Origin of the sequence: Enterovibrio nigricans DSM 22720, assembly GCF_900167155.1 — a bacterium.
GTDB classification, from domain to species: Bacteria; Pseudomonadota; Gammaproteobacteria; order Enterobacterales; family Vibrionaceae; genus Enterovibrio; species Enterovibrio nigricans.
The window spans coordinates 1-57,194 of the sequence record NZ_FUXU01000019.1; the positions used below are offsets into that span (position 1 = coordinate 1).

General features: G+C 47.6%; 62 protein-coding genes and 2 pseudogenes (1 of these 64 running past the window's edge). 39 read left to right on the forward strand and 25 right to left on the reverse strand.

Annotated elements, in window-relative coordinates; all coding sequences use genetic code 11:
- A pseudogene (locus B5D35_RS09090) lies at positions 1-214 on the forward strand (group II intron reverse transcriptase/maturase); the annotation flags it as partial.
- 324 nt (positions 215-538) lie between these two features.
- Entirely contained in the window at positions 539-913 is a 375-nt protein-coding gene (locus B5D35_RS09095) for a hypothetical protein (protein WP_078752273.1), read from the forward strand.
- A gap of 122 nt (positions 914-1,035) precedes the next feature.
- Here B5D35_RS09095 and fliJ read toward each other — a convergent pair whose 3' ends face one another.
- Genes fliJ through B5D35_RS09135 form a run of 8 tightly spaced genes read right to left on the reverse strand, consistent with a single transcriptional unit; the run spans position 1,036 to position 8,995 of the window.
- Complete coding sequence (fliJ, locus tag B5D35_RS09100) at positions 1,036-1,473, reverse strand: flagellar export protein FliJ (RefSeq protein WP_078752274.1); 438 nt, start codon at positions 1,471-1,473, stop codon at positions 1,036-1,038.
- A 9-nt stretch (positions 1,474-1,482) separates the two neighbouring features.
- Positions 1,483-2,832 carry a FliI/YscN family ATPase gene (locus B5D35_RS09105; RefSeq protein ID WP_078752275.1) on the reverse strand — a complete coding sequence of 450 codons (1,350 nt, stop codon included), beginning with the start codon at positions 2,830-2,832 and terminating at the stop codon, positions 1,483-1,485.
- Positions 2,825-3,571 carry a flagellar assembly protein FliH gene (fliH, locus tag B5D35_RS09110; RefSeq protein ID WP_078752332.1) on the reverse strand — a complete coding sequence of 249 codons (747 nt, stop codon included), beginning with the start codon at positions 3,569-3,571 and terminating at the stop codon, positions 2,825-2,827. Before fliH ends, B5D35_RS09105 begins: the two co-directional genes overlap by 8 nt.
- A gap of 18 nt (positions 3,572-3,589) precedes the next feature.
- Positions 3,590-4,609, reverse strand: coding sequence for a flagellar motor switch protein FliG (locus B5D35_RS09115; protein ID WP_078752276.1), 1,020 nt, complete (start codon positions 4,607-4,609; stop codon positions 3,590-3,592).
- Positions 4,572-6,320 (reverse strand): flagellar basal-body MS-ring/collar protein FliF, encoded by a 1,749-nt coding sequence (gene fliF, locus B5D35_RS09120; protein WP_078752277.1) that lies wholly within the window; start codon positions 6,318-6,320, stop codon positions 4,572-4,574. The genes B5D35_RS09115 and fliF overlap by 38 nt, the downstream gene beginning before the upstream one ends.
- A gap of 3 nt (positions 6,321-6,323) precedes the next feature.
- A complete protein-coding gene (gene fliE / locus B5D35_RS09125; protein WP_078752278.1) occupies positions 6,324-6,686 on the reverse strand; it encodes a flagellar hook-basal body complex protein FliE in 363 nt (120 codons plus the stop codon).
- 12 nt (positions 6,687-6,698) lie between these two features.
- Positions 6,699-8,030: a sigma-54-dependent transcriptional regulator gene (locus tag B5D35_RS09130; RefSeq protein WP_078752279.1), complete on the reverse strand. Its 1,332-nt coding sequence runs from the start codon at positions 8,028-8,030 to the stop codon at positions 6,699-6,701.
- Positions 8,030-8,995, reverse strand: coding sequence for an OmpA family protein (locus tag B5D35_RS09135; protein ID WP_170915156.1), 966 nt, complete (start codon positions 8,993-8,995; stop codon positions 8,030-8,032). Before B5D35_RS09135 ends, B5D35_RS09130 begins: the two co-directional genes overlap by 1 nt.
- A gap of 497 nt (positions 8,996-9,492) precedes the next feature.
- On the opposite strand from B5D35_RS09135, the gene B5D35_RS09145 reads away from it, so the two are divergent.
- From B5D35_RS09145 to corA, 21 genes are all read left to right on the forward strand, one after another.
- On the forward strand, positions 9,493-10,296 hold the full coding sequence (locus tag B5D35_RS09145) for a FliM/FliN family flagellar motor switch protein (RefSeq protein WP_078752282.1): 804 nt from the start codon (positions 9,493-9,495) through the stop codon (positions 10,294-10,296).
- Between the two features lie 11 nt (positions 10,297-10,307).
- Entirely contained in the window at positions 10,308-10,676 is a 369-nt protein-coding gene (gene fliN / locus B5D35_RS09150) for a flagellar motor switch protein FliN (protein ID WP_078752283.1), read from the forward strand.
- A gap of 17 nt (positions 10,677-10,693) precedes the next feature.
- Complete coding sequence (gene fliP, locus B5D35_RS09155) at positions 10,694-11,446, forward strand: flagellar type III secretion system pore protein FliP (protein WP_101210094.1); 753 nt, start codon at positions 10,694-10,696, stop codon at positions 11,444-11,446.
- A gap of 8 nt (positions 11,447-11,454) precedes the next feature.
- A complete protein-coding gene (gene fliQ, locus B5D35_RS09160) occupies positions 11,455-11,724 on the forward strand; it encodes a flagellar biosynthesis protein FliQ (RefSeq protein WP_078752285.1) in 270 nt (89 codons plus the stop codon).
- Complete coding sequence (gene fliR, locus B5D35_RS09165) at positions 11,724-12,500, forward strand: flagellar biosynthetic protein FliR (RefSeq protein WP_078752286.1); 777 nt, start codon at positions 11,724-11,726, stop codon at positions 12,498-12,500. The genes fliQ and fliR overlap by 1 nt, the downstream gene beginning before the upstream one ends.
- Positions 12,497-13,624 (forward strand): flagellar biosynthesis protein FlhB, encoded by a 1,128-nt coding sequence (flhB, locus tag B5D35_RS09170; RefSeq protein ID WP_078752287.1) that lies wholly within the window; start codon positions 12,497-12,499, stop codon positions 13,622-13,624. The genes fliR and flhB overlap by 4 nt, the downstream gene beginning before the upstream one ends.
- Positions 13,625-13,653: 29 nt before the next feature.
- Positions 13,654-15,747 carry a flagellar biosynthesis protein FlhA gene (gene flhA, locus B5D35_RS09175; protein WP_078752288.1) on the forward strand — a complete coding sequence of 698 codons (2,094 nt, stop codon included), beginning with the start codon at positions 13,654-13,656 and terminating at the stop codon, positions 15,745-15,747.
- A 19-nt stretch (positions 15,748-15,766) separates the two neighbouring features.
- On the forward strand, positions 15,767-16,594 hold the full coding sequence (locus B5D35_RS09180) for an EAL domain-containing protein (RefSeq protein WP_139367741.1): 828 nt from the start codon (positions 15,767-15,769) through the stop codon (positions 16,592-16,594).
- Positions 16,595-16,736: 142 nt separating this feature from the next.
- Positions 16,737-17,606: a lateral flagellin LafA gene (lafA, locus tag B5D35_RS09185; RefSeq protein WP_078752290.1), complete on the forward strand. Its 870-nt coding sequence runs from the start codon at positions 16,737-16,739 to the stop codon at positions 17,604-17,606.
- 60 nt (positions 17,607-17,666) lie between these two features.
- Positions 17,667-18,989: a 6-hydroxymethylpterin diphosphokinase MptE-like protein gene (locus tag B5D35_RS09190; protein ID WP_078752291.1), complete on the forward strand. Its 1,323-nt coding sequence runs from the start codon at positions 17,667-17,669 to the stop codon at positions 18,987-18,989.
- Positions 18,979-19,233, forward strand: a complete 255-nt coding sequence (locus tag B5D35_RS09195) for a hypothetical protein (RefSeq protein WP_078752292.1) — start codon at positions 18,979-18,981, stop codon at positions 19,231-19,233. The genes B5D35_RS09190 and B5D35_RS09195 overlap by 11 nt, the downstream gene beginning before the upstream one ends.
- A gap of 255 nt (positions 19,234-19,488) precedes the next feature.
- The gene (gene fliD, locus B5D35_RS09200; protein WP_078752293.1) at positions 19,489-20,829 is read left to right on the forward strand and encodes a flagellar filament capping protein FliD; all 1,341 of its coding nucleotides are present in this window, start codon (positions 19,489-19,491) and stop codon (positions 20,827-20,829) included.
- Between the two features lie 10 nt (positions 20,830-20,839).
- Positions 20,840-21,226, forward strand: coding sequence for a flagellar export chaperone FliS (gene fliS, locus B5D35_RS09205; RefSeq protein ID WP_078752294.1), 387 nt, complete (start codon positions 20,840-20,842; stop codon positions 21,224-21,226).
- A complete protein-coding gene (locus tag B5D35_RS09210) occupies positions 21,210-21,530 on the forward strand; it encodes a hypothetical protein (RefSeq protein WP_078752295.1) in 321 nt (106 codons plus the stop codon). The genes fliS and B5D35_RS09210 overlap by 17 nt, the downstream gene beginning before the upstream one ends.
- Complete coding sequence (locus tag B5D35_RS09215; protein WP_078752296.1) at positions 21,524-22,600, forward strand: flagellar hook-length control protein FliK; 1,077 nt, start codon at positions 21,524-21,526, stop codon at positions 22,598-22,600. The genes B5D35_RS09210 and B5D35_RS09215 overlap by 7 nt, the downstream gene beginning before the upstream one ends.
- A gap of 20 nt (positions 22,601-22,620) precedes the next feature.
- Complete coding sequence (locus tag B5D35_RS09220; protein ID WP_078752297.1) at positions 22,621-23,136, forward strand: flagellar basal body-associated FliL family protein; 516 nt, start codon at positions 22,621-22,623, stop codon at positions 23,134-23,136.
- Positions 23,137-23,146: 10 nt separating this feature from the next.
- Positions 23,147-23,875 (forward strand): FliA/WhiG family RNA polymerase sigma factor, encoded by a 729-nt coding sequence (locus tag B5D35_RS09225; protein WP_078752298.1) that lies wholly within the window; start codon positions 23,147-23,149, stop codon positions 23,873-23,875.
- Between the two features lie 9 nt (positions 23,876-23,884).
- Complete coding sequence (gene motA, locus B5D35_RS09230; protein ID WP_078752299.1) at positions 23,885-24,742, forward strand: flagellar motor stator protein MotA; 858 nt, start codon at positions 23,885-23,887, stop codon at positions 24,740-24,742.
- Positions 24,742-25,719 carry a flagellar motor protein MotB gene (locus B5D35_RS09235; protein ID WP_078752300.1) on the forward strand — a complete coding sequence of 326 codons (978 nt, stop codon included), beginning with the start codon at positions 24,742-24,744 and terminating at the stop codon, positions 25,717-25,719. Before motA ends, B5D35_RS09235 begins: the two co-directional genes overlap by 1 nt.
- A 110-nt stretch (positions 25,720-25,829) precedes the next feature.
- Positions 25,830-26,111, forward strand: a complete 282-nt coding sequence (locus B5D35_RS09240) for a hypothetical protein (protein WP_078752333.1) — start codon at positions 25,830-25,832, stop codon at positions 26,109-26,111.
- A 146-nt stretch (positions 26,112-26,257) separates the two neighbouring features.
- The gene (corA, locus tag B5D35_RS09245; RefSeq protein WP_078752301.1) at positions 26,258-27,214 is read left to right on the forward strand and encodes a magnesium/cobalt transporter CorA; all 957 of its coding nucleotides are present in this window, start codon (positions 26,258-26,260) and stop codon (positions 27,212-27,214) included.
- Between the two features lie 63 nt (positions 27,215-27,277).
- Here the strand turns inward: corA and B5D35_RS09250 are convergent, their stop codons facing one another.
- From B5D35_RS09250 to flgB, 13 genes are all read right to left on the reverse strand, one after another.
- Complete coding sequence (locus tag B5D35_RS09250) at positions 27,278-29,863, reverse strand: hypothetical protein (RefSeq protein WP_078752302.1); 2,586 nt, start codon at positions 29,861-29,863, stop codon at positions 27,278-27,280.
- Between the two features lie 316 nt (positions 29,864-30,179).
- Positions 30,180-31,220 carry a flagellin gene (locus B5D35_RS09255; protein WP_078752303.1) on the reverse strand — a complete coding sequence of 347 codons (1,041 nt, stop codon included), beginning with the start codon at positions 31,218-31,220 and terminating at the stop codon, positions 30,180-30,182.
- A 17-nt stretch (positions 31,221-31,237) separates the two neighbouring features.
- Positions 31,238-32,137, reverse strand: coding sequence for a flagellar hook-associated protein FlgL (flgL, locus tag B5D35_RS09260; RefSeq protein WP_078752304.1), 900 nt, complete (start codon positions 32,135-32,137; stop codon positions 31,238-31,240).
- Positions 32,138-32,152: 15 nt separating this feature from the next.
- Complete coding sequence (gene flgK, locus B5D35_RS09265; protein WP_078752305.1) at positions 32,153-33,526, reverse strand: flagellar hook-associated protein FlgK; 1,374 nt, start codon at positions 33,524-33,526, stop codon at positions 32,153-32,155.
- Positions 33,527-34,138 carry a rod-binding protein gene (locus tag B5D35_RS09270; RefSeq protein WP_078752306.1) on the reverse strand — a complete coding sequence of 204 codons (612 nt, stop codon included), beginning with the start codon at positions 34,136-34,138 and terminating at the stop codon, positions 33,527-33,529.
- Between the two features lie 10 nt (positions 34,139-34,148).
- On the reverse strand, positions 34,149-35,270 hold the full coding sequence (locus B5D35_RS09275; protein WP_078752307.1) for a flagellar basal body P-ring protein FlgI: 1,122 nt from the start codon (positions 35,268-35,270) through the stop codon (positions 34,149-34,151).
- Entirely contained in the window at positions 35,270-35,956 is a 687-nt protein-coding gene (flgH, locus tag B5D35_RS09280; RefSeq protein ID WP_078752334.1) for a flagellar basal body L-ring protein FlgH, read from the reverse strand. The genes B5D35_RS09275 and flgH overlap by 1 nt, the downstream gene beginning before the upstream one ends.
- Positions 35,957-35,986: 30 nt before the next feature.
- Positions 35,987-36,772, reverse strand: a complete 786-nt coding sequence (gene flgG, locus B5D35_RS09285) for a flagellar basal-body rod protein FlgG (RefSeq protein ID WP_078752308.1) — start codon at positions 36,770-36,772, stop codon at positions 35,987-35,989.
- A gap of 26 nt (positions 36,773-36,798) precedes the next feature.
- Entirely contained in the window at positions 36,799-37,533 is a 735-nt protein-coding gene (flgF, locus tag B5D35_RS09290) for a flagellar basal-body rod protein FlgF (RefSeq protein ID WP_078752309.1), read from the reverse strand.
- An 11-nt stretch (positions 37,534-37,544) separates the two neighbouring features.
- Complete coding sequence (gene flgE / locus B5D35_RS09295) at positions 37,545-38,741, reverse strand: flagellar hook protein FlgE (RefSeq protein WP_078752310.1); 1,197 nt, start codon at positions 38,739-38,741, stop codon at positions 37,545-37,547.
- 24 nt (positions 38,742-38,765) lie between these two features.
- On the reverse strand, positions 38,766-39,446 hold the full coding sequence (flgD, locus tag B5D35_RS09300; RefSeq protein ID WP_078752311.1) for a flagellar hook assembly protein FlgD: 681 nt from the start codon (positions 39,444-39,446) through the stop codon (positions 38,766-38,768).
- A complete protein-coding gene (gene flgC / locus B5D35_RS09305; protein ID WP_078752312.1) occupies positions 39,446-39,880 on the reverse strand; it encodes a flagellar basal body rod protein FlgC in 435 nt (144 codons plus the stop codon). The genes flgD and flgC overlap by 1 nt, the downstream gene beginning before the upstream one ends.
- A gap of 2 nt (positions 39,881-39,882) precedes the next feature.
- The gene (gene flgB / locus B5D35_RS09310) at positions 39,883-40,245 is read right to left on the reverse strand and encodes a flagellar basal body rod protein FlgB (protein WP_078752313.1); all 363 of its coding nucleotides are present in this window, start codon (positions 40,243-40,245) and stop codon (positions 39,883-39,885) included.
- A 78-nt stretch (positions 40,246-40,323) separates the two neighbouring features.
- On the opposite strand from flgB, the gene flgA reads away from it, so the two are divergent.
- The 10 genes from flgA (at position 40,324) to B5D35_RS09360 (ending at position 47,664) form a co-directional block, all read left to right on the forward strand.
- Complete coding sequence (gene flgA, locus B5D35_RS09315) at positions 40,324-41,118, forward strand: flagellar basal body P-ring formation chaperone FlgA (RefSeq protein ID WP_078752314.1); 795 nt, start codon at positions 40,324-40,326, stop codon at positions 41,116-41,118.
- 117 nt (positions 41,119-41,235) lie between these two features.
- Positions 41,236-41,766: a YbhB/YbcL family Raf kinase inhibitor-like protein gene (locus B5D35_RS09320; protein ID WP_078752315.1), complete on the forward strand. Its 531-nt coding sequence runs from the start codon at positions 41,236-41,238 to the stop codon at positions 41,764-41,766.
- 11 nt (positions 41,767-41,777) lie between these two features.
- A complete protein-coding gene (locus tag B5D35_RS09325; RefSeq protein ID WP_078752316.1) occupies positions 41,778-42,545 on the forward strand; it encodes a helix-turn-helix transcriptional regulator in 768 nt (255 codons plus the stop codon).
- Positions 42,546-42,741: 196 nt separating this feature from the next.
- Positions 42,742-43,023 carry a flagellar biosynthesis anti-sigma factor FlgM gene (gene flgM, locus B5D35_RS09330; protein WP_078752317.1) on the forward strand — a complete coding sequence of 94 codons (282 nt, stop codon included), beginning with the start codon at positions 42,742-42,744 and terminating at the stop codon, positions 43,021-43,023.
- 20 nt (positions 43,024-43,043) lie between these two features.
- Positions 43,044-43,478, forward strand: a complete 435-nt coding sequence (locus B5D35_RS09335) for a flagellar protein FlgN (RefSeq protein ID WP_078752318.1) — start codon at positions 43,044-43,046, stop codon at positions 43,476-43,478.
- Between the two features lie 47 nt (positions 43,479-43,525).
- Positions 43,526-44,188, forward strand: coding sequence for a lytic transglycosylase domain-containing protein (locus tag B5D35_RS09340; protein WP_078752319.1), 663 nt, complete (start codon positions 43,526-43,528; stop codon positions 44,186-44,188).
- A gap of 283 nt (positions 44,189-44,471) precedes the next feature.
- On the forward strand, positions 44,472-45,197 hold the full coding sequence (locus B5D35_RS09345; protein ID WP_078752320.1) for a basic amino acid ABC transporter substrate-binding protein: 726 nt from the start codon (positions 44,472-44,474) through the stop codon (positions 45,195-45,197).
- Between the two features lie 74 nt (positions 45,198-45,271).
- Entirely contained in the window at positions 45,272-45,949 is a 678-nt protein-coding gene (locus B5D35_RS09350; RefSeq protein ID WP_212567536.1) for an amino acid ABC transporter permease, read from the forward strand.
- A complete protein-coding gene (locus B5D35_RS09355; protein ID WP_078752322.1) occupies positions 45,942-46,667 on the forward strand; it encodes an amino acid ABC transporter ATP-binding protein in 726 nt (241 codons plus the stop codon). The genes B5D35_RS09350 and B5D35_RS09355 overlap by 8 nt, the downstream gene beginning before the upstream one ends.
- 127 nt (positions 46,668-46,794) lie before the next feature.
- Entirely contained in the window at positions 46,795-47,664 is an 870-nt protein-coding gene (locus B5D35_RS09360; protein WP_332870310.1) for a DMT family transporter, read from the forward strand.
- A gap of 68 nt (positions 47,665-47,732) precedes the next feature.
- Here the strand turns inward: B5D35_RS09360 and B5D35_RS09365 are convergent, their stop codons facing one another.
- From B5D35_RS09365 to B5D35_RS09375, 3 genes are all read right to left on the reverse strand, one after another.
- A complete protein-coding gene (locus tag B5D35_RS09365; protein ID WP_078752324.1) occupies positions 47,733-48,896 on the reverse strand; it encodes a diaminopropionate ammonia-lyase in 1,164 nt (387 codons plus the stop codon).
- A 74-nt stretch (positions 48,897-48,970) separates the two neighbouring features.
- Positions 48,971-49,363, reverse strand: coding sequence for a RidA family protein (locus B5D35_RS09370; RefSeq protein WP_078752325.1), 393 nt, complete (start codon positions 49,361-49,363; stop codon positions 48,971-48,973).
- 24 nt (positions 49,364-49,387) lie between these two features.
- Positions 49,388-50,059, reverse strand: a complete 672-nt coding sequence (locus B5D35_RS09375) for a helix-turn-helix transcriptional regulator (RefSeq protein ID WP_078752326.1) — start codon at positions 50,057-50,059, stop codon at positions 49,388-49,390.
- A 338-nt stretch (positions 50,060-50,397) separates the two neighbouring features.
- Here B5D35_RS09375 and B5D35_RS09380 point away from each other — a divergent pair, with 338 nt between their 5' ends.
- The 4 genes from B5D35_RS09380 to B5D35_RS09395 all read left to right on the forward strand — a co-directional run bounded on the left by B5D35_RS09380 (position 50,398) and on the right by B5D35_RS09395 (position 54,779).
- The gene (locus B5D35_RS09380) at positions 50,398-51,564 is read left to right on the forward strand and encodes a M24 family metallopeptidase (RefSeq protein ID WP_078752327.1); all 1,167 of its coding nucleotides are present in this window, start codon (positions 50,398-50,400) and stop codon (positions 51,562-51,564) included.
- Between the two features lie 74 nt (positions 51,565-51,638).
- The gene (locus B5D35_RS09385) at positions 51,639-52,478 is read left to right on the forward strand and encodes a maleate cis-trans isomerase family protein (RefSeq protein ID WP_170915157.1); all 840 of its coding nucleotides are present in this window, start codon (positions 51,639-51,641) and stop codon (positions 52,476-52,478) included.
- Between the two features lie 131 nt (positions 52,479-52,609).
- Positions 52,610-53,572: a DMT family transporter gene (locus B5D35_RS09390; RefSeq protein ID WP_078752328.1), complete on the forward strand. Its 963-nt coding sequence runs from the start codon at positions 52,610-52,612 to the stop codon at positions 53,570-53,572.
- A 55-nt stretch (positions 53,573-53,627) separates the two neighbouring features.
- Complete coding sequence (locus B5D35_RS09395) at positions 53,628-54,779, forward strand: M20 aminoacylase family protein (protein ID WP_078752329.1); 1,152 nt, start codon at positions 53,628-53,630, stop codon at positions 54,777-54,779.
- A 75-nt stretch (positions 54,780-54,854) separates the two neighbouring features.
- Here the strand turns inward: B5D35_RS09395 and B5D35_RS09400 are convergent, their stop codons facing one another.
- Positions 54,855-55,532 (reverse strand): helix-turn-helix transcriptional regulator, encoded by a 678-nt coding sequence (locus B5D35_RS09400; RefSeq protein ID WP_078752330.1) that lies wholly within the window; start codon positions 55,530-55,532, stop codon positions 54,855-54,857.
- A gap of 380 nt (positions 55,533-55,912) precedes the next feature.
- Here B5D35_RS09400 and B5D35_RS09405 point away from each other — a divergent pair.
- Together B5D35_RS09405 and B5D35_RS09410 are read left to right on the forward strand one after the other, a co-directional pair.
- Positions 55,913-56,389: pseudogene (locus B5D35_RS09405) on the forward strand (DMT family transporter); the annotation flags it as partial.
- 515 nt (positions 56,390-56,904) lie between these two features.
- A protein-coding gene (locus B5D35_RS09410) for a hypothetical protein (protein WP_244556545.1) crosses the window boundary here: on the forward strand, positions 56,905-57,194 show its 5' portion. The gene runs 238 nt beyond the window's last position; 290 of the gene's 528 nt are visible here — the first part of the coding sequence; the start codon lies at positions 56,905-56,907; its stop codon lies beyond the right edge, outside the window.

The following is a 57,194-nucleotide window of genomic DNA, read 5'->3' on the forward strand; positions in this document are numbered from 1 at the left end:
AGGTGGATGGCAATTTCATGGTTGGCAGAAAATCGCCAACATGGACTGTCACTTTAATCTGGTTCAGATAGCCCAAACCCCAATTAAAAGGCATGTGAAAATCATAAGCAAAGCTACGCCTTACGATCCCTTCTATGAACCTTACCTTAAAGAGCGTAAGCCAAAGAAACTGGGACGAAACTCGTGGTTTGATCCTGTCTTAGCTGCATTGTGATTGCTGGGTAACGTAACACGCCTTAGCGGAGGCTTGAGCCGTATGCAGTGAAAGTTGCACGTACGGTTCTTAGGAGGGCGGCACTTGGTAACAAGTGTCGCCTATCCGACAATTATGTGCTAGTCGATCACTTCTGGCACATTTATACGTAAGTGCCACTAAGTGGTTCCGTATAACGTCGCATTGATTAGTAAAGTGACCCGCACTCCCCCGCTCTGTACCCAAAATCATCCACCGCAATCCAGCATCCAATGCCTATCGAGATAGTATTTTCCTAGAAAATGCGCATAATCTTGCTACAAAACACTTGAAGAAAAATTATCTATGACTAATTTTCAATATTACTTTCATCAACTTCCTTGTTTTAACTGTAAAAAAACCACAGTAAGCACAGATCTTGGTTGGTTAACCGCGGCGATGAAAGATGATGTCGTCGCGCAAATCGCGGCGATTATCGCGCAGGGCAACGTTGAAGCCGATCTTTCCGTGAACGTTACTTGTTCGAAAGACGAAGCGCGTGATTACTTATTGCTGAACTTCTACGGTTACTCAGAAGAAGACTTAGCAGGTCAAGTGAAAGCGGAAGATGAGCAAGAAGTGACAGATGAAATCGCAGAGCTTCTGGCTGATGGTAGCAATACCGCTGTCTTTGAACATGAAGTTACGCTACAAAGCTGTACTGACTGCAACATTGATTAAGCGTTAAACCATGCAGAATTACCCAACGTAGATATGTTTGGTGCTATTTAAGGCGTTAGCAAATTTGAGTTGATAACGCCTTTTTCGTTTCTGTGGTTTTCATTAAAAGGCCCCAACCTCACCTACCGCCGCCGCTTCACCCTCGCATTGATTAACTCTTCGAGTAATCGTTGCTCTCGCTTCGCGTTTTCATAGTTTTGGCGTTGCGTCCAACGTTCCATGGCTTTTTCCAATCCAAGAACGCGTGAGTGACGGTGCTCCAGCTCTTTCTTTACAGCGTTACATTGTGCCTGAAGTACCGCTTGTTCTTGCTCACAATGGGTCAGCATTTTTTGTAGCATCAAATCGACATGAGTAAGGTTCATCAGGGCGGTACTGGTAAGCGCAGGTGTACCGTTCGCTGCGTTAGACCTTTGATCTTTCAACTCGCCAAGTTGCCCTAACTTTGTCTGAATATGCGCGTGTTTTTGGCGCATTGCATCCAGCTTTGCACCGACGGTATCTCTTCTCTTTTCCTCTACGCGTTGAAGCTTTCCGCATGCTTTGATTTTTGCATCCATGCGAAGCCCTTAAAAAGAAGAGTGGAAAAGCTGCGCCAACGACGTCAAGCTGCTCACGTAGTCAGATTGCTCATCCACGGCTTGCACCAAGTAGTTTTTGAGCTGCGGGTACAAGGTCACCGCTCTGTCCAGTTCAGGGTCTTGTCCTGGCTGATACCCACCCAGCGGCAGAAGCTCTTTGACTTGCAGGTAGTTAGACACCAACGCACGAAACTGGTTGGCGATAGTCGAATGCGAACCTTGTGTACATGCTGCCATACATCGGCTGATTGAGGCGTTGATATCAATGGCTGGATAATGGCCTTGTTCTGCAAGGTGGCGAGACAATACAACGTGCCCGTCAAGTATTGCGCGCGCAGAATCCACCACGGGATCTTGTTGATCGTCACCTTCGGCGAGGACGGTATAAATCGCCGTCAAACTTCCCTCGGGGTTTTCACCATTGCCAGCCCTTTCCAAAAGCTGTGGTAACAGGCTGAAAACAGACGGCGGGTAACCACGAGATGCGGGCGGTTCGCCCAACGATAAGGCAATTTCACGTTGCGCCATGGCGTAACGTGTTAATGAATCCATCAGCATTAAAACGTCTTTACCCTGATCACGAAAATACTCCGCAGCACGGTGGCACAACAGTGTTGCGCGTAATCGCATTAACGGAGATTCATCGGCAGGGGCGGCGATCACGATGGCTTTTTTCCGCGCCTCTGGCGTAAGGTTTCGCTCAATAAATTCGCGAACTTCGCGGCCTCGCTCGCCGATAAGGCCAACCACAATCACATCTGCTTGGGTATTCTTGGTGATCATCCCCATCAGGACGCTTTTTCCGACCCCACTTCCCGCCATCAAACCAATACGTTGGCCTTTGCCAATGGTCAGTAAGCCGTTAATCGCTCTCACGCCAACATCTAACGGGGTATCAACAGGGCGTCGTTTCAGTGGGTTGATTGGCTTAGGCTCCAACGAAATCCGATCGCCACCTTTAATCGTGGGGCCATCATCAATCGCATCTCCCTGACCATTTAACACGCGTCCCAACCATTGAGCGCTGATTTGAACGGTACTGTCGCCGTCAAGCGGAACAACTTTTGCGCCCGCGAACAAGCCTCCTAGTCGGCGAATGGGCATCAAAAACGCGACATTGTGCTCAAAGCCCACCACTTGCGCTTTTATCATGTCGCCTTCTGCCGTTTCGACTAAGCAGCGTTGTTCCAATTTGAAACGACACCCCACCGCTTGAAGCATCAAGCCATTGACTTTAATTAAGCGCCCGGTCACACGAGCAAGAGGCACGGAATCAAGCGAAGCAATCGCTTCGCTCATTCTTTCAGACAACCGCTCATGAGCAAGCATGTTACTCACTCATCACCTCAGCATTTTCCGTTTCAGGCGGTGGGTTAACCACTTCTTCCAGCAAGTGTTGTTTAACGTTGTCCATGCAGGCTTGCAGTCGAGAATCACAGCTCACGTCCGCTTCGGCATCTTCGGTCACAAGGTGAACGCCACCCACGGGTAGTTCCGAATTAGGCACGAGTTTCCAATTGGCGGGCAACTCACGGTTAATATTGGTGATGCGCTCAAGATCTTGAGGGTTCAGTTGCACCGTCACTTTCTCAGACTTACCGGGCAGCGACTCCAATGTTTCATCCACCAGCGTAAGAATTTGTTGAGGCATTAACGTCAATTCGGCGCGGATAACCTGCTGAGCGACCTTTTGCACCAATTCACAAATCATATGACGCTGTTGTTGCTCTCGCTCGTTTTGCCATTCGGTAAGGCGTTGAAACAGTGCGTTCACGGGCATAACCGCCTCGAAGAAACGCTGTTTCCCTACGTTCTCACCTGCAACGAGCCCCTTCTGAAAGCCTTCATTTTGGCCCTCTTTGAATCCTTGTTGCGTACCTTGCTCAACACCTTGACGGAAACCTTCCTGATGGCCTTGCTCAAGCCCTTGCTGGAATCCTGCTTCTAGCTGTTGCTGAATATCAACCTGAGCATCCTGCCACCCATGGTCATTACCCATGTCTGAGGAAACCGAAACGAGCGGTTTTGCCAACGGCGGAAAGCGATGAACACGATAACCGCTTGGCGGTACCTTCATGAATTTTCCCGTCATGGCTTACTCCACCGTCACTTCTTGATAAAGCATCAGTTCGATCTCGCCGGCTTCGCTCAATCCACGCACAACGTCCATAATTTCCTGTCGTGCGGTCTCTACGCGGCTTAAAGGCACTGGGCCTCTCGCCAACATGTCCTCTTCAAGGGCTTTCGCCATTCGCTGAGGCATCGAGCGTTTAATGGCTTGTTGTAAGGTAATTTCTGCCCCTTTAAGTGCAATACCCCACAGCTCGATAGGAATTTGCTGCACCATTTTATCCAGCGTTTCTTCGCTTTGACGTCCAAGCACCATAAAGTCAAACATGTTCTGCTCGATTTCATTCGCTACCGACTCGTCATGCAGCTTCAGCATTTCCATCAGTGTCGCGCGGTCACCTTCAAATCGGTTAATGATGTCGGCAACTTGTTTGATACCGGATAGCGGCGCCGCTTGCGTCATTGAAACCTGTGCAATACAACGCTCAATGAGGTCATTCAGATCGTGCACAACTTGGTGGTCGATATCTTGTAAGCGTGCAATGCGGTAAAGCAATTCATCGTGGTAGTCGGCAGGTAAGTGCTTCAATACGGCGGACGAACTGTCGGCGGGCAGATACGCGAGGAAAATAGCCTGCATCTGCGGGTGTTCATTGGAAATTAGGCGCGCTAACACGTCAGATTCCACCCATTGTAGGCGCTGCATGTTATTGCGAATTTCATCGCCGTACAGGTTGTTCAGCAGCCCTTTTGCTAAATCATTGCCAAGGGCTTTTCTCAATGTGTTAGAAAGGTATTCTTTAGACGCACCACGAATACCGCTGTGCAATCGGAAATCTTCAAAGAACTGCTGAATGATGACCTTTGCGCTGTCGCTTTGTATGCCGCTCAAGTGGGCCATCGCACGGGTAACACGTTGTGTTTCTTCACGGCTAAAATGTTGAAGCACTTTAGCCGCTGCATCTTCACCCATGCCAAGCAGCACTAACGCCGTGCGCTCAACGTGATTAAGCGGTTGTTTCTGCTTTGACTGTGCTGTGTTCATTCACATTTACCCATTGTTTCAGTATTTCAGCGACACGTGCTGGTTCTTCATTGGCGATTAGCTGGAGGTGTTTAAGCTGGATCTCAAGCGGCGAGCCCGGAGGCGGCAGCATTTCATTCCCAACATCCAAGCCAGAGCTAACAGCAATACCTTTCTCTGAAAGACGACGATTGATGGAATCTTCGCGTTCTCTCTCTTCTCTGGTTTGCAGATTTTCGTAGGTGATATCTTCTGGTGCATCGGCAAATTCAAGTTCTTTGGTGCGACGATCAGAGCCCGTCAGGTGCATAATGAGCGGTCTCAGCACAAAGAAGATCATGGCCATACCCAGCATGCCACCAATCACGTAGCTCAAAGGCTGTTGAATGGCCGCGTCTTGCCACCAAGGCAGAGCCGCAGGCGCGTCAATTTCAATCGGCGTAAAGTTAAAACTCATCAAACTGATGCTGTCACCACGCACAGCGGAAATACCTACTGCATCAGAAAGCATGGTCGAAATTTGCGTGCGTTCTTCGTCGGTCCACGCAGCACCATTTGGCGCAGCTGCAGAGTTCAACAAGACAGATACACTCAATTTGTCTATCTGTCCTTGCTGATATTGGGTACGGCGGATACTGCTGCCAACCGCGTATTGACGATTGATTTCCGAACGCGCATTGGTGTTTGTGCTGTCATCGTCAGGAGCGTCACCAGTAACAGGAGGCTGATTGCTTAATGAACCCGGCATCCCCAATGCAATTTGGTCAATGGAGTTGTTCTGAATGGTATGTTCGTTGCGTACCACGGGGGTGGTATCCAGAATTTCCTGTGTTTCTTCGACTTGGCTGAAATTCATCGCTGCAGCGACTTGAACACGGAAGTTTGCAGGACCAACAATGGGCGTCAACATATCTGACGCACGTTGGATCACTTGCTTTTCAACGCTCTTTTGATACTCCAGATACTTCGCATTTACCTTGCCTGTCTCCGCCGAGTTAACATCGGCACTGAGTAGACGACCAAATTGGTCAATTACCGACACCGCGTCTACCTTCATACCTGTGACGCTGCCAACAACCAGATTGATGATAGCTTCAACTTGCTCAGGCTTCAGATCTTCGCCGGGTTTGATTTCCAACATAACGGACGCCGAAGGGCTTTCGGAATTTTGACGCACAAACAGCGTTTGACGAGGAATGGCCAAATGAACACGTGCGTTAGAGACCGCGTTCAATGAAATGATCGTGCGGACCAGCTCCCCTTCTAAACCATGTCGATAACGCGCGGTTTCCATAAATTGGCTGGTACCCAGCGAGCTGTCCTCTTTTAGCGAATCCAGACCTGTCGGCAATTTAGCTTTTACGCCTTTAGACGCAAGCAGCATACGGATGCGAGCGACTTCGCCTTCAGGTACCAGCACTTGTCCATTTTGTTCTTGCAAACGGTAGCTGATCCCTTCCGTTTCAAGCACAGAAACAATCTCTCCGATATCAAATCGCTCTTGCTGACTGTAGAGCGGACGAAAGGTTTGAGACGAACTCCAAAGCGCCACAACGATAATGGCAGCGACAATCGCGGCCATGACGGCAGAAAGCACCAAATTACGTTGGCTACTGGACCAAAGGAGTTTGGCTTTCGCCACCCACTCGTTATCTGTTTTGGGGGAAGAGAACGAAGAAGAGGGTGAAACAGATGTTGAGGGGGTTGCTAAGTGTGTGGAAATTTCAGACATGTGTTACACCGGCATCTTCATGATTTCGTCAATCGAACTGACGACTTTGTTGCGCACTTGCATCAATGCGTTGAAAGACAAACTCGCTTTCTGGCTTGCCACCATTGCACCGACAAGATCGTCACTTTTACCCAGCTCAACCGCGGTCATTTTCGCGCTGGCATCTGACTGGTGCGCATTGACTGAATCCAGCACATTAGTGACAGCCTGAGAAAAAGAAAGCGGCGCATTCGTGTTCATCTCCACCCTATCTAACGGGTTCGCAGACACGACGAAATCGGGTTGTATGTGCTGCCTCATCATGTCCATCTTCGACAACATGAGTTGTTCGGCATTCATCGCACTGGTTACTGAGTTATTTGCCATGTTTCACCTTTTTTAGGCAGCCAAGCCAAGGGCTGACTGAAGATCTATTCCTTGTTCACGCATCGCCGCTAACTTGTAGCGAAGTGCCCTTGTCGTCACGCCGAGCGCGTCTGCTGTTTTGGTGCGGTTTCCGCCAAACTGGCGAAGTTTTTCCAAAACAAACTGAAATTCTGCGTGTTTTTTCGCTTCTACATGCCCCAAATGTTCCGTGCGGTTTACCACCTGCATACCGCCACTCGCGCCTTCCGGTAACATCAGATCTTGCGCGGTAATATAGTCACCGTGACGCATCACCAAAGCACGCTGAATCACGTTTTCTAATTCACGGATATTGCCGGGCCATTCATATTGACTAAGGGCTGACAGCGCATCAGGCGCGAGATGGCACTTGCTGCCGTCTTGATACTTTTCAATGAAAAATCGGCTGATAGGCAGAATGTCTTCTTGACGTTCTCTAAGTGGCGGCCAGTGCAACGGAAGGACATCAAGTCGATAGTAAAGGTCTTCGCGAAACGTGCCCTTTTGCACTTCTAAGCGCAGATCTTTGTTGGTTGCGGCAATCACGCGAATGTCGAGTTGGATGGCTTTATGGCTTCCCACTCTCTCAACCTCACGCTCTTGCAAGACACGAAGCAGTTTCGCTTGAACCGCGGGGGACATTTCGCCGATTTCATCCAACAAAATGGTGCCGCCATTGGCTTCTTCGAACTTGCCGGTCTGTGATTGAAGTGCGCCGGTAAACGCGCCTTTCACGTGACCAAATAACACGGCTTCGAGCATAGATTCGGGAATGGCGGCACAGTTAACCGCGATAAACGGTCCCTGATTGCGAGAAGAATTTTCGTGAACATAGCGCGCCAGCACTTCTTTTCCCGTGCCGGACTCGCCAGTGATCAACACGCTGGCACGGGTACATGCCGCGCGATGGGCCAATTGCAGCACCTGCTTACTGCGCCATGATTCAGCAACAATATTGGCCATAGGCCGACCTAAGGCTTCGACACGCTGCAAAAGGTTCAGTAACTGCGTCGCTTCAAACGGTTTAAGTAAATAGTCGGTTGCACCGGCTTTCATGGTTTCGGCAGCAAGCAACCCTTCATCATGTTCAACGATGGCAATTGCCACCCCTTTTGATTGTTGTCGTTGATGACACGCAACCCAGTCACGAACACTCATGTCCGGCAAGCTGGAACTGACCAGCGAAATCGTGGCAGGCTCTCCCAACAAAGCGCTTCGACCAGTCCGTGCATGCTTAACCTGGTAGCCCGCCTCTTTCAGCACATCAATGACTGATAACGCTATGTTTTCGTTGGGCTCTACCAGCAGAATGTCCGTTTTCTTCATTATTGAACCTTTGCCGTTTCGTTGATTGTTTTCGTTATATTGGATTTATCTACTGTGTTTTTTACACGTTCGGTTTGCTTTACCAGTCGAAGGGTGACACGACGATTCTCATTTCTCCCCTCCGGTGTCGCATTCGTAGCGATGGGGTATCGCTCTCCGTGTGCTCTGACTTCGAGTTTTGCTGCGTCTATACCTAAGTCTTTGAGCGTATTCGCGACTAACTCGGCGCGTGCACGTGATGTTTTTAAATTCGCCACGCGGGAACCCGTCGCATCCGTATGCCCGTCAATCAGCACATTGGATATTGACGAGTCCAACACGACATAGCTGTGAAAATCGGAAAGTTTACGCTTTTGGGCAGGTGTCAGCGTGTGCTGCCCATGCGCAAATCTCAGCGCCAGTGTTCTTGCATCTTCATACCCCATCCCCGGAAGTTCAGCGGTACACGCAGTGAATGAAGAAATGGGCGCCGCAATGCGAATGCTGGGGATTGAAACGCTGAAATCTGTTTTTTTTGAATCTTGAAACCGGACCTGAATCCAGCTGCCTGACGCCACCCCTTCAACCAGAGCGTCTATGCCCTCAACAAAAGAATAATGTTGAAGATCATTCCCTCTGGCGGTCGAAATCAAGGACGATGATGGCGTACTTTTCCAAGGCGGGCTAATGAGGTAAACCGACACGCCATTTATTTCACTATCGCCACTTTGCAAAATATCGCTATTTGCTGACACATCAAACGATAATATTCCCCCCGGAAGTGACCGGAAGTAATACTTCCCATAGGGTGTTTCCACATGCGTTAACGTACATTCAAACAGTCCACCTTGATATATCCAAGATGAATCATCCATTGGAACGACGATCTCACTTTTTAATTCAGCCTGTACATTTTGCACGACTAACAAGGAAAAAAACAAAGACAGAAATATATTAATATTTAATCGATAAATTCCAGCAGCCATCTTTTCCAACATACCAAACCTACAAACAAGAAAATGTCTTTCACCTTATGGAACAAAGGTCACACTGTGTTATCGGCAAGCTAAAACGAAAAAAGTAAGTGAAAGATAAAATGTTATTTTTATTTATTCGTAATTCATTATGACAAAAACGTTATTATTAACATACATTAACAATATTATTAACAGTGCAACTAAAGGCTTTGAAATAAATGCCATCTTTTGTTTCAACATTAGAAAAACACTAGGCTTCAAGAAAATCGCCATCCGAAAATTACCTGCAATTCTATTTTTATAAAAGTGCTTCATTAAGGATAAGATGAACATGTGAACTAATATCACATTGTCAAAATTGGACACTAAAAATGAATAAAAAAACCTGTATAACCTGACTTCCAATAAAGCGCACACGCTATCTTTTTTGCGCACTGTGTGTCTCGTACTTTTATACGGTAACCCTATTAGTGGTTAACGGTAATTATGTTAGTGGTTAATTGTTTATGGGAATGACAGTCCAATCGTCTAAGCCTGAGCTTCAATCTGTCGATTTAGAATTGCTGGGTAAACCTATCCACACGGTTCGCGACAACCTTGAATCGATCATTCATACGTCATGCCTTACGTTGTCGAATGCCCTACAGAGCTGGCTAAAGAGCAGCCTTGTTGAAGTGACGCTTAACGGTGTCGTTCTCCACACTTTCCAAAATGGCAATATCGAAAAACACAATGTCACAACAATGCGCCATACCGGTGGCGGCACAGCGTATGTGACAATGGAACCGACGTTGCTTGTGGCACTCGCTGACCGATTTTATGGCGCGTCTATCGAGCGAAGTGAGCCCAACCTCACCAGCAGTGACATTCGATTGCAAGAGCGTATCGCAAAGCTAGTGGCCGGATGGATCGCTCCCGATGAAATGTGGTCTCTCAGTGCCTATGAGTTTGCTAACGGGATGGGGCTTCATGCCGAGTTCACTGTTCAATTCGGCAAAAAGTCAGGCACATTTACGCTCGTTCTTGAAGGAAAACTCATCCAATCATTGATCGCGCAATTGGGCTTAGAACGCCCCACTCACCTCAGTGATGCGTTCAACGACAAACTCACGGCAACGCCTGTGAAATTAAACGTGCTGCTGAGCAGAAAAACCTTGCCACTGAGCGATGTGTTAGCTCTTGCACCCAACGATATTCTTCCCATTGAGTTGCTGAGCAGCGTGCCTGTGAGCATTGGTAGTGAGCAACTGTTTACCGGGCGCGTCGCAGAGCAAGACGGCCAGCTGGTATTGATTTTGAACAACGATTAAGGATATTTGACGTGAGTGCGACGCCTGAAACCCCCTCTTTTAATGCTGATGAACTGAACTTCGATGACTTTCAATTGGAAGACTTCGACACCCCCGTCAGCGAACCCATTATGAGTGCACCTGAACGCGACCTGAGTTTTTTTAAAAAAATCCCTGTCACCATTACGCTAGAAGTGGCCAGCAAAGAAATTGCTTTAGGGGATCTCATGAAAGCCGGTGAGGGTTCTGTGATTGAGCTGGATAAGCTCAACGGTGAGCCGCTGGATGTGAAAGTCAATGGCTCTTTGATGGGGCACGCAGAAGTGGTCATCGTCAACGACAAATACGGATTACGCCTGATTGATGTGATTGATTCAGCGTTAACGGGTATGGGTAAATAAGTTTATTTAACATGGTAATGTCTCGTCTTATTCATCGCTATTGGCCCGCTTTTATTGTTTTCGCTGCATTGGGTGCCTTCCCCGCTTTTGCGTCCGAAAATGGCCTTACGATCCTTTCCGTGACCGACGGTGATACACAGCAAGAATACAGCGTTAAACTGCAAATTCTTCTGCTAATGACGGCCCTGAGCTTTTTGCCGGCTTTCATTCTGATGGGAACCAGTTTCACCCGCATCATTGTTGTCTTGGCGATCTTACGCCAAGCCTTAGGCTTGCAGCAAAGTCCGCCAAACCGCGTGTTGGTGGGCATCGCATTGGCACTGACATTACTGATCATGAGGCCCGTTTGGACTGACATCTACGACAACGCCTTTAAACCTTATGACAACGGGCAAATCACCTTGATGCAGGCCTTTTCACACGCTGAAAAGCCCGTCCGTGAGTTTATGTTGGCGCAAACACACCAAACTTCGCTCGAACAGATGCTGCGCATTGCGGATGAGCCGTTGGATCAAAACGTCGAAGATATTTCGTTTGCGGTTGTGCTACCCGCTTTTGTTATCAGTGAGCTGAAAACCGCTTTCCAAATTGGCTTTATGCTGTTTATTCCCTTTTTGATCATCGATTTGGTGGTCGCCAGTGTGCTTATGGCAATGGGTATGATGATGCTTTCCCCCCTCATCATTTCCTTGCCATTCAAACTGGTCGTCTTCGTTCTGGCCGATGGCTGGGCAATGACGGTCGGCACCTTATCGGCAAGTTTCGGGTAGTTACGCGCATGACTCCCGAACTTGTCGTCTCTCTTATTTCAAACGCCGTTTGGATGATCATCACTGTGGTTGCTGTGTTGGTGGTTCCCGGCTTGATTGTCGGCTTAGGCATTGCAGTTTTCCAAGCTGCCACTCAGATTAACGAGCAAACACTCAGCTTTTTACCTCGCTTGATTGTCACGCTTTTGATGGTGATTTTTGCTGGGCATTGGATGATCAGAAAGCTAATGGAATTGTTTGCCTACCTCTTCCTAAATATTCCGGGAATGATTGGGTAATGGCCATAACCTTTGCTGACCTTTCCGCAATTCTCGGTCAACTTTGGTGGCCGTTTTTTCGTATTGGGGCAGCCTTTCTGTTTATGCCATTTTTCGGTGATGGACTGATCCCACTTTGGGTTCGAAGTCTCCTCGCCCTCTCCATCGTCGTTATCACCGCGCCCTTGATGCCCCCAATGCCTGCGGTGGAGTTGTTTTCGTTTACATCGTTATTTCTCGCCTTCGAACAGGCGTTATGGGGCGTGTTCTTTGGCTTAATTCTGCATTTATTTTTCGCCGTATTCACCATGCTTGGGCAAATTCTCTCTCTGCAAATGGGGTTGGCGATGGCCATCATGAATGATCCGGTTAACGGTGCCTCAGATGCCGTACTCAGCAGAATATTCCTTGTTTTCTGCACCCTGTTGTTTTTGGCGCTTGATGGGCACCTGATCATCATCGATGTGCTTATTCAAAGTTTCACTGCATGGCCTGTGGGGAGCGGAATTTCTCATCTCTCTCTTCAAGGATTGATGAATGTGTTTGGCTGGATGTTCGCCGCTGCACTGGCGCTTGCGTTCCCTGCCATTGTTTCCATGCTGCTGGCCAATATCAGCTTTGGTGTCATGAACCGCGCGGCGCCATCTCTCAATGTCTACGCATTGGGTTTCCCTATGACGATGCTACTTGGTTTGTTCAGTACCTTACTGACGATTACGGGTGTACCCGACCGTTACACCCAGCTTGTACATGACACGCTCCGTCACTTAAACAACTTCATGGTGGGAACGTTATGAGCGAATCATCATCACAAGACAAAACAGAAAAACCCTCCAGTCAGAAGATAAAGAAAGCTCGCGAGCAAGGCCAAATACCGCGCGCTAAAGACTTTACGACTGCCGTGATTTTTCTGGCGGTAAGTGTTTACTTCTATGCCAACCTTGATAAAATCTGGCAAGCCGTTAATGGCGTAATGCGTTACAACATGTCATTGACGAAAGCGGATTTAGAGAACCCATTAACGGGTATCGAGCACGTCGGACACAGCTTGGGCATTCTCATCGAGATACTTTTGCCCATGTTCGTGTTGATCATTCTCGCGGCCGTGCTCAGTTCATTGATATTGGGTGGCTGGATGTTCCGACCCGCGAATGCGCTCCCTGACCTGACTAAGCTCAGTCCGCTAAAAGGCCTGAAACGCATGTTCTCGACGCGCTCACTGGTCGAGTTGGTGAAATCAACGCTCAAGGTGGTGGTCATTTCTGCCATTCTGTACCTGTTTCTAAATAGCAACCTCCAACCTCTGCTCGGTATGCAAAACCTCCCCCTCAATCAGGGTGTCGTGCAAATCATGGGGATACTCTTTGAAGGACTATTACTCATGGGACTCGCGCTTCTCCTCTTCGGTGTCATCGATATTCCTTACCAATATTGGGAGCACGTCAAAGGGCTTCGTATGACTAAGCAGGAACTGAAAGAGGAATTTAAAAACAACGAAGGTCGTCCTGAAGTGAAGCAACGCATTCGCCAAATTCAGCAGCAATTTGCGCGCAGACGGATCAATAAAGCCGTCCCCAGTGCCGATGTTGTGATCACCAACCCGACGCACTACGCCGTGGCCTTAAAATACGATACTTCACTGTCTGATGCGCCATTCGTGGTTGCAAAAGGCATCGATGAAACGGCAATGCACATTCAACGCATTGCGCGAGAGAACAACGTTGAGATCATAAACGCGCCCCCTTTGACGCGTGCAATTTACCACACCACGGCGATTGAGCAGGCAATCCCAAGTCAGCTTTACGTCGCGGTGGCACATATTCTGACGTACGTTCTCCAGCTGAGAGCCTTTCGTCAGGGACGGGGCGATAACCCTATGCCTCTTCCACATTTTTCAATCCCTAAGCACCTTCAGCACTGAATGGCATGAAACACTGAGGACCTCTCGATATGCTCAACCGGTTTAAACATTTCCAACAGTCCATCAAAGGAAGAATCGTCATTCCGACTGTGCTGTTGATGTTGCTCGCAATGGTCGTATTGCCATTGCCACCTCTTCTGTTGGATGCTTTATTTACTTTCAATATTGTACTCGCCATTTTGGTGCTGCTTGTCAGTACCACGGCCAAGCGACCTTTGGATTTTTCCATTTTCCCCACCATTTTGTTGGTCGCGACACTGCTTCGATTAGCCCTTAACGTTGCATCTACACGTATCGTTCTGCTCGAAGGTCACAATGGCCCAGACGCGGCAGGTAAGGTAATTCATGCGTTTGGTGAGGTCGTTATTGGTGGCAACTATGTCATAGGTATGGTGGTCTTCGTTATTTTGATGATCATTAACTTTGTTGTGATCACCAAAGGTGGCGAACGTATTTCAGAAGTGTCTGCACGCTTTACGCTGGATGCACTTCCTGGCAAACAAATGGCCATTGATGCTGACTTAAATGCGGGTCTCATTGACCAAGAAACCGCGCGCAGCCGACGCAAAGAAGTCGCGAATGAAGCCGATTTTCATGGCTCCATGGACGGTGCATCCAAATTTGTCCGTGGTGATGCCATCGCAGGTATGCTCATTCTTTTCATCAACTTGATTGGTGGTGTGAGCATTGGTGTCTTTGATCATGGCATGACGGGTTCAGAGGCAATGCGAACCTACGCCTTGCTCACGATTGGTGACGGTCTGGTCGCGCAGATTCCATCCTTGTTGCTCGCCACCGCCGCCGCAATCATCGTGACCCGCATCAACGACTCTGACAATGACATGTCAGAGACGGTCCGCAAACAACTACTCGCGACACCCGCCACCTTGTATACCGTCGCAGGTATCATGTTTATTATGGGCATTGTCCCTGGTATGCCTCATTTGGCGTTTTTCTCATTTGCTGCGGTACTGGCATTTGCAGGGTGGCGTCAAAGCAAAACACCCGTTAACGATCAGCAGCTTGATCAGGTAGAAGCCATTTCCAAAGCCATGGTGCGAGAAGAGGAAATGCCGCTGTCATGGGAAGACATTCCGCATGTTCACACGCTGTCACTCGCCATTGGCTATCGTCTGGTGCATTTGGTGAACAAAGATCAAGGCGCTCCGCTTACGCAACGCATACGCGGTGTTCGCCGAAACCTTTCAGAACAAATTGGCTTTTTATTACCGGAAGTGCGTATTCGCGACAACTTAAGCCTGAAACCCAATCAATACACGGTGTCGTTAAACGGCGAAGTGGTAGAACAAGGCTTTATTGAGCCCGACCGATTAATGGCCATTGCCGTGGGTGAAACCTATGGTGAAATAGACGGCATTCTTGGCAGCGATCCTGCCTATCAGTTGCCTGCGGTTTGGATTGAACACAAAGACAAAGCGAAAGCGCTGAATATGGGGTATCAGGTTGTTGACGACAGCACGGTGATCGCCACGCACATCAGCAAAGTTATGAAATCTCACTTGGCTGATCTGTTCAATCATGACGATGTAGAAGCCATGAATCAGCGCCTCACCCAGCATGCGCCGAAACTTGCCCAAGCGTTAGGTGCCGCATTGACACCCGCCAATCAGCTCAAAGTCTATCGCCAGTTGTTGCTCGATCAGGTACCGCTGCGCGATGTTCGCACGATTGCAAACACCATGTTGGAATCTTCGGAGAACACCAAAGACCCAATTCTGCTTGCCGCTGATGTGCGCTGCACGCTGAGACGCACGCTCTTCAACCTGATTGCAGGTCAGAAAAACGAACTCAGTGTATATACCCTGTCAGATGAACTGGAAAAAATGCTGATGGCTTCATTGCAACAAGCACAAGCCAGTGGACCCGTCATGTTGGACAGTTTTCCGATTGAGCCCAATATTCTCGGACAGTTCCAACAAAACCTGCCTTTAATCCGTCAGCAATTAAAACAGCAAGGGTTAGTGCCAATTTTGCTTGTTATGCCTCAACTGCGTCCGCTGATCGCAAGATATGCGCGTACCTTCACCCAAGGGATTGCAGTTCTCTCATACAATGAAGTTCCTGAAAATAAACAGATTAATGTGGTAGGTAACCTTGGCTAATTTCTCTCAACTTATCGCAATGCGCCATACTTTCAGGGCACTCATTCGAAAACACGCGAAAACGGACGACGACAAGCTTCTGTATGAAGCGTTGTCCCAGAACGATGTGCACCATGTTTGTCAGGCCATTCGAGAAACCGATTCCGGCGAAGTGGCGTTTCAGCATGTCACGCTACGCTTTGGCAGTCGTGGCGAGCAAAGTGTTTACCAGTTCGATTTGTCGCAAGAATTCGCGTATGCGCTGGATGTGTTCAGCCTTTATCTTGCCCTGAGACAAAGCCGTTTCCAACTGGACACCTTTCACCCCGATCTGGTGAACAAAATTGTTGTGCCTGTGGATTCACAAGCACTGGTATGGCCGAGCGGCCAACGGTTGCTCAATCAGATGATCAAATGTGATGCGGAAGCGTTCGCCTTTTTGATCCCATCCTTGATCCTGCCCGATGACGCCGAGCAACAAAGCGCGACAATACCCTTGCTGTCTAAAATGCGCGCCTATGCCGGTTCACTTTGCTTTGATATTACCGACCCAAACAAAGATCTTTCTTTTATAAGCCAGCATTTGCCCGACATGATCAAGCTGGCCATCTCTTTAGAACAAAAAGAAGATAGATCCGCATTGTTACCTTTCATTCGGTTTTTCCGTTCGCACCGGATGCCGTGGGTTGCAGGGCGTGTAGCGAGCCAGAGTGAGCTGAATCAATACCGTCTTCTGGGCGCCAGTCATTACTTTGGTTATTTCAGCGATATCCCTACATCTATCTCGTTCAAGAGCTTTGAGACGTATGCAAAAGATGACGCTGAAACAAAGGGGCAAACAGTAACGAAAGACCAAACAGTGGAATAAAGATCACCTTACTGAACTTAAAACACGAAAATCGCATTTATTTTAAAAATATCAGTTAATCAAAAACACCAAGCGTCCGCCTCTAGTAAGTGAACAGGGAATATCCCGTAGCCTGAAAAAAAGCTAACCAAGGAGACTTACGATGGCTTTATCAATGCACACTAACTATGCGTCGCTTGTGACTCAAAACACACTGAACAACACCAGCGGCTTGCTGAACACTGCGATGGAGCGTCTAAGCACCGGTTACCGCATCAACTCTGCAGCAGATGATGCAGCAGGCCTGCAAATCGCTAACCGCCTAGAAGCACAAAGCCGCGGTATGGGCGTTGCGATGCGTAACGCACAAGACGGCATTTCAATGATGCAAACCGCTGAAGGTGCGATGGACGAGATGACAAACATCGTTTACCGCATGAAAGATCTGGCACTTCAAGCATCAAACGACACGGCGTCTACTGCTGACCGTACTGCACTGAACGAAGAATTCACGCAACTGGGTGCTGAACTGCACAACATCGTTGATTCAACAAGCTTCGGTGGTAAAACACTGTTTGGTACAGCTGGTTCATTCGGCGCATCAACGGGTGTTAACATCCAGATTGGTACTAACGCTGGTGACAAACTGAACATCAATGTTGACACTCAAGTGCTTGCAATCAGCACTGCGCTGGGTGCATCAGCTGGCGCGATTGGTAACCTGAACACAGCAACTGCTGCTCAAGCTGCAATTACTAAACTGACAGGTACTGCAGGTGACGCAGGTCTTCTTGGCACGCTGGGCTCAGCGCGTTCTGCACTGGGTGCGAACATCAACCGCCTTGAGCACACCATCACTAACCTGGGCAACATGACTGAAAACACCACCGCTGCAAAAGGCCGCATCATGGATGCAGACTTCGCGGTTGAATCTTCAAACATGACCAAAAACCAAATGCTGATGCAAGCAGGTACCACTGTCCTGTCGCAAACCAATCAGCTGCCAGGCATGGCAATGTCGCTACTGCGCTAATTCCTTGCAAGTCCAACCCCATCTCAGGATGGGGTTTTTTCGTTTCTATGACGGTGAAACATGACCCCAATTTATGCCCAAAACATTGACGTTATCATCACACGCTGGCCTTCCATTGCCGAAGAGTTAGAAGCAGCAAACGTCGATGAACTCGCCTTTGACGTTATCCAAAAATCAGCGGCAACATTGAAAGTCAACGGCATCCAACTTTGCAGTGCTTACGATCCCGTAGAAGAAGCGTTTCATTACCACAGCCTAACGTCAGGGAACGATTACCATGTTTGGGGCCTGGGTTTAGGCAATGTGCCTGCGCTGCTTGTGCAAGATGCCAAATGTTCATCCATCCGTATTTACCTGTATAACTTGCCTCTCGCAAAACTTGTCCTGTCTCTCGTGCCTTTCGCTTGGCTGAACGACCCCCGCGTCGAGCTTCGTTTTGTGAGCGAGAACAGCGCAGACATCACGCACAACACCGCGATGCTTTCTCATCCCGGCAGCATCATTTTAAATGGCGACAAATTCGTTTCCCAAAAGAGCCATCAGTGGTTGTTCTTCCGCATGGAAAACACGCTCGTGGTCAAACATGTGCACAGAAACCAACTCGATAATGATGAAAAGTTCGTCCAGCGAGAGACTGAAAATACCCCTTTGCTGAAAAAAATGACGTCGATTGACACCTTCATTCAATATCGGATTGATGATGCTATTTGTATTGGAGCGGGCCCTTCGCTGTCACACCATATCGAAGAGCTAAAAGCGGTTTATCTTCAAAAAGACCGACCAAGATTTATCGCCGCAGCGACGGCGTGTAAGTGCTTGTTAGAAAATGGCATTAAGCCAGATGTGGTATACGCAATAGATTTCGATATTCCGGCATCTTACATTCCCTACCATATCGCAAAAAATACAATCCTGATTGCCGCCAGCCGCTTGCCTCACGATCACATGAAGCTCTGGCACGGTGAAAAATATTACCTGCATCTGGCAGATGAAACATACGATCGCATTAGTGCTGCGTTCCCTACGCAATTTCGCCCTTATGTGTACGGTTCGGTCATTCACCCGATGCTACATACGACGCTGGTACAAGGTGCGAAAACAGTGCGCTTTATTGGCTGTGACTTTGGTTTCCCGAATGAAATTGTCCATGCATCCATGGACAACGACGCCAACGATCACAATGCAACCATGCAGGCTTGGACTGAAAATGGTCATGGGGAACTCATTAAAACCTCTCCGCCTTACCGCATGTTTGCCACTGGTGTTGAAAACATCATTAGCTGTGCACCCAACACGCGTTTTTATAATTGGAGCCGTATGGGAGCAAGAATTCTGGGTACGGAGTATATGGATTTAGCGAAGGAGCCTACGCATGCAATCTAGTCTGCTCAGTCAGCTTTTTTCAAAAACAGCGGATGTTTATTACTATGGCGATCATATCACTGGCGATATGTTGTTGACCCAATGCGTTGCTCTGTTTAGCAAGCTATATGAAGTGCAAAGCAAACAGGATCAAGTCATGGAAATATTGGCAGATATCAATACCGCGCGCCGTGCTAACGACTTCACGGCCATTGCTGACATGTTGCGATATCAAATCCCGCCACTGATTCAAGAAAGCGTCTAGTTATCATCGTAAAAACGCCTCACATTGAGGCGTTTTTTATTTCCCCACGCCCTTAACCCACCACACAACCAGGTCGCCTTATAACGTTAGTCTGCAAGCTTTTCCTAAGGGAAACAGCGGAATCTTACGGCGGGAAACATCACTTCCGCAAACAGCCCAAAAACAAGGTATGTCATTGTTTTTAATGACGTTAAAAAATGGAACGTATTTTGCTGATTATTCAAAGAAATCAGCAAATGAACCTGGAGCATAACGATGAGTTCATTAGATCCAATTACCATGGCGACGCAGTTGGCCACGTTTGATGTATTGCCGTTTCAAGAACGTTATCAAATGCAGGCTGATACCTATCAGGCAAAAATCAATGCGCTGAGCAAAGTGGAATCAGCCCTTCGCACTTTCCGTACCGCTGTCAGTGAAATGAACGGCTACGGAAGCAGCATTATTAAAAACAGTGCGACCACGTCGCAAGACGGATTTTTTTCCGCGACGGCCGACGCCAACTCGCTGAGTGGCAGCTATCAGATTTTTGTAGAACAAGTTGCGTCTGCCCACCAAATTTCAGCCAACATGCCTGCAGACATGACTGCGGACACCGAGATCCCGACGACGGGTGAAATCAAGCTCGCCATCAATGGCGAAGAGATGATCATTGACTTGTCTACCGTCGATACGGACGGTGATGGCAAAGCCACAATGTCAGACCTGGTCAAAACCATTAACAACGACAGCACCAACCCAGGTGTCAATGCAACCTTAGTTCGCTCTAACGGGCAGACTCACTTGATGCTGTCCAGCACAGAAACTGGCGACGCTAACCGTGTTTCAGTAACAGCCACAGGTACCGGTGCCGCATGGTTTGAGGATGCATTTACAGCACCTAAAGTCATCACTGAGCCTCAAGACGCTGTTATTTGGGTAGGTGCGAAAGATTCTGGTTTGAAGCTGACCAGTAGCAGCAATACGTTCGACAACGTCATTGATGGTGTCGATATCACGGTTACTAAGCCACAAACCGCGGGAGAAGCCCCAATCGGCTTGACGGTCGGGCCGGACAGTGAATCTACCAAAGAACAATTAACCAAGTTCATTGATGCATATAACGCGTTAGTGGCCACTTTTGATGAACACACGTCAATCGGCGGCGAAGATGGCACTAAACGTGGCGCATTGGGCAACGATCCAACCCTTCGTTCTATTGAAAGTCAGCTAAACAATATCCTGCGCTCCGAGTTTGGCGGGATGCGCCTGACCGACGTCGGTATGTCTATTGATAAAGACGGAAAATTGACATTAGACGAAGACAAATTTAACGAGGCACAAAAAACCAACAGTGTCGCGTTGGAAAACATGTTTAACGGCGAAGGTAACCTTCTCGATTCCATCGACAACATGATGGAGCCTTACCTCAAAACGTCTTCAGGGCTATTGAGCTCCCGCAAAGAATCGCTTCAAGCCAATATCGATCGCATTGATGACAAGCTTGTTCAACTCGATCGCAAGTACGAAATGTCCTATGACAGATACCTCAAGCAGTTCACTCAAATGAATCAGATCATGACACAAATGAACCAAACCATGGCGATGTTTAGTTAGGGATACAACGATGTTTTTTGAATCAGGTTACGACTCTTACCAACAGGTCGATCTGGACGCGCAAGCAGCGTCCGCCTCTCCTCACCAATTGGTTGTCATGCTTATTGATGGCCTGCTGAACGAGATAGAGCGTACACGTGGCCACATTGAAGCAGCAAGGCTTGAACTGAAAGGTACCAGTATCGCCAAATGCATGAATATCCTCATCGGCCTTGATAGTGCGTTGGACATGGAAAACGGTGGCGAAGTGGCTGATAACCTTCACCAACTCTATGACTTTTGTCAGATGGAACTGTATCAAGCGAGCCTGAACAACGATCTGGAACGTCTTACTAACGTCGAGCGCGTCATGGCTAACATTCGCGAAGGATGGATGAATTTTGGTCAAAACGCATAGCCCTGCTTCGCATCAGATCCAAACGCTTTCTAAGCAGATCTATCAAGCGGTCGCGACGCAAGATTGGCAAACGCTCCAGCAATTGGATCTTCAGGTCAGGGCGTTGCTCACTACGCACCCTGACTATCTTTCTATGCCATCGCTTTCTCAAGAGTTGGCACAGCTTAAACGCGTCCATCAAAACGCGTTTACGAAACTCAAACACTCTGTGACTGAAATGGAAAGCGAGTTGGAAGGCATGCAAGCGAAGCAAGAGCGCGCAAAAGCCTACCAAATGGCGATGACAATGGAGTACACATGGTAGTTTCCCCCGCCAATCACGCGACATCGGCGACTGCTAAGTCTGCAAGTTCGCCGTTAGATGGCATCAAACCGGCCAAAGGGTTCAGCGCCACGACAGAAGATGACGCTGCAATGCCGTTTTCTGATCAGAACCCGTTATTAAGTGGATTAGCGATGCCGCAAGCGTCGCCCGAACGTTCTACTACCGCATCATTAATGCGTTTGTCCGACGTGAATGGCGACCAAGCAAAGCATTCGACTCACCCTACGCTTACCGACGTCAATATTCACGCTATGACACCGTCAGGTTTTAGCGCGTCTGGCTTAGAAACGTCAGGTATAGCCGCGTCGCACACAATGACACTGGGCACACCAACCTCGCAGTCTGTCACAAAAGGCAGTCAACAAGCACTTTCCATCCACCGAGCCGTTGACCCATCCATGACAGCGAGCGTTGCCTCTTCATTAACTGATCCGTCGCTGCCGCAACCAACAGCGACGGCATCTCCGTCTAAAAACGCGGACTTTCAGTCACTCATGGTGAACATGCAGCCCACCTCGCTATCAACGCTGCCCATGGCGGCAGATCTGGCTCAGAACATGAGCAATGTTAATGGCGCTAACGTAGCGGCACCGCCAACAAATACCGTCCAAGTGTCAGCGGAATGGGCCCCTGTTCGTGTCGATACGCAAGCGGGCAAGTGGGGCGAGCAAATGATGCAGGTGCTACAGGACAGAATCACCTTGCAAGCGAATCAGAGTCTCCAAGAAGCACGAATTCGTCTCGATCCGCCTGAACTAGGCAAACTCGATGTCATTGTTCGAATGGAGGGCGACCGATTAAGCGTACAACTCAACGCCAGTGCGGTAGCGACACGCGACGCGCTGGTTCAAGTGTCTGATCGACTACGTGCAGAGTTACAAAATGACCATTTCGTGCATGTCGACGTTAACGTTGGCGCTGAACAACAGGGACAGAAACGTCAAGACAATGACGACGCGCAACAGGGCATTTTTGCCGCACGCGATATCCACGCAGAAAGCGATACGCACACATTTACATCCGAGCACTGGCTCAATGTTCACGCCTGATTGTTGAAGAGGTACAGGTAATGACAAAAAAACAACTTCTCGCCATCACTGGCATCATGCTGCTGTCGAGCGCGATCATTTCAGCATCAACCGTGTTTGGGGGCATTTTGTATTTGCAGCACACGGCCAAGACAGAAACCGGTGACGAAAGCCTTTTTTCTTCTTTCAAGATGCCCGCCTTTTTTGCAGAAGAAGAAGAAGAAGAAGAAGAAGTGAGCAAAAGCCCGAGCTTTCACCCGCTCGAAAAAATTGTTCTGTCTATTAAAGGTAACAACCAAACACACTTTGTGATGCTGGAGCTGGCTATTGAAACCCGCAACCCAGAGCGGATGGCTGCCATCGATAACTATATGCCTGTGATTCAAAATGCACTATTAAAGCTATTCGCTGACAAGCATTACAACGATTTGCAAGAAGACGGTGCCATTGAGAACCTTCAATCTGAAGTGAAATCCACGCTGATTACCGCATTCAACAAAACCGGTCTCGTACAGGACATTGACGATGTGCTTCTGACAAAATACGTCGTGCAGTAAGGACGCATCTATGTTGGACATGGCCTTTCACGATGGGTATGCAGACGCAGACATCAATACTCGCCCAGCGACACCTATCGACGAAAACTTACTGTTGCAGAAGCATCAGATTCTGGTTAAGCGAATCGTCAATCAACTTCGTGCTCACGCGACGACACATTGCAGTGTCGAAGATATGCAGCAAATTGGTTTAATCGGCTTATTAGAAGCAGGCAGGCGGTTTGGGAACATTCATGACCCTCAATTCCCCGCCTATGCCGTTTGCCGTATCCGCGGGGCGATTCTCGATGAATTGCGCCGCCTTGATTGGCGTTCTCGTAAAACGCGCCAACAAGCCCATGAGCTCAATGACGTTACCCGAGACTTAACACGCTCACTCGGAAGGCAACCCACCGATGCTGAAATTATCAAAGCCCTCGGTACAACAGAGAAAGACTACCATTCGCGACTAAACGCCTCTCTCGCCGGTGAAATGCAGAGCTTGGATCAACTCATAGAAAACGGCGCCGAAAACTATCTCGATGCAAATTATGACGGTGTCTCGCACGAAGAAGCACGCCTCAGCCTGGAGACAGCACTCAGCCAATTAAGTCAGAGAGATCAGCTGTTACTGACGCTGTTTTATCAACACGATTTAAATCTTCACGAAATCGCTCTGGTGCTGGATTTGACCCCGCCGAGGATTTGCCAGCTACACAAACAAGCATTGAAACAACTCAATCTCTACCTGACTGCCTAGGAGTCAACGATGCAAAAACTACTTGGAGCCCTCATTATTCTGGGTGGCGTATTTGGCGGCTATGTGATGGCTGGCGGAAAACTTGGTGCCATTTGGCAGCCCGCAGAATTTATCATCATCATCGGTGCGGCACTGGGTTCATTAATTATTGGTAACCCTTCTCACGTACTCAAGGAAATGCGCACGCAATTTGTTCGTGTAATGCGTCGCCCGCAAAACGAGCGTGAGTACTATATGGAGCTGATGGCCCTGCTCCAATCTCTGCTCGAAGCCATTCGTAATGGCGGTTTTAAATCACTCGACAGCCACATTGAAAACCCCAGTGAAAGTGCAATTTTTCACCGTTATCCGCTGATTGCAAAAGATTATCGCCTCGTTGCCTTCATTACTGACAATTTGCGTTTAATGGCAATGGGACAAATGTCGCCTCATGAATTAGAGGGCCTGCTCGAACAAGAGATCGATGCAATTGAAACCGATTTGCTGCTGCCTGCGAAATCGCTTCAGCGTACCGCCGAAGCACTACCGGGCTTTGGCATACTCGCGGCCGTTGGCGGCATCATCATTACTATGAGTGCCATTGATGGCTCCATTGCCATGATTGGCTATCACGTTGCGGCTGCTCTAGTGGGCACGTTCTTAGGTATTTTTGGCTGTTATTGCTGCCTGGATCCTGCAAGCAACGCCATGGGCCAACGCGTTAAGCGTGAAATGTCAGCCTATGAGTGTGTGCGTGCAACCTTGGTCGCTTATGTAGCGAAAAAGCCGACATTACTCGCGATCGATGCGGGACGAAAACACATTCAGCTAGATATTAAGCCCACGTTTAACCAAATGGAGCAATGGCTGGCTGAACAGGAGGGATAATGCAAAAACAAGAACACGTTGTCTTTAAGCGTGCAAAACATAAATCGCATGATGACCACCATGGCGGTGCGTGGAAAGTGGCGTTCGCCGACTTCATGATTGCCTTAATGGCACTGTTTTTAGTGCTTTGGGTGATGCAAGTGGTCGATAAGGAAGAGCGTAAAGCCATCATGGCAAACTTGCACAGTGCCAGCGTGTTTGACAACAGTTTTGGTAACCCTTTTGATTCGTCACAGAGCCTTTCACCGATTGACTTGGCTTCGGATTCGTCGGTGCCAAGTCAACACAATTCAAACCACACCGTGAGCTCTTTTTTTCAAGGTAATGGCAACGGCACGCATACAGATTCTTTAATCTTGGGCAAGTTTGATACGCAAGAGCAATTGGCTGCGCTCGCGAAGGTCGTCGAAGAGATGACGAAGCAAGTGAATGCTCAAGGCAATGTGAACGTCACCGTCACGCCACAGGGGCTGCGAATTGTGCTTCAGGACGACTACAAACAACATATGTTCAGCCGAGGAGGCGCGGACTTAACACCGTTCTTTGAAGACTTATTGTTGCTCCTTTCGCCAATTTTTGAGCAAGTGACCAACCCGCTCATTATCAGTGGCCACACTGACGCAACGCGATTCAAACAAGCATTTAGCGCCAAGTCGAACTGGGAACTGTCAGTCAATCGCGCGAATCAAGCACGTAAAACACTGGTCGAAGGTGGTATGCCGGAAGACAGAGTGCTGCAGGTTACGGGAATGTCTGACCGCGCCTTGCTAAATCCGAACGATCCGGAGTCATCAAAAAATCGTCGTATTGAGCTTTTTTTGCTGACAACACCTGCGGCGACGGTCATCGAATCACTATTTGGTACGCACGACGCCAGTGAGCTTGAAAAAGCACGAAATAAGGCGCGTTTTAACCAACCCGTCTATCGCGAAGAAATCGTCATTGAAGACGGTGACATTGCCATGGCTCAACATTAAAAATTAACCGCTTCATGTCGGGCAACGGCTAAAACTCTCAGAGACTGGTCATGCCCGGCATGCTTTTTCACCCCAACCCAAACTTAATCACTCTTAGTGCGTGTAAAACTATGTCACGTTCAGAACCTACCCAAAACGATATGATCAAGAAGGTCTTCCTTTGGCTTGTTGTCGTTGACTACCTGTTACTTGGGCTGTTCCTGTTTCTTTTGCCAACCCTGACATTGCGTGGCGGCACAGCCATTAGTACCTTGCTGATGTTGTACAATCTACTGCTATCTTTTCTATGCTTCCAGCGTTCTTCCCACCAGCACAGCCACATCATTTATCCAACACTGTCCGCAACCTTGTTGGCTTTTGTCTGCTTTCTCTATTTTTTCTTCCTAGTGTGACGAACAAACCTTATGAACTTGCCTATCTTGAAACTCAAGGCGTTATGAGCCAACACTTATAGTAAAGCTTGCTGTTATACCCAAATGACTTAGCGATGTTTGGGTATAACAATTAACGTCTGCCTTTTCTTACCTCGGGGGAAGTCATGCTTCGTTTATTCACCATTGAGTCCGGCTACATCACCGAAATTGCGGTTGATGACGAATCTGACATCAACACCTTAGTCGAGAAGGCCATGTGGATTGATGCACATGAGCCGACAGACAGCGAACGCGAACTCGTCAGCTCTTTGTTGAAAATCGACCTGCCCGAATCCGACGATGTAGAAGAGATTGAGACTTCCGCACGTTACTTCCTCGACAAAACGGGTTTACATGTCCATTCGCTTTTCCTCTCTCCAAGTGAAGGCAGACACAATACAGTCACCGTCGCTTGCATCCTGCAAAGCCAACGTTTGATTACTATCAGAGAGGGGGAAGTCGCAGATTTCAGGCTGCTTCGCTTTCGAGCGCGTAAACGTCAGGTTCGATGCAAAGATGTCGAAAGCCTATTGGTGACTTTGCTTGAACAGAAAGTAGAAAACCATGCGGACACATTGGAAGACTTACACCGAGAGTCTGAGAAAGTCAGCCATGCGGTGCTCGAAGATGATGATTCAGACTTAGAAGAGAGCATCGCCCACTTAGCGAAGCTAGAAGACAGTAACGGGAAAATTCGCCTTTGCCTGATGGATACCCAACGCGCTATTTCCTTTCTATTGCGCCACCTGCAAAACCGCGATGAACACCGTGAAACCATGCATGAGATCAGCCGTGACATTGATGCGCTGATGTCTCATACGACCTTCCTGTTCGACAAAATTAACTTCTTAATGGACTCGACACAGGGGTTTATCAATATTGAGCAAAACCAGATCATCAAAATTTTTTCCATTGCCGCGGTCGTCTTTCTACCACCCACAGTGATCGCCAGCGTTTATGGGATGAATTTTGAGTTTATGCCAGAACTGCATTGGAAATACGGTTTCGCCTTCGCGATTACGTTGATGATCGCATCAGGCGTTGCACCGCTGTTGTATTTTCAAAGGAAGGGGTGGTTGTAACCAACTCAATATATAAAAGCACCTCATAATGAGGTGCTTTTAACTGGGACTATATCAACCAATTTATAGCTGTTTATAAACTTCTGTCGCTTGACGGTTATATGTTGGAGCCCAAGAAGGTGCCACAACGTCTCTTTTCACCGCACCTTGGTTAATTGACCATCGGGTTTCAACATCTTTGATTGTTGCGTCATTAACCGTAATCATTTCAACCGTTTTACAAGTCTCAAATGTGCCGGCTGGGACTGTTACCGTTTCTTTGCCTGCATACATATAAGTAAAGTTCACTGTATCACGCACAAACGAATCAAACGGAGAGAAAATACCGCCGTGTTCCGCAACTTCTAATGCACTTAGGTTAACTCGATCGAATGAATACCCTGAAGAATGGTTCAGCAACATCGAGGCATTCGGCAGCCCTTGTGGTAGAGTTGCTCTTAGGCTGCCATAGCCAAGAAATTCGCCATTTTCATTAAAGCCTGGTTCAGTGCCGTCAGGGTTTAGGCCCATCGAACCGTAGAAAGAAACACCATCATAGTATTCATCTTCTATGACAACTTTTACACCGTCCGAATTAAATATCGAAACACGGCCTTTATGGAGCTTGCCATCAGTTTCTGATACCCACGATGGTAAATCGTAAACATAGGCGTATCGGTTGGCTAACCATGAGAAATTTGTACCCATAAATTCATGAATTTCTGTAAAGTCCTGAATGCCCTCATCTGGAAGCCACGTCACCTCTTTCTGAGCGTCGTAGGTTATCTTATCCCCTATAGTGGGAATATAATCAGCATCATCCAAACTCGCTAAACAAGCTCCCAATGTGGGAAACTCATCGCGACTATCGAGAATTGATTGCAGTGAATTGGCGCTGAACACATATTCTTCTTCATTTACCGCTGATGTCGGAGCCAAAATACGAACATAACCTTCAACTTCTGACAGATAAACTTTTCCATTCGAAGCGAAGTTATTCCACAACAGCCCATCCATATGGGTAATGCTTACCGGTGCTGAAATCTCGCGAATAACTTTTCCGTGAACAATGGTGTCTTTCCAAGAGCCCGTTGCAATCGGATCACCAAGAGGATTCATATAGTCCCAAAGGAAATAATTCACCGTTCCATCGGCAATGACTTCGGCAACTACACCGCCATTACTAATTCCAGCTAGAATAGCAGTTGAAGCAAGGCTGCCATCCGACGCTTCTTTGTATATTTGATCAAGCGTTTGTGCTGGAGAACCAGATCCTGTCGCGGCCTCAACATTTATTGCGTTACACATACCTCCTCGTTCAGCGGCATATGCTTCATCACACCAAGCTCCTGGATACAAACTAAAGTAATCATCAATCGTAGACTCAATTTTCAAACGATAAGCAAATGTACCCTCAGGAAAGACTGTACTTTCACTATAGAGGCCAGCCCAAACAGATTGAGTATCCGCAGTTTTCTCCATGACATCCGATACTTTTAGTCCCGAAACATCAACCTTCATGACTTTCGTTTTCAATGAAAGCTCGGTCGTCTTCATCTCCAGTGTATCAGAGCCATCGGGGTTACTTGTTATGCCTACGATTGTATCATCAGCAAGCTTCCAGCCGCTTTCGGTAAGCAATAAATCGGTATTTGACGGAGGGGTATAGACGTCAAAGGCGGTATAGTCTGCGTTTGATTTGTACTCGGTCTCGATTACTTCACCCTGATTGTCAATACTAACTACACCATATTCGAGCGTTGGAGCTAATCCAGATTTAGAACTGCTAAGCCAAAGCATTCCTTCTGTACGAATAAGCTCTGCCAAGCTGCTTTTTTGAGACTCCTTATCCGCATTATTTACATCAACTTTGTCTTTGATATTTTCAGGCGATAAGTCGATATTGTCTTTGATGGTGTCTGCAGCAGTATCAGGGTCAAAATTATCACCCTCAGAAACAACTTGGCTATTAATATCCGAAAGTACATTGCTCACTTTTTCCGCAATAACGCTCTGAAGCTCTTTATTGGAAATACCTTGTTGCGCTGCGGAACTTTCCAACTCTGAAAGTTTTGTTGCCATAACACGGGCGGTGACTTGGGCAACTTTGTGGATCTGATCAAAAACTGCTTTATCTTCATCGCTTAGCGAAGCGTTATTCTTCTCTGCGATATAATCTTTAGTAACATCTTGGTCAGTGCCCAGTTGCAATTGCACTGCAGCTACAGCGTCCTCAGAAGAGTTGCCATTTTCAATTTCATTTTGGATAAGTGTTGAAATAGGGCTGACGAAAACAGATTTGGCAGGTGCTGAAAGCACATATCCTTTCGTGAGAGCAACGCCAGGATTGTCGGTGTCCGTCGTTTGTCCCGCAATAACATTCACGATGATTGGATACGAATCAATGCTTTCTTGTGTCGTATCTAAAGTGAAAACACCGTTGGTGCCCGTTGTGGCAGTCGGTTCATTGCTGTCACACGCTTTATTTAAATTCAGATCAAGACAAACTTCTGCATTCTCTAAATAGCCATCAGCCGCTTTTCCGCTTAACGAGGCTGCTGTTGGGTTCGTCGGTGTCGTCGTATCGGTGCCCGTTGACGTGTCATCATCGGAACAACCGGCAAGTGCGAAAGCGATGACGCTGGCCAATACCGTTTTGTTAAATTTCATATACCCTCCATGGATAACGCTGTAGCAAGATTTTTTCAGCTTACTGATGATTTGGACGGTATTTATTCACAACACTCGAACGTTTAAAAATGTGAAGATTTAAATATGTGAATCACTCCACCAGAGACCACCCATATCTGATAACCATTTCGCAAATTATCCCGCATGAAAGTCAGCATTTCATTCACGTCAAATAATAACCAAAAACAAAACAGCAACTCACCATAACATTTTGTTACAGTTGAACGAATGAAATCAAAATATGAATATATCCCTATCAATACATATATAATCTAAATGAGTTATCCTGAAAAAACTATTTCAGCAACGCCACAACACTATGCCGCTTCACGTTCGCTTGCGCGTTCAGGGCTTCAAACGTCTTCGTGAACTGTCCAGATGAAGATTGAAAGTTCGCCAACACTGTGTTCACACCGTCGATGCTTAACGATTTCTTTGCATCACGGAGGGATGACATGTCAAAAGACAATTGTTGATGGAACGCCCTCGCTTCTCCTAGCCCAATGTGAACTTGCTGAAGGTGTTGGTTCACTTTCTTTATGGTTTGCTTGATCCCATCACGACTGCTGAGATCAAAACTTAACTCTGCGATCCCTTCCGGATCGGGTTTAATGTTCAATGCGTTAGGTTGACCTGCAGGGAAACGATATCCTTGGCCAGTCACCATGACTTTGCTTTGCATTTGACGATACGCACTTTCCTGCGCTTCAAACAAAATTGCCCCATCATTTCCTAGCGACGCTCGCATCCCCATTGGAATGAGGCTTCTATCTAGCATTTTTAGGGTTTTGACCCCGTCTGATTGCCCGTCAAAGTTAATCATCACCGACTGCCCTTGTGGAAAGTCGAGACGTATTTGTTCTGCCCTGTCGCTAAGGCGATGAATATTTAGCCCTGGTATGGCAAATCGACGTATATCTGCACTGTCTAGCTTCACGCGCAGTTCATTGTCCACCACACGTTTGCCTTCGTAACGTGCTTGGTGCAGGATTTTTTCGATCGTTTGCTTACCCTGTGACAGCCCTTCTTTGAGGGACGGAACATTTTGTGCCCCAACAGACAATGCCTGCGTAAGGCTGCCTTTGATTTTACTCAGTTCCCTACCAACAAGTTGCAGTGATTTAGATGCTATTTGAACAGACGTGGCTTGCTGTTGGCCCTGTGCCAACAGCATCTTAGAAACGGAATAGGCTAACGGAGCGTCAGCCTTTTTGATTGTTGTTCTTGGCGCAGTAATACTGCCATGATCCGAAGAACGAGATGGGGTGATAGAAGTCTGTTCATGGCTGGTTAACCGTATGCCGTGAGGTCTGACTTCTACTGTGCTCATCACCATGAAAACTTACCTGTTACTTAGATTCGATCGAACAAATTCAGCTCGTTGATTTTGACATAGCTGGCCTGAGTCGCCTGTAATGCCGCCAAATAATTGTTCAATCGAACAGACGCCTCGCCGTAATCCAACGCGGAAATATCACTGTTTACCTTGTCGACAAACAACTTGTTTTCGCTGTGCGTGCTTTTCATCAGATCGAGGTTATTAATTCGGCCACCCACTTCTGTCATCGCACCTAATACGTTGGTGTGCGTGCCATCAATGGCCCCCAACGTTGCGTCAATTTGTGTTTGGAAGTCAGCCGTTGGGTTCTTAAACTCCTCAATCATGGCATCAATCTGATTGAGCACATTATCCCCACCACCCAGATCGACAATGTCAGCCGCCGTCATATTGGATTCCATGGTCACGCCTTTTGATACCGTGACCACGCGCTTCTCACTGTTACCTTCAATGACATAGTCACCCGTGGCGTTTGAAATGGCCGGCGCATTCGAATTGGTGCCCGCAAACAAATAGTGCCCTTCCTCATCTTGCGCGTTAAACGAAGAGGCAACGGAATCGCGTAGAATTTCCAGTTCAGCAATCATCCCTTCGCGATCGGCATCGGCCAACGATCCATTGGCACCCCAAAGCACCAGTTCGCGCATACTCTGCAAGCTTTCCTCGACAGAGTCTAAGTGAACTTCCTGACTCGACAGCGTTGTGTTTACATTGGCTATGTTGGTTTGATACTGCGAAATAGCGGCACTTTCTCGTTCCAAATTCAGTAACTTAATGGATGCCATAGGGTCATCTGACAGCTTGGTCAAACGGTCGCCGGTCGACATTTGCTGCAAAACCAGCCCCAAACCACCATTGTTTACCTGAAGGCTGGAAAGCATCATCTGACTGAATTGATTATCACTGATACGCATGGTTAGTCTCGATCCTTAAAACAGTTGAAGCACAGAGTTGAACAGCTCGTTTGCCGTGCTGATCACCTTCATGTTTGCATTGTGGACATTGGCAAACATCATCAAGTTGCCGGCTTCTTCATTGCTGCTGACGGCACTGAGATTATTTCTCTGGGTCAGTGCTTCTTTATTCATTGCCGCTTTTGCCTCGTAATCGGCAGCGGCTTGGCGCGATTTAATCGCGGTTTCACCCACCATCGCGGTGAAAGCATCATTCAGTGAAACATTGCCAAACCCCGTGACGGATACAGGCTTATTGCTCAGTTCAATCAGGTCTTTTAAAACATCACTGTTACCCGCGGTGCCATCGGCAGAAAACGCCAACTCTTCGGCTGAAATGTCTGTGACCGTAATGCTGTCGGCTGGATTGGCAGGATCGTAAGTAAATAACGGCTGACCGGGATTTCCGTTCAAGTCTTTACCCGTGGCTAAAACGGCGTTGACCTCGTCTGCGAGTGCCTTGGCCATGTCATTGATAGCCACTTGGTTCGGTTTGAGGACGGATGCTTGATAGTCATTCAACGCACCCAATTCACCACCTACAGAATCGTTCACTGCGAATGATTGGTTGCCAAACTCCACGTAAAGATCAGCCATGTAGGCGTCGTCGGCATGAGAGACGGTTTTTAACTGCCCAGCTTCACCACCCATCACAAGCGGTTGACCACTGGCGAGCGTCACCTGCAACGAGCCATCGGGTTGTTCGGTGGTTTTAATTTCCATGACTTTGGAAAGCTCACCAATCAACATGTCACGGGTATCTAAAAGCTGTGCAGAGCTTCCGCCCGTTCCCTGTGCTTCCATCAACTGTTTGTTAAGATCGGCGATGTTGTTTAGCAAACTGTTCGCGTGAGAAACCGCTGCATTTCGCTGATCGTGCATGTCTTTATGTTGGCTGTGCATCGCGTCGTTCAGGGCATTAAAACGACGAGACAATGCTTCCGCCTCGTTGATGATTTGCTGACGCAATGGCTGTGACTCAGGTTTCGTTGTCGCTTCATTCAATGCCGCAAACATGGAGTCCAGACCCGCTGATAAACTAAAGCCATCAGCCCCTAAGGTGTTTTCCAAGTGACTCATGCTCGACGAGTAACGCGCGGCATAAGACGCTGTACTGTTCGTAGACCAAAGCTGTTTAACCAAGAAATCGTCGGTGACACGTCGGATGCTGGTGACCTCAACACCCATGCCAGCACTGAGACTGTCTGACGCTGAACCACCCACAGATGCCATCATGGCTTGCTGGCGGCTGTATCCAGGAGTATTGATGTTGGCAACGTTTTGTGCCGTGACACTTAACGCCACACTGTTCGCATTAAGGCCAGACATGGCAATATTCACGAGGTTCATTTACGGCTCCAGAGTTCTGATTAGCGGTTGGGCAAACGCGGTGCTTACGGCAACTTCAACCTGCTGTTTGTTCATAGAGGCGACCTCTAAGTCCGGATTATTAACCAGGTTGCAGCCATTAAATCCAGGCGCGATGTGTGATTGTGATCTTGATTCCGCTTTGATTACGCAGGATGCATCATTCGCCGCTGGCGCAATGAATTCGCGGAGTACAGCGGTATTGACGGAGTCCGTTTTCGCCGGTGTCAATGGCTCTGAATTTGCTGGGAACGCCGCAAAGGGAGAAACAGAAGGCCCCAGTTGTTTCACCAACATATCGGCAATGCCGGCATGTTGTTTCTTTGCCATTTCAATCGCCAATTGCCCGTCGTACATGTCGCGAAAAACGCCATATTGCTGGCTGGAAAACGGGCTATCTTCGTCTGCTAGCGCATCGCTGCTGCTGCGCATCTGACGCAAAACCAATTGCAGAAACATGGCTTCAAATTGCCCTGCCACCTGCTCCAACGCGCCTTGTTGATCGCTACTGTGTTTGATGTTCGTTAGGGCTTTATTGTCGTGATACAACATGGAAGACCACTGCGCTTGTTCTTTTAATCCATCTAGGTTCATTGCGTTGCCCTTAAATCACGACGAGTTCTGCGTTCAATGCGCCAGCCTCGTGCAAGGCTTGGAGAATTGACATCAGGTCAGTGGGAGTTGCCCCTAAGCTGTTCACCGCATTGACGATGGTGCTAAGTTCTGTGCCTTTTGGCCAGATCACCATCTGAGCTTCTGCTTCATCAATGTCGATTTCTGAGTTATCGACGGTTACTGTTTCTCCATCGGCAAACGCGTTCGGCTGACTCACCTGCTGGGTTTCAGAAATCGTGACGGTCAAACTTCCGTGGCTGACTGCCGCCTCACCCACTTTAACGTTTTGACCAATCACCACGGTGCCTGTACGGGAGTTAAACACCACGCGAGCGGGCTTCCGGCCTTCCTCTACACGCATCTCTTCTAACATCGACAGCATAATGACGCGTTGCTGTGTGTCTTTCGGTGCCAGCATTTCAATGCGGCCGTTATTGATGGCCGTGGCCACATTTGGCCCGAAGGTATCGTTGATCTCTCGCGCGATATTCTTCGCTGTTGTGAAGCTCGCTTTGCGCAAATTCAGTGTGATGGTTTCTTTTGAATTGAAGTCAGATGGGATCTCACGTTCCAGCGTGGCACCGTTAGGGATGCGACCCGATGTCGGTGTATTGACCGTGGTTTTTGAGCCACTGCGCCCTTCCGCCGTTAGGCCTCCCACAACCACGTTTCCTTGCGCCACGGCATAGACCTCCCCATCGATACCGCGCATTGGCGTAAGCAGCAAGGTGCCGCCACGCAAACTTTTCGCGTCCCCAATAGAAGACACCACAACGTTTAATGTTTGCCCTGGCCCAACGTGCGGGTCAACAACCGCCGTGACACTGACAGACGCCACATTGCGGAGCTTAGGGTCAGAATTCGCGTCTATCTGCACGCCAAATTGGCGCAACATGTTAGTGATCGACTGCGAGGTAAATTGGACTTGGTTTCGATCACCCTGGCCATCCAAACCCACGACAAGGCCGTAACCAACCAACTGGTTTTGGCGAATGCCCTGGATATCAACCAGATCCATAATGGGGATCTCTGAATCTGCCTGTGCCGTCGTTGATAACCCCATTGATAGAAAAATCAAAAGCGAAGACAGTAGGGTTTTGTATTGTTTCATTAAAACGGCATCCACGGAGAATTAAAGAATTGGGTCAGCCAACCTGATGCATTGCTGTCTGCCAGCGCACCGCGTCCTGCATAGGTAATGCGTGCATCACCAATACGTAGGGAAGAAATCTGATTGCTTCGGTTAATGTCATCAACACGGACAATGCCGGTAAGACGAATAAACTCATCCCCTTGATTCAAGCGAAGCCACTTTTCACCGCTGATACGCAGTACGTCATTCGGCAATACCTCGTGCACGGTCACGGTGATCGCGCCTTGTAATTTGTTGCCTTGAGAGCTCGATGCGCTGCCATCGAAATTACGGTCTGCGTCGATATTCACCGCCGCATCAATGCTGTTAGAACCAAAAACAGGCGCGACGAAACCCACGCCTGCATTTTTATTGTAGCTGGTATCGGCTTTCTTACTCGATTCCGTTTCTTCGGTCAGCATTACCGTCAGGATATCGCCAACGCGATACGCGCGGCGATCCTGAAACAGTGTCATGGTGTATTGATGACGATAGAGGCTGCCATCTGTTGCCTCCGGTAGTGAGTAATCCAACACAGGCGGCGCATAATCCGCACTGTCCGGTTTTTGTGGTGCAAATTCAGGACGTGCCGAACAGCCCGCTAACACTGCCAGTAGCAACACCCAGCTTTTTGCAAACCCAGATATTGCACGTTTTTTTATCATCACCATTTCATTACACCTTTTACGCCGCCGTTAAACTGACTGCGCAACAAACTTGAGCATGTCATCCGCCGCTGAAACGACTTTCGCATTCATTTCGTAAGCGCGTTGCGTGGTGATCATGTCGACCATTTCTTCCACAACTTGCACATTGGAGCCTTCCAGCGCACCTTGTTTAATACTGCCCGCACCGTCTTGACCTGCGACCAATTCTTCTGCCATGCCACTGGCTTCAGTTTCGCGGAACAAGTTACCGCCAACGGCTTCCAGACCTGCTGGATTGATAAATTTCGCAAGGGTAATCTGACCGATATCTTGCGGCGCAGGATCACCCGCCGTGGTGACGGTTACACGACCATCTACACCAACAAAAACCGACAACGCATTGTCTGGAATTTGAACTTGCGGTTCTAACGGCAGACCTTGCGTGTTTACCATCAGGCCTTCTGAATTGACATGAAACTGCCCGTTACGGGAGTACATGATCTCGCCGTCTGAGTTTTCTATCTGGAAAAAGCCTTGTCCCATCACAGCCATATCAAGCTCTTGGCTGGTGTTTTGCGTATTGCCTTGGGTAAACACCTTCTGTGTGCCCACAACACGAACACCACTGCCTAGCTGAACGCCGCTAGGAAGCTGATTGATGTCATCAACTTGTGCACCTGGCTGGCGTTGAATGCTGTAAAACAAGTCTTCAAACACAACACGGTCACGTTTAAAGCCGACGGTATTTACGTTCGCGAGGTTGTTTGAAATCGCCGTCATTTTGGTGTCTTGGGCGGCCATTCCCGTTTTACTGACCCATAAAGATGAGTGCATGTTTACTACTCCTTTGTCGACAGCGACTAACGCGCTGCCATCAATTTATTGCCTGCTTGAGCAAGGGTTTCTGCGGTTTTCATCATGCGAATTTGCATTTCGAAGTTGCGGGTCAGTGACATCACACCCACCAGCTCATCAATGGCTGAAACGTTACTGCTTTCAATATGTTCTGACGCTACCTGTACCGTCGGATCCACATCGAACGGTGCACCATCAAGGCTATGTAGCAAACCATCACTTTCTTTTTGAAGTTGGTCGATTCCCGAGTTAACCAGCTTAAGCGTCCCGACCTGCATTTCTGCACCACCGCCCGGCGGCAATACAGTCACCGCACCGCGCTCGCTCACTTCGACTTTCTCGAATTCCGGCAACACCATCGGCGCACCATCCGCACCCACCACAGGGAATCCGTTAACACTCAATGCGCCAAAGTTGTCGACGTTAATGTTACCGGCACGGGTATAGGCTTCATTTCCCATAGGAGTTTGCACCGCAAAGAAACCATCACCCATGATGGCAACATCTAACGGTCTTCCGGTTTTCACCGCATCACCCGCGTCAAAGCGCGTCATTGCAGAGTTCGTCACCGCCAATGTTCGTCCATCAAAACCCGCCCCTTGCAACTGCATGCTCTGAACGCGCTCCATGTCCGCGCGAAAGCCTGCGGTATCCGCATTCGACAAGTTGTTTGATCGCACGTGTTGTGCTTTTAAAACGCGGCTGGCACCTGACGCAGCGGTAAATAACAAACTGTCCATGTCAAACTCCGTTAGATAGCGTTAAACAGAGCCTGAGTGAGTTGATCACTGGTCGAAATGGTTTTGGCGTTGGCCTGATAGTTACGTTGTGCCGTCATCAAGTTCACCAGTTCACTCGTCAAATCCACGTTGGAGCCTTCCAGTGCACCCGGCGTCAGGCCGCCTAGCGTACCTGCACCCGGCACACCAATGATTGGCGAGCCAGAGCTATAGCTTTGCGTCCAGCCAGTACCATTCACGCTTGCCAAACCTTGTGGGTTAGCGAAATCTGCCAGCACAACCTGACCTTGAAGCTGAGATTGGCCATTGGTGTATGTTGCATACACCATGCCGTTATCTTCCACACGAATACCCGCCAAATCGCCGGATGTGTATCCATTTGGACTGTTGGTGCTCACACCAAACGTTGCGCCAAACTGTGTGCTTCCGGCTAGGTCAATATCAATGCTCATCGGGTTGGCACCCGCAGCTGGAAACGAAATATTAAACGCGCCTGTTGGGGAATTTAGTGTGCCGTCTTCATTGAAGGTCACTGGAATGGTTTCAACGGGCGTTGGGCTGCCATCAACCTGCACATTCACTTCCCACGCGTTGTCTGCGGTTTTCGTAAAGTACTGGGTGACAGTGTGAGAATTACCTAGGGAGTCATAGACTTTTGATGTGTATGAAGAATTGAAAGTCCCTGTATCGTTAGGGTCAAACGGCGTAGCAGTGAGGTCGATGGCCTCTGCGCTCGCATCAAAGTTAGCGATAAAGTCCAACTTATCGGTCGCTTTTGCCGCCAGTGACGACGTAGATACTTCCATGTCACCCACTGAACCCGTCAATAGGTTGCCATTGCCATCAACACTGTAACCTTGAAGCTTGGTGCCCATGTTCGACACGATAAAGTTATCTTTATCCGTACCAAACACACCTGCTCGTGTGTACACCATCTGGCCTGCACTATCTTTCGTTACGAAGAAACCCGTGCCGTTTATCGCAAGGTCCATGGAGCGGCCCGTACCCGATACCGAGCCATTCTTATCAAAGTTCTGGGAAATTGACGCAACTTCAACGCCACCCGGCTGCATGCCGTTGTAAACCGCTGAAAACTCTGTGCGCGCACCTTTGAAGCCATGCGTAGACGCATTCGCAATGTTATGGCTGATGGTGTTCAGTTCTGTGTTGGTCGCATCCAGACCACTCAGTGCAATATTAAAACTCATGAATTACCTCTGACTCGTGCTTGGTTATGCGCCAAACTGCGTGATTTGATAGAAAGGAACATTGCCGACACCCGTGATGTTGACCAATGCCGCACCGCCGGTGCTTGGAATTCTGACCTGCTCAACCTTTCCGGCGAGCAAAATATTCGGGCTGTCCTGACCGTCTTGAACCTTGACTGACACCGTGTATTCTCCCGGTTTCAATCCCAGCTCTTCTGGGTCAATGGAAAAATCGACGTCACCGGCCCCATGCGCGCCAAGCGGAACTTCTTTGGTTTGTCCGTAAGCGTCTTTTACGACCAAAGTGACTTGGTTCGATGCATGCTCAAGCTCAATTTTTCCGCTTTGAATGTCTTCACCCAATTCAAACTTGTCGCTAGACACATACACGGTTTCACCCACCAATCCCGCCGTTGACAGCACTTGCATGTTATCGAGCAGCACCATGCTGTTTTGCATCAGTCCAGACATGTTCTCCATGCTCTGCACTTGCGAAAACTGCGCGAGTTGGCTGACGTATTCGGTCCCATCAAGGGGATTTAGCGGGTCCTGATTTTGGATTTGCGCCACCATCAGGGTGATAAATTCATTTTGCAGTGACGAAGAACTGTTCATGTCCATTGGGTTGGCAGAAACTGCGGCTTCTTCACTTCGCGCGTTTACTGGCGAGTCCGCTGATAGTGCGGTGTAATGTGCAATACTCATTAGCTGCCTTGTCCTAATTTAAGCAGCCCTTGCTGCATACTCTTTACGTTTGCCATGACTTCAACATTGGTTTCAAACGAGCGGGTTGCTGACATCATGTCGGCCATTTCTGACACCACATCAATGCCTGGGTAATAAACGTAACCTTCGTTGTTTGCCAATGGATTGTTAGGTTCAAAACGCTTTTCAGCCTGATTTTGCCCTTCAACCACATCGACAATTCGAACTTGGGCATTGGGGTACATGTTCTCCCCGGCGACTAATTGCGTGTTGCTGTATACAGTGGCAAACACAGGCTTGAGTGCTTTGTAAGCATCATCTGGGTTTGCCGATACGGCATCCGCGTTCGCAAGGTTACTGGCAACCGTATTGAGTCGAACGGTTTGCGCTGTCATTGCTGAACCCGCAATGGTGTAGATATCGGTGAAAGCCACGATTAACATCCTTCAATCACTTTTGCCAGCCCGCTGAACTTCATGTTCAAAAAGGTCAGGCTGGTTTGAAAATCCATGTTGTTCTGGGTGAACTTGGCTTGCTCAACCCCCAGCTCAACGGTGTTTCCGTTTTTGCTGTTCTGGTACGGCACGGAATACTGGGCAAAAATCTGCATATGAGGGAGAGGTTTCCCTACCCCATTTGGCGATAGCTGACTCATCACTGTGGTAAAGCTAAGGTCTCTAGCGAGATAGCCTGGCGTGTCAACATTCGCTAGGTTACTCGCAAGGACTTTGGTACGCTGAACGCGAAAATTTAACGCATCCGGATGCACACCTAACGCATCATCAAACGTGATTGCCATGCGTCTCTCCTTCATATTTCCTCGAATACTGGTAGAGACAAACAAATTGCGTGCCAAAATAATAATCAAGTAAATACAATGAGATACACAAAAGAATGGAAGCCCCGCTTCCGCCTATGGGAAGTGCGTTTTATTGGTGGGAAGCAACTTTTTTCCTTTGCCTTGCTCACCTTTCTTACAGCGTTAACACCACGCGTAGCATTTGCCGACGACGGCCAAAATCTCGACGCAAAATCACTCGAATCTTGGGTATTGCATGCATACAAAGGTGAACTAGAAAGCATTGCGCAAAGCCAACATTGGCCTGCCTATTCGGTTGACGCCAGCATTCGAATCCCGCCATCTGTCGTGCATTTATCAATATGTAAATCGCCAATGATCATTGAAGGAAGGGATCACCAGTCGCTACCAATTGGTAACCTCAAGCGAGCGATATCGTGCAATGATCTTACCTCCCCTTGGCGAATCAATGTCTCGATAAAAAGCACAGTGACCTTGCCAATCGTCTTTGTGAACGAAAGCATCCAACGCGGCGAAACACTTAAACCATCAGCCCTGTCGTTAAAGCGGCATACCCTAAATAAAGGCTACCCGTTCTTCACAGACCTTTCTGACATTAAGGGATTAAGAGCAATGCGCCGCTTGAAAGCCGGGAGCATGCTTAACGCGTCGCACTTGGAGTCCATCCCCCTCATCATTAAAGGTGATGAAGTGCTATTGACCGCATCCAAAGGGGATTTCCACGCCTCGATGAAAGGCGTTGCATTAGAAGAAGGAAAGAAGGGCGACCAAATCGAGGTACGTAACCTGTCTTCGAACAAAATCGTTCGCGCCGTGGTCACCGGAAAAAACACGGTCGAAACTGCATTTTAAATAAAATCACGACAAAGCTCATAATCGATAATAATTAGCACCAAAATGAGTTTTATTGTAAATTATTAAGCGCGATTTTTTTCTATATTGGTTCCCACACTGACAAGGAGAACCATGATGAAAACTAAATATATTGTTCCATTTATTGCTGCATTGTCTTTCGGCGCACATGCTATGACATTGACCAGCAGTGACATCCAAGAAGGCAGCCGAATGAGCGATACATTTGCATTCCAAGGCTTTGGGTGTGATGGCGACAACGTTTCCCCGCAATTAAGCTGGGGCAATGCACCTAAAGGCACTAAAAGTTTCGCAATCACCGCATACGACCCTGATGCACCGACGGGCAGTGGTTGGTGGCACTGGGTGGCTGTCGATATTCCCGCTTCCCAACATAGCGTGAAACAAGGGGCTTCAGGCAAAATCCCACATGCTATTGAGATGAAAAATGACTATGGCACACAGGGATTTGGTGGTGTTTGTCCGCCAAAAGGCGATGGTATGCACCGTTACCAATTTACCGTTTGGGCACTACCAACTGAAAAACTGGCGTTACCTGAAAATCCATCAAATGCCATAGTCGGATACATGCTAAACAGTTCAGCACTGGGTAAAGCAACGCTAACGGCAACATATGTGAATGAGTGAGGAAAACGACAATGATGAAGGTTGTACAGGCAGGACAGTTTCGAGGACAATTCAAACAGCCTCTACGAAATGTTTATATCTATGCACCTACCATCATTTGGGTCAACCAAGGCAGCAAACAACTTTGGTGGCATGACACCTCACGTGGCTATACGCCCAAAGACTGGCTGGTGATCCCAGCCAGTCACTATTTAACGTTCGTAAATGTACCCGAACATGCGGATTTCTATTCACGCACGCTCACCTTCTTCACGCCACCTTCCAATGAACTGCTGGCGCGTTCTCAGAAAGAGGCATTGAATGATGAGCCGAGAATTACCGTTACCCCGCAGCTGGCCTTTTGCTTCAATACACTTTTTGACATGAACCAAAAAGGGCTTTCGCAACACGCTCAACGCCGCTTTCTTGAAGGCTTCTATGAAGAGTTAGCCGAAATGAATCAGCTCTATTTGTTGTTCCCAGGCGGCAATCGTTCATTAAAAGAACGGCTGGCGCAATATTTCAGTGTTAACCCCGGTGATGCACACCCGATCGAAACCGTGGCGCAGCACTTTTCCATGAGCCGAGCAACACTCACTCGAAAACTGGCAGCAGAAGATGCCTCTTTCCGACACATTTTGACGCACGTCAGAATGGTTTATGCCCTTTCCCTCATGCAAGAACATCGTAACCAGATCGATCTCGCACTCAGATGTGGTTATCAATCGGAGGCGCGCTTTTCGCTTAAATTCAAAGAAACATTTGGCTTAACACCCCGCCAATACTTAAAAACCCTCTAATACACGCAAACAGTTAAAAAAGTCTATTTTTGGACTGAGGTTGGCAATTCTGCATTTTCTTGCTCGAAAGAAACATCCTTCTTTGTGTACAAAGACAATCGACCAAAAATTTCTCTTCTGGTATTTAATGCATGTGTTGTAGTGGTCGCATTCATCCAGTAAGTAACGTATTAACTGATGAATAAGGACGATGATTATGAAAATCGATAAAGTCGCCGGTGGCCATGTACCCCAAAGTTCGCTTAACCAAGCGTCAAATAAACAGCTAGAAACACCGACACGTCCTGCCTCCGTTGAACCGCAAGTTAACGTCAATACGGCCGCTATTGAGCAAGCACAGAAAGACCTCTCAAGCCTCGCTGATATTGACATGGCAAAGGTAGAGGCCGTTCGCAGTGCGTTACATCGTGGTGAATTGAATCTGGATATGAAGGCCTTGTCGCAAGCGGTAATGATGTTCCATACCGGAAGAGAATAAACCCAAACAAGGAACGCACAATGGCTCTAAACGCTTCGCAACTTATTCAGCACTTCCTACAAACAATAGGTCGCGACATTCGACTCTACCAACAACTGTTGGAGTTGCTAAAACATCAGCGTGTGCTTTATGTGACGTTTGATGCAGAAGCATTGAAGCGCAATATTGCCGATCAGCAACCTCTGATTAGCGAACTTGCTGCGTCGGCCAAAGAAAGACATGACTGCTTAAATAAGCTGGGCGTTGGCGGCTCTCGATTAGGTGTTACGCGACTAATGAATGCGTTGCCACCCGCTCTCGGACAGCAAGCAAAAAACCAATGGGAAACGTTACAACGTCTCGTTGAACACTGTCAGCACTACAACAATGAAAATGGGCAAACGACGGCCACCTTTCACGAAATGATCGCGAGTGTGATTGAGCCGGCCAGCGATACCTACCAAGAAAGACTGTAATCACCTTGAAGAGCATTCAACGTTCTCGCTGTTTGGTACGCTGTGTAATGGGAGGGCTCTTCATTGTTTATTCCAGCACCGTGTCAGCCAAACCTGAAAGCCACACGGTTGCCGCCGAACGTGACATCCTTCTTCCTTACCAATCTCAAATACATCAACGGTTCACCACCCATTCCCCATTAGTCAGTTACATCCTAAAAAAGCTCGATACATACGCGTTGCCTGAACGGTTTGTGCTGATTCCTATGCTAGAGTCTTCATTCAATGCCAAGGCCATTTCTCACGCCAATGCAGCCGGTTTATGGCAACTCATGCCTGCCACCGCCACTCGCTTTGGTCTCTCCGTGTCGAAAACAGATGACCAACGTTTTGACGAGCTCGCAAGCACTGAAGCCGCGATTAAGTATCTCGCCTTTCTCTACCGGAAATTTGAAGGAAATGAAACACTCACTCTCGCCGCTTACAATGCTGGAGAAGGCCGAGTGCAGCGCGCGATAAATCGTCAAAATAACGCGCACTTTACCTCCCTCTCTCTTCCCAAAGAGACAAAAACTTACATCGCACGTTTTTATGCACTCGATTCACTGATCGATATTTCCTCTCTAAAAGGACAACACTTCCAGCCCTTTTCACTGTTCGCTAACACACCGCAAATAACCGCCAAGCCACTCATTGATTTCCAAACTCTTCCGCCTCTTATTTCACTTTAAACCCCCCACTTATTCACGTTGCAAATACCTCCCCAATCAAAACCATTAAAATTCGAATAATTAGTGAGAAATCACTATCTAAATAACTTCCAATTTATGGTATTCATATAAATTTATTTTTATATACAAATAGTTATATGCAAATCAACTCAGCATTTAAATGATATAAAGAACTGCACCAATTGAATAAATTAGCATTTTAAGTGAATTTATATTTACACAATGATTTGAATTGAATTATAGTCATCAACAGGTCATAACGTATTCATTTAGAGAGCAATTTATGAAAAAAATCATTGCAGTACTTGGATTCTCGTTAGCAGCACTGACGGGTTGTGGCGAAGAAGAAAATGTTTTGGTTGTCGGTACTAACGCGTCATTTCCTCCTTTTGAGTACATTGGCGGAGAAAGTGGCAACGAAATCATGGGCTTTGATATCGACATCGTAAAAAAAGTCGCTGAAGACAATGGTAAAACGCTGAAAGTCGAAGACATGTCTTTTGATTCTCTTATCGTCGCCCTCAATGCAGGCCGCATCGACATGATTGCAGCAGGCATGACCATTACTCCTGAGCGCCAAGCCAATGTTGATTTCTCTGACCCTTACTATGAAGCAACTCAGGTCGTCGTTACCCGCAAAGGTAATACCACAATCCAATCGATTGACGATCTAAAAGGGAAGAAAATTTCTGTCCAGCTGGGTACCACTGGCGACATCATGGCGAAAGAATTTAGTGACCAAGTCGTCGCTTTCAACACTGGGTTTGAAGCAATGATGGAACTGCAAAATAGTCGCGTAGATCTGATGCTGTTTGATAAAGCACCTGCCGCTAACTTGTTGAAGAAAAACCAAGAACTGGAACTCCAAGAACTGCCGTTTAATGCTGAGTACTACGGTTTGGCAATGGCAAAAGGCAATGCTGAGCTACTCAAGCAAGTCAACACGACACTGGCCTCAATGAAAGCCAACGGTGACTTCGACGCGCTTTTGTCGAAACACATTAAGTAAATCCCCATCCTAGCCTTCATCGTAAGAGCCTCCCCTCTCTTGCGATGAAGGCGTAAAATGAAGTAGCAGTATTGATGCAAGCAATTATAGATTCGTTATTTACGCCCATCGGCTCTGATGGCATGATCGGTATTCTACTGATCCTCAATGGCTTAAAAGTCACGCTTCTGGTGACCTTTTTTGCCATCATTCTTGGCTCATTCCTCGGTGTTTGTACCACATTGATGAAAATGTCGGGAAAATGGTACCTGACATGGCCGGCCAACATTTACGTTAGCGTTATCCGTGGTACACCAGTTGTCGTTCAATTGGTTATTCTCTATTTCATTATTCTTGCATCATTGGATGTCGATAAAATAACAGCCGCAGTGATTGCTTTTGGCCTCAACAGCGGCGCGTACATCTCTGAGATCATCCGTGCAGGTATTCAGGCGGTTGATAAAGGACAAATGGAAGCAGCTCGCTCTTTGGGTTTATCTCATAGCCAAGCGATGCAGGATGTTATCTTCCCTCAAGCACTAAAAAACATTCTGCCTGCACTGGGCAATGAATTTATCGTGTTGTTGAAAGAAACCGCCGTTATCGGCTTTATCGGTGGTGTTGATCTGATGCGTGCAGGTGAAATTATTCGAAGCCGCACATTTGAAGACGTTGCACCGCTCTTTACCTGTGCAATCATCTACTTAATCCTGACGTACACCTTTACCTTCCTCTTGGGCAAATTTGAAAATAGGTTGAAGCAAAGTGATTAGAGTTAACAATCTACAAAAAAGCTTTGGGGACCATGCTGTTCTTAAGGGGATAACGGAGACAGTTAATCAAGGTGAAGTTGTCAGTGTAATCGGCCCTTCAGGCAGCGGTAAAAGCACTTTCTTACGTTGTCTGAACTTGCTGGAAGTTCCAACTGGCGGCGATGTGTTTATTGATGATGACGCCATCACAGCGCCTGGTGCTGACATCAACAAGCTGCGTCAACGCGTGGGTATGGTTTTCCAAAACTTTAACTTGTTCCCACACAAAACTGTCCTGCAAAACATCACCATGGCACCAGTGAAACTTAAATTGATGACGCAATCAGAAGCGGATGCCAAGGCGAAAGAATTGTTGGCACAAGTGGGGCTTTCAGACAAAGCAACAGCTTATCCCTCTAGCTTATCCGGTGGTCAAAAGCAACGTGTTGCGATTGCACGCGCACTGGCGATGCAACCTGAGTTGATGTTGTTTGATGAACCAACGTCAGCACTAGATCCAGAAATGGTCGGCGATGTACTGGATGTGATGAAGTCATTGGCCAAAGCCGGCATGACCATGGTGATCGTTACCCATGAAATGGGGTTTGCCCGAGAAGTGTCTGACCGCGTCTTGTTTATTGATGGCGGTGAAATCGTCGAAAGCGGGCCGCCAGAGCAGATTTTCAGTGCTCCTACCCATCAACGAACACAATCGTTTTTGAGTAAGGTTCTACGCTAAAATTCACGCGCTAAATCGCAAACCGCCCAACTCGGGCGGCTTTGTTTTATCAGTATTTTGTATTCCATCAACGGATCTCTCAGACTAAGCGTCCAGACTGCATCTAGCCCAAGAAAAGGAGTTCGTCATCGTATATAAAGCCGTTTTATGGATGTCTGTTGCACTTGCGTCTTTTTGTCTGATGGCTGTTGCAGCCAAGGAGCTCAGCAGCGAAGTAGATACCTTTCAGGTTCTGTTTTTCAGAAGCTTTATTGGTCTTATTGTCATCACCAGTATCCTGCTCGCTTCTCGTAAAACTGGCCTTTTCTATACGCAAAAGCTCAAACTTCATGGCGTGCGCAACTCCGTTCATTTTCTCGGACAAATGGCGTGGTTTATTGGTATTGGTCTCTTGCCTCTGGCGGAAATTTTTGCACTAAAATTTACAGTCCCATTATGGACAGCTCTGATTGCCGCACTTTGTCTCAAAGAAAAGCTTACCTTTAAAAAATTGCTCGCTATTGCCTTCGGTTTTTCTGGCGTTCTAATTATCGTTCAGCCTGGTATGAAAGCCGTTGATGTTGCTTCGTTAATTGTACTCGCCGCCGCTATTTGCTATGCCGTTGCCCATACCTGTACAAAATCCCTCTCCTCGACTGAGCATCCGCTCACCATTTTGTTCTACATGAGCCTAATTCAGCTCCCCATAGGATTCACACTTGCCATGTTCAACTGGCAGACGCCAGAAGGGATACAGTGGTTTTGGCTGGCAGCCATCGCTCTAACCTCTCTCATTGCGCATTTCAGTATCGTCAAAGCGATGCAAAATGCAGAAGCAACCGTCGTAGTTACCATGGATTTTCTGCGATTACCTCTTATCGCCATCGTGGGAGTTCTATTCTACACAGAGCCGTTTGAAGTAGCGTTATTGGCAGGGGCTGCTCTGATGCTATGCGGGAACTTAATCAACGTTGCCTCGCCGAAAGGCAATATTTCCCGCGTTGCAGAAAAACAGTAGCGGGACAAAACAACAAAAAAAGGAGACCTAAGGTCTCCTTTTTAGATTCTAAGATTGGGTGCGTGAATTTACAGCGCGTATTCACTTTCCCAAACGATACGACGGTAACGATCTGGGTTGGTGTCACCTTCCGTGCTGAACAGCAATACGACTGACTCTTCATTCAAGCCCATTTGCTCTGCAAATGCTTTGTTGGTGTCATCTTTCAGCAGAAGGTACAACAAGCCCATGCAAATTGCGCCTGATTCACCACTGGTCACAGCTTCATCACCTTTCAGCGGGTTACCCAGAATGCGCATACCCGTTGCTGCTACTTTGTCTTCAACAGACGTAAACGTGTGGCTACAATCGCGAAGCACTGGCCACGTCACCGGGTTTGGTTCACCACACGCCAAACCGGCCATGATAGAGCTCAGGTCACCGGAAACATTGACCATTTCCCCTTCTTCGCCAGAGCGGAAAATACAATCTGCCGCCACTGGTTCTGCGATGATCGCTTTAAAGCTTTCCGCGCCCAGTTTATCGACCAGATAGCCTAAGACGCCACCCGCCATCGCACCGACACCCGCTTGAAGCAGCACGTGTGTAGATTGTTCTTCTAATTGCTCAACCGCTTCATCCGCCATGGTCATGTAGCCTTGAGAAATCCATGTTGGGATTTTCTCGTAACCTTCCCATGCAGTGTCTTGAACCAGCATCCAGCCATTTTCGTCTGCGGTTTGGCTCGCCAAACGTACTGTATCGTCGTAGTTCACGTCAGTCACGATACATTCAGCACCCAGACCACGAATTCGGTCGACGCTTGCTTGTGGTGAGCCTTTTGGCATGTAAACAACCGCTTTCTGACCCATCTCTCTTGCAGCCCACGCTACGCCGGTACCGTGATTACCCGCTGTTGCAGTTGCGAATACAAGCGGTTTTTCCAGCTTGGACGACACTGTTTTCAGGTCAATTTCACTGATGTCTACATTAAGGTGTTCTGCCAATTGACGGCCGAGCGCGTAAGAACCACCCAGTACCTTAAATGCATTCAGACCAAAACGTTTAGATTCGTCTTTCACCAAAATGCTTTTCACGCCAAGACGTTTAGCAAGTTCTGGCAATGACACCAAAGGCGTAGGCGCATAACCTTCAATTTGTTGGTGGAAGGCGCGCGTTTCTTTTGCAACTTCAGCAGAGAAAACTTTGCTTGTTTGACCGGTAAAATATTTATTTTCAGTGACTTTCAACATGGCGATTACTTCTGACAAGAGAGAAGATACGCGAGCCAAATCTTAAGGCTCGCCGATAAATCTAACGCGTGTGATTAACGTTTGATAAACGCAATCGCTTCCACTTCTACCAGCGCGTCTTTTGGCAAGCGTGCAGCTTGTACGCATGAACGAGCAGGTGCCATTTCTGTACCGAATACTTCAGTATACACTTCATTAAATGCGGCAAAGTTTTCCATATCAGACAGGAAACACGTCGTTTTCAGCACCGTTTCCATTGACGCGCCTGACTCTTCCAGAATCGCTTTTAGGTTCTCAAGAGACTGACGAGATTGCTCTTTGATGCCGCCTTCCACAAACGCCATGGTCGCTGGGTCCAGAGGCAGTTGACCAGAAGTAAACACCAGATCTTGGAAGCCCATTGCTTGTGAATATGGACCGATTGCAGCTGGCGCAGAATCTGTGTGGATTTTAGTTTTAGTTGTCATGATGCTTTTCTCTTATTCAATTATTTATGACTTAAACTCGCGCAAGTATTTATAAATCGCATGGCGAGTGATACCTAACCGTTCTGAAACAATGGCTGTTGCTTCTTTTAGCTCGAAAATGCCGCCTTCAAACAGCAGTTTCGTTATCGCCCTGTTCTTACTTTTTGCGTTGATAGAGAGATCTTTTTCTACTTCTGACATCGCATGGTCAAGTGCCTGTGCAACAACATCGTTTGCACAAGCACTAAAGTTCTCACTGACTGAAACCGCCGTGTTATTCACATCTGGCATTAAGGTCTTAATGATTTCAGGAAACGGAAACGACAAATTCATATTGATACAAAACATGCCGATAGGTTTGCCCTGTTCTCCTTCCAAAATGCAGGTCGTAGATTTGAGCAAGGCCCCTTCTTTGCTTTGGGCAAAATAACTCTTTGGCGTGACATTTCCCGATTTTTCAAACGCACTTAGCATGCGCAAACCCAAGTCAGTAATGGGTGATCCCACCTCTCGTCCCGTGTGGTGACCATTAACAATCTTCACCACAGATTTTTCCAAACTCTCAAATGAGTGAATGACCACTTCGCAGTGCGGCCCCACAAAATCAGCAATGGTGTCAGCCAAACGAAAATAGGCTGCCAGCTTTTCGCGATCGTTAGATGTAAATTTTGTGGTTAATTCACTAATACTAATCATGGTGACTGTGATTCCAATGGTTAACTTAAGTTAACTTCAAAAAGTAGAGAAATTGCCTTTCTCTCAACAGGAACAATTAACTTTCGGTAACTATGTGACGATAAATTTGCGTTCCAATCAACATAAAAAACAAGCAAAGTTCAAATATGTTGACCAAAATCACTATCCAAAACAAAGAAAGGCCACTTAAGTAAACTTTAGTGAATCGCGAGAGAGTGGTCACATTATTTAACTCAATTATTCGTAAACTGCTCAGCATAACGTTACCGATAGTGAACCAAACCTTCAGTTAAGTTCACTTTGTGTAACTAAAATAATGAGTGTAGAAGGATACTGAAATGATTGATTATCTAGCCCGTGGCTTTGAATTAGCGGAATTTGAACAACGTACCGCTCGTGCTCAACAAATGATGCGTGAGATGAAACTGGATGCGATGATCCTGACTACCGAACCAAACGTTCGTTACTTCACAGGCTTCTTCACCCAGTTTTGGCACAGCCCAACTCGCCCTTGGTTCGTTGTGATCCCTGCGGAAGGTAAGCCAACAGCAATCATCCCAGAGATCGGTGCAAGTGGCATGGCAGGTACATGGGTAGATAACATCATCACTTGGCCATCTCCACGCCCTGAAGACGACGGCATCACCCTCGTCGCAGGCTATTTAAACTCTTTACCTGCTCGCTTTGGCCGCGTTGGCGCAACATTGGGCATTGAGTCACACCTTCGTATGCCAGTGAACAACTACCTCAAGTTGACCACCATGGTGAGCAAAGAGTTTGTGGACGTTTCTCTGCAAATGCACGAAATCCGCCAAGTAAAATCAGCCGCAGAAATCGCGAAAGTAAAAGAAATCTGCCGCATTACCAATGTCGGCTTTGCCAAAGTGCCTGAGTATGCAAAAGCAGGTATGTCAGAGCGTGAAATTTGTAAGCAATTCCGTATCGACATGCTGTTAGAGGGCGCCGATGAGTGTCCATACATTATTGCTGGCTCAGGTCCGGACGGTTACGACAGCATTATCATGGGTCCGACGGATCGCATCATTGAAGACGGCGACGTATTGATCATCGATACCGGTGCTAAGCGCGATGGTTACTTCTCAGATTTCGACCGTAACTGGGCATTTGGCTCTGCAAGCGAGCAAACCAAAGATGCTTATCGCGCAGTTTACGATGCAACCACCGCAGGCTTTGAAGCTGCTCGTCCAGGTGCAACCACCTCTGACATCTACAACGCAATGTGGAAAGTATTGGAAGCAAACGGTGCGCTGGGTAACGACGTAGGCCGCTTGGGTCATGGTCTGGGTATGGAGCTGACCGAACGCCCATCTAACACTGCAACTGACAATACCCTACTGAAACCAGGCATGGTGATGACGCTAGAGCCGGGCATGGTTTACGCACCAGGCAAATCAATGGTTCACGAAGAAAACATCGTGATCACTGAGAATGGTGCGGAATGGCTGAGCGAACGCGCTGAACCAGAACTGATCATCATTAAATAAAAACAAATCTAAATAAAAATAATAACTTGGGCCGATCTCCCCCTATGTCGGCCCACATTTGGACGCTGTACCCTATGAAAACTGTAGAAGAATTTAAAACGTTCGAGATTCCTCTGACTTACCAAGCTGCACCGCGTATCAACCGCACGCACATCGGACTGGTTCAACTAAGCACTGATCACTCTCTGGAAATGGATTGGGCGAAACTGATTGGCACACAAGCCGCCGTGTTCAGCAGCCGCGTGTTTTACAGCAGTGAAATGACACCAGAAGCTTTGGACAACATTGCCAATGGCATTAGTGAGGCATCAGACCTGATTGCTTACGGCCTGCCAATGGATGTGATGGCATTTGGCTGTACCTCTGCATCTATCATCATTGGCGAAGATCGTGTCGCACAATTGCTGACGAAAAACCGTGGCAATATTCCAGCCACCAACCCGTGGACGGCAGCGCAAGCTGCGTTTAGACACCTTGATGCGAAGAAGATAGCGGTCTTCTCGCCTTACCCAACCGATGTGAACTTTCCTCTGTACCAACAGCTAACCAATGCGGGCTTTGACGTCGTTCGTTTGGGTTCTTTAGGCATTGAGCGCGATACCGACATTACCACGGTTTCACGCGAATCTATGCTGGAGGCATTGGAGCAATTACTGCCAGACTCCGGCGCAGATTTAGTGTTCATGTCATGCACCAACCTACGTGTTCTCGACCACATTCAAGAAATCGAAGACCGTTTCGGTATTCCAGTCGTGTGCAGCAACTCCTCCATGTTCTGGCACGCCATGCATCTGTCCGGGAACATCGCATCATGCCCAGGTTACGGCCGTCTATTGAACCTAGACGCATCGCCTTACCCAATGATCGACGCCCTAAAAGATGGTGAAGGCGAAGGTGTCGAAACCGCGGCGTAACGTCGCACCGTTCAGAAACAAGATTTAGCTCTACCGGTTAAAGAGCACTCCTCACCTCCTCTCTAATACTGGCATTTCGGTGCTTGCGGGGGTGCTCGTCTCAAATTTATCGATTTAAAAGGAAATAGATTATGAACCGTACAGCAATAGGTTGGGCAGCAGCAATTTTCATCGGCTTACTGTGGGGTATTCCATGGATCGTCGGTACACCTATCCTTGAAGTTATGGATCCTCAAGTCCTTGTTTGGGCACGTTATACCGTTGCATTTATCACGCTAGCTATCATTCTTAACGTCGGCATCGCGACAGGCAAAGTAGAGAAAAAACGCGACTTCAAACTTAACTGGGAAAACCGCCACGACATTTTCTGGAGTGCCGCGTGTGGCATCATCGGCCAAGGCGCATTTAGCTTCCTATCCTTCTTATCTTTGGATTACATCACCGCATCTGAAAACGGTGTTATTCAAGGCTTGATCCCAATCTTGATCTTAACTGTTGGCTTTGTTCGCCACGGTGCACGCTTCAATAACCTGCAAATGCTGTCAGCACTCGGTGCATTCATCGGTGTTGCGATTCTGGTGATGGACCCTAGCTCAGAAACCAACGGTTTCAACATCGGCCACCTGATTTGTTTCGGTAGTGCCGCAAGCTTTGCAACCATGGCTTATGCACGTGCAGAACTGGCAGAGAAATACGGCTCAGTAGCGACCATGTTCCACCAATTCGTATTCGCATCAATTGGCTTTGGCATGTACTTGTTGTTCACCGGTGCAGACCTGTCTTCTGCGCTGGGCATCTTTAGTTCACCACTGCGCATCTTGTGTATCACGATTCTGGGTGTCGGTATTTCAGGCATCAGCTACCTTATCTACATTTATGCGATGGAACGTGTTGGTGTTGACGGTACCGGTATGGCTCTGAATCTGATGCCACTGTCTTCGTTCGTACTGGCGGTATTTGCTCTGGGCGAATCAGTGACACCAATGCGACTGCTGGCAATCGCTGTAGTTATCGGCTCAATGATGATGTTTATGAAATTCGGAAACGACAAAGCGAAAGAAGCACAAACCAAATTAGAAGCTCAAGAAGCATAAGTTAGTTACACGGCGCAGCCTTGTGCTGCGCCCACTTTATAAATGAGGAACACCCATGACCATTAAGCAACTCGTGACTGAATGGCGCCATCACATTCACAAGCATCCTGAATTCGGTTTCGAAGAAGTGATGACATCAGAAATGGTCGCAAACAAGCTGGAAGAGTTTGGCATTGAAGTACACCGTAACATCGGTAAAACCGGTGTGTTGGGTATCCTGAAATGTGGTGACAGTGACCGTTCAATCGGCCTGCGTGCTGACATGGATGCGCTTCATATTCACGAAAAGAACACCTTCGACCATTGCTCAGTCCACGAAGGTGTCATGCATGCTTGTGGTCACGACGGCCATACTGCCATGCTACTCGGTGCAGCTCACGAGCTAGCACGTACTAAAGATTTTGACGGCACTGTGTACTTTATTTTCCAACCAGGGGAAGAGCACGGTGTTGGTGCAAAAGCGATGATCGCTGATGGCCTGTTTACACGCTGGAAGATTGACGAAATTTACGCGATGCACAACCTACCCGGTATTCCGGCAGGTCACTTTGCAACGCGCCCACATTCTCTAATGGCAAGCGAAAGTAGCTTTGAGATTGAAGTGATTGCCACGGGCGGACACGCTGCAATGCCGCACATGGGCACAGACCCAATCGTGGTTGGTGCGCAAATCGTGACTGCGATGCAAACCATTGTGTCACGTAATCTGAGTGCGATTGACGAAACGGCGGTTATCTCGGTCACTGAGTTTAAAACCAACGGCACCGTGAATGTGATCCCTTCACGTGTCACCATTAAAGGAGACACGCGCAGTTTCACAGACCAAGCACTGCACAAAATTGAAAAAGCGATTGAACGTGTTGTAGCAGGTCAATGTATGTCTGCGGGTGTGGAATACACCTACCACTTCAACAACAGTTTCCTATCCACTATCAATAGTGCAGCGGAAACCGAGCATGCTGTCAAAGCGGCGATCAAAGTCGCGGGGGAAGACAAGGTAAATGGAAGCTGCGCGCCATTCACTATCAGTGAAGATTTTTCATTCATGCTGCGTGAACGCCCAGGCTGCTACATTCTGGTGGGTAACGGTGTGGGAGAATGCGGTGGCACAGCGCTACACAACCCATTCTACGATTTCAATGATGAAATCCTGATGTCAGGCGTTCAGTTCTGGCAAACACTGGTCGAAGATCGACTCAATAAATAAGAAAAAACGGAAACACCCTACGACGTTTGCGCCCACTCTGTGGGCGCTTTTTTGTCGCTGAAAACTCAGAAATGCTTAACTGTCAGCCTTGTATTCTCGAAGGTACTTGTAGATTGCATGGCGGGTAATACCAAGGCGTTCAGACACAATCGCCGTCGCTTCCTTCAGTTCAAAGATGCCATTTTCAAACAAGAGTTTTGTAATCGCCTTGTTCTTACCTTTCGGCGTAATTGAAACATCAGCTTCCACTTCGACAATCGCCTGATTCAAGGCTTGATCGATCACATCACCCGCACTGGCACTGAAGTTCTCGCTCACAGACATGGGGGAGTGAGCCATATCGGGCATCAAGGTCTTGATAATTTCAGGGAACGGGAAAGACAAATTCATATTAATACAGAACATGCCTATTGGACGCCCCTCTTCACCTTCAAGAATGCAAGTGGTCGATTTGAGCAATGCCCCTTCTTTACTTTCTGTAAAGTAACTCTTTGGAGTCACATTCCCTGTTTTTTCAAATGCGCTCAGCATACGAAGGCCCAAATCCGTGAGCGGTGAGCCCACATCTCGCCCCGTATGATGACCATTCACAATTTTGACAACGGATTTCTCAAAGCTCTCAAAGGAATGGATAACCACTTCACAATGGGGGCCGATGAAATCAGCAATGGTATCGGCCAAGCAAAAGTATGCCATCAACACCTCGCGGTCCTTTGGCGTAAATTTCGACGACAATTCACTGATACTGTTCATGCTCACCACATTCACTTTAGTTAACTTATGTTGACTATATTGTCATGCGTCACTGCCCAGTTTTCAACCACTAAATTTTCCTTTGGTTCACTAAATAAAACCATACGTACTAAAACACCGCACACACCATTTCAATAGTTCATTATTGTTGACTAAAGTCACCATTTGGAACATTTACCATTATCTTCAGTTAACTAAATTAAACCGTAAGTTATAGGTCACATTATTTAACTCAGTAATCCGTAAACTTCCTTTCATCCAATAAAAGGGGCTGACATCAAACAAACAATACAGCAATGACGTGTAGAAGCCCTCTCACAGACGAACAGCCTGACAAGGTTTTAACCCAAAGAATCCCTACAATTTAATAAGGAACGACAATGCAGAATCGTCAAGGTAATGCCTTTCTAGGATGGATAGCAGCAATCTCAGTTGCCATTATCTGGGGTGTGACTGGTGTTGTATCTAAGCCTCTTTCAATGGCGGTTGATCCGCTAACACTTGTCTTCTTCCGTTACGTGACTGCCGTTATAGGGCTTTCCATCATTTTCTTTTTTACATCGAAAAGTAAATCGCTCAGCGAAGACTTAGGTTCTTCCATGCGTATCGAAAAGAAGGATTATCTGAAAATCGCGCTTTGCGGAATCATCGGCCAAGGGGCATTCTCGCTGTTTAACTTCCTTTCTTTTTCGCATATTGGTGCAACAGAGAACGGGGTTATCCAAGGTATGCAGCCATTCGCAACCGTGTTTTTTGGCATGATGTTTATGAACTTTCGCATGAACAAAATTCAGTGGGGCGCCTTTATCGTTTCTGCATTATGTATCTATGCAATGAGCGTTGGACCAACCAATACCAATAGAACAGTTTTATATTGACCACAATGCTAACAGTCGCTTTTTAGACCTCTACGGTGCTTTATCACTTCATGATCTAAAGTGGGAATTGGTTGAATTTGATACTACGAGGTTTTTGCAAATAGGCAGCAATGCTTCATTCCCAGATTTCCTTGATGAGGTCTCTGAAGATGCATCGTATTTCGAAGATGTGGGGGAGGATGTTATTGATTGCCGAGAGTCAGTACTAAATCATTGGAAAATGCATGGCACTTGGTTGACTCCTCCTGTTTTCTAGATGCAAAGGTTCTTGGCGGAAAATCTAGTATACCTCATCTAGTCGAGGGGCACTCAAGGGTTGGGTGCCTGCTTGGTATCCAAAAACATAGGATCATTCCTTTAGCAGATACGCACAAAGTGTATTGGGGTTATTTTCATAAAGATGCATATCAAATGAGTTATGAGCATTTGGGGTAAACGAGGAACAGATGAACAGATGAACAGATGAACAGATGAACAGATGAACAGATGAACAGATGAACAGTATCGATTATAAAGAGCTAGCATCCAAGATTATGGATGGTGAGTATGTGCGTAATATCCCGAGTAAAACGTGGGCGTCTGCAATTAGTTATACAATTGAAAATTACAAACTATTCTCGCCTAATGCTGACAAAATGCACATGCTTTGGATTGAAAGTGGTGGGCATATTCGTAAGCATGTAAGTAACGATCTTTTAGTTCTTACTTGGTTGAGAATCATACTACCCAAGTATAGCGGCGAAGAACTTCGCCTTTATCGCGGTGAGTGTAAATTTCTTTACGA

Coding starts and splice junctions, on each gene's coding strand:
- fliD (WP_078752293.1), top strand. CDS start 19,489: ATGAGTTCATTAGATCCAATTACCATGGCGACGCAGTTGGCCACGTTT.
- fliE (WP_078752278.1), bottom strand. CDS start 6,686: ATGGCAAATAACTCAGTAACCAGTGCGATGAATGCCGAACAACTCATG.
- fliS (WP_078752294.1), top strand. CDS start 20,840: ATGTTTTTTGAATCAGGTTACGACTCTTACCAACAGGTCGATCTGGAC.
- fliQ (WP_078752285.1), top strand. CDS start 11,455: ATGACTCCCGAACTTGTCGTCTCTCTTATTTCAAACGCCGTTTGGATG.
- fliF (WP_078752277.1), bottom strand. CDS start 6,320: ATGTCTGAAATTTCCACACACTTAGCAACCCCCTCAACATCTGTTTCA.
- B5D35_RS09375 (WP_078752326.1), bottom strand. CDS start 50,059: ATGATTAGTATTAGTGAATTAACCACAAAATTTACATCTAACGATCGC.
- B5D35_RS09345 (WP_078752320.1), top strand. CDS start 44,472: ATGAAAAAAATCATTGCAGTACTTGGATTCTCGTTAGCAGCACTGACG.
- fliR (WP_078752286.1), top strand. CDS start 11,724: ATGGCCATAACCTTTGCTGACCTTTCCGCAATTCTCGGTCAACTTTGG.
- flgB (WP_078752313.1), bottom strand. CDS start 40,245: ATGGCAATCACGTTTGATGATGCGTTAGGTGTGCATCCGGATGCGTTA.
- B5D35_RS09225 (WP_078752298.1), top strand. CDS start 23,147: ATGTTGGACATGGCCTTTCACGATGGGTATGCAGACGCAGACATCAAT.
- B5D35_RS09130 (WP_078752279.1), bottom strand. CDS start 8,030: ATGAAGAAAACGGACATTCTGCTGGTAGAGCCCAACGAAAACATAGCG.
- flgA (WP_078752314.1), top strand. CDS start 40,324: ATGAGATACACAAAAGAATGGAAGCCCCGCTTCCGCCTATGGGAAGTG.
- B5D35_RS09370 (WP_078752325.1), bottom strand. CDS start 49,363: ATGACAACTAAAACTAAAATCCACACAGATTCTGCGCCAGCTGCAATC.
- B5D35_RS09350 (WP_212567536.1), top strand. CDS start 45,272: ATGCAAGCAATTATAGATTCGTTATTTACGCCCATCGGCTCTGATGGC.
- flgD (WP_078752311.1), bottom strand. CDS start 39,446: ATGAGTATTGCACATTACACCGCACTATCAGCGGACTCGCCAGTAAAC.
- fliH (WP_078752332.1), bottom strand. CDS start 3,571: ATGAAGGTACCGCCAAGCGGTTATCGTGTTCATCGCTTTCCGCCGTTG.
- B5D35_RS09115 (WP_078752276.1), bottom strand. CDS start 4,609: ATGAACACAGCACAGTCAAAGCAGAAACAACCGCTTAATCACGTTGAG.
- B5D35_RS09395 (WP_078752329.1), top strand. CDS start 53,628: ATGACCATTAAGCAACTCGTGACTGAATGGCGCCATCACATTCACAAG.
- B5D35_RS09385 (WP_170915157.1), top strand. CDS start 51,639: ATGAAAACTGTAGAAGAATTTAAAACGTTCGAGATTCCTCTGACTTAC.
- flgF (WP_078752309.1), bottom strand. CDS start 37,533: ATGGACAGTTTGTTATTTACCGCTGCGTCAGGTGCCAGCCGCGTTTTA.
- motA (WP_078752299.1), top strand. CDS start 23,885: ATGCAAAAACTACTTGGAGCCCTCATTATTCTGGGTGGCGTATTTGGC.
- B5D35_RS09250 (WP_078752302.1), bottom strand. CDS start 29,863: ATGAAATTTAACAAAACGGTATTGGCCAGCGTCATCGCTTTCGCACTT.
- B5D35_RS09325 (WP_078752316.1), top strand. CDS start 41,778: ATGATGAAGGTTGTACAGGCAGGACAGTTTCGAGGACAATTCAAACAG.
- flgK (WP_078752305.1), bottom strand. CDS start 33,526: ATGAACCTCGTGAATATTGCCATGTCTGGCCTTAATGCGAACAGTGTG.
- B5D35_RS09145 (WP_078752282.1), top strand. CDS start 9,493: ATGGGAATGACAGTCCAATCGTCTAAGCCTGAGCTTCAATCTGTCGAT.
- flhA (WP_078752288.1), top strand. CDS start 13,654: ATGCTCAACCGGTTTAAACATTTCCAACAGTCCATCAAAGGAAGAATC.
- fliJ (WP_078752274.1), bottom strand. CDS start 1,473: ATGGATGCAAAAATCAAAGCATGCGGAAAGCTTCAACGCGTAGAGGAA.
- flgM (WP_078752317.1), top strand. CDS start 42,742: ATGAAAATCGATAAAGTCGCCGGTGGCCATGTACCCCAAAGTTCGCTT.
- B5D35_RS09390 (WP_078752328.1), top strand. CDS start 52,610: ATGAACCGTACAGCAATAGGTTGGGCAGCAGCAATTTTCATCGGCTTA.
- B5D35_RS09195 (WP_078752292.1), top strand. CDS start 18,979: ATGCAATCTAGTCTGCTCAGTCAGCTTTTTTCAAAAACAGCGGATGTT.
- B5D35_RS09180 (WP_139367741.1), top strand. CDS start 15,767: ATGCGCCATACTTTCAGGGCACTCATTCGAAAACACGCGAAAACGGAC.
- corA (WP_078752301.1), top strand. CDS start 26,258: ATGCTTCGTTTATTCACCATTGAGTCCGGCTACATCACCGAAATTGCG.
- B5D35_RS09340 (WP_078752319.1), top strand. CDS start 43,526: ATGGGAGGGCTCTTCATTGTTTATTCCAGCACCGTGTCAGCCAAACCT.
- flgL (WP_078752304.1), bottom strand. CDS start 32,137: ATGCGTATCAGTGATAATCAATTCAGTCAGATGATGCTTTCCAGCCTT.
- B5D35_RS09380 (WP_078752327.1), top strand. CDS start 50,398: ATGATTGATTATCTAGCCCGTGGCTTTGAATTAGCGGAATTTGAACAA.
- B5D35_RS09240 (WP_078752333.1), top strand. CDS start 25,830: ATGTCACGTTCAGAACCTACCCAAAACGATATGATCAAGAAGGTCTTC.
- flgH (WP_078752334.1), bottom strand. CDS start 35,956: ATGATAAAAAAACGTGCAATATCTGGGTTTGCAAAAAGCTGGGTGTTG.
- flhB (WP_078752287.1), top strand. CDS start 12,497: ATGAGCGAATCATCATCACAAGACAAAACAGAAAAACCCTCCAGTCAG.
- B5D35_RS09215 (WP_078752296.1), top strand. CDS start 21,524: ATGGTAGTTTCCCCCGCCAATCACGCGACATCGGCGACTGCTAAGTCT.
- B5D35_RS09365 (WP_078752324.1), bottom strand. CDS start 48,896: ATGTTGAAAGTCACTGAAAATAAATATTTTACCGGTCAAACAAGCAAA.
- flgE (WP_078752310.1), bottom strand. CDS start 38,741: ATGAGTTTTAATATTGCACTGAGTGGTCTGGATGCGACCAACACAGAA.
- B5D35_RS09270 (WP_078752306.1), bottom strand. CDS start 34,138: ATGAACCTAGATGGATTAAAAGAACAAGCGCAGTGGTCTTCCATGTTG.
- B5D35_RS09335 (WP_078752318.1), top strand. CDS start 43,044: ATGGCTCTAAACGCTTCGCAACTTATTCAGCACTTCCTACAAACAATA.
- lafA (WP_078752290.1), top strand. CDS start 16,737: ATGGCTTTATCAATGCACACTAACTATGCGTCGCTTGTGACTCAAAAC.
- B5D35_RS09095 (WP_078752273.1), top strand. CDS start 539: ATGACTAATTTTCAATATTACTTTCATCAACTTCCTTGTTTTAACTGT.
- B5D35_RS09320 (WP_078752315.1), top strand. CDS start 41,236: ATGAAAACTAAATATATTGTTCCATTTATTGCTGCATTGTCTTTCGGC.
- B5D35_RS09220 (WP_078752297.1), top strand. CDS start 22,621: ATGACAAAAAAACAACTTCTCGCCATCACTGGCATCATGCTGCTGTCG.
- B5D35_RS09255 (WP_078752303.1), bottom strand. CDS start 31,220: ATGGTGATGAGCACAGTAGAAGTCAGACCTCACGGCATACGGTTAACC.
- flgG (WP_078752308.1), bottom strand. CDS start 36,772: ATGCACTCATCTTTATGGGTCAGTAAAACGGGAATGGCCGCCCAAGAC.
- B5D35_RS09400 (WP_078752330.1), bottom strand. CDS start 55,532: ATGAACAGTATCAGTGAATTGTCGTCGAAATTTACGCCAAAGGACCGC.
- B5D35_RS09275 (WP_078752307.1), bottom strand. CDS start 35,270: ATGAAACAATACAAAACCCTACTGTCTTCGCTTTTGATTTTTCTATCA.
- B5D35_RS09135 (WP_170915156.1), bottom strand. CDS start 8,995: ATGGCTGCTGGAATTTATCGATTAAATATTAATATATTTCTGTCTTTG.
- B5D35_RS09235 (WP_078752300.1), top strand. CDS start 24,742: ATGCAAAAACAAGAACACGTTGTCTTTAAGCGTGCAAAACATAAATCG.
- B5D35_RS09190 (WP_078752291.1), top strand. CDS start 17,667: ATGACCCCAATTTATGCCCAAAACATTGACGTTATCATCACACGCTGG.
- fliP (WP_101210094.1), top strand. CDS start 10,694: ATGTCTCGTCTTATTCATCGCTATTGGCCCGCTTTTATTGTTTTCGCT.